The sequence below is a fragment of the Georgenia wutianyii genome (assembly GCF_006349365.1).
GTDB classification, from domain to species: Bacteria; Actinomycetota; Actinomycetes; order Actinomycetales; family Actinomycetaceae; genus Oceanitalea; species Oceanitalea wutianyii.
The window spans coordinates 2,288,487-2,345,307 of sequence record NZ_CP040899.1 but is presented as its reverse complement, the minus strand read 5'-3'; the positions used below and the strand labels follow the sequence as shown (position 1 = coordinate 2,345,307).

Below are 56,821 nucleotides of genomic sequence, written 5' to 3'. Positions count from 1 at the left end.
GGCACCGACACTGTGGCGAAGCGCACACGGCAAAGTCAAGGGTTGACCATGGGAGGGCCTTTTCGGCAAACGAGTTTCGCGGGTAGGGTGCGACCCACGACGGCGAGAGCGGGGGGCGCCGTCGACCTGGCGCGACGGGGGCGGCGCAGCGGCCTGCGGGGTGGCGAGGGCGGCGACGTGCGGGCGTCGCCGTCGCCGCTCAGGGCCGCGGGATGTTGCGGAGGTTGGACCGGGCCATCGCCATGACCTCCCCGGAGCCCCCGCCGAAGATCTCCTTGGTCATCGAGGTCGCGAAGCCGCGCACCTGGCCGGCCGTGATGCTCGGCGGGAGGGACAGCGCCCGCGGGTCGGTGACGACGTCGACGAGAACCGGGCCGCTGCGACCGAGAGCGTCGGAGAGGGCCTCCCGCAGCTCGCGCGGGTCCTCGACCCGCAGCGCGGGGATGCCGATCGCCTCGGCCACCCGGCGGTAGTCCACCGGCGGGGTGTCGGTCGCGTGGTCGGGCAGGCCCTCGACGAACATCTCGAGCTTGACCATCCCGAGCGTGGAGTTGTTGAAGACGACGACGGCGACCGGCAGGTCGAGGTCGCGCAGGGTGATGAGCTCGCCGAGGAGCATCGACAGCCCGCCGTCCCCGGCGAGGGCAACGACCTGGCGCCCGGCGGACGCGGCGCCGATCGCGTGGGGCAGCGCGTTGGCCATCGAGCCGTGGAGGAAGGAGCCGATGACGCGGCGCCGGCCGTTCGGGGTGAGGTAGCGCGCCGCCCACACCGTGTTCATCCCGGTGTCGACGGTGAACACGGTGTCCGGCCCGGCGACCTCGTCGAGCTGGACGGCCGCGTACTCCGGGTGGATGGGGCGCAGCCGGTCGACCTTGCGGGTGTAGGCGCCGACGACGGAGGACATGAGCTTGTCGTGGCGCTTGCGCATCGACTTGAGGAACGTGCGCGACTTCTTGCGCTTGACCAGCGGCATCAGGAGCCGGAGCGTCGCGCCCACGTCGCCGTGGACAGGGACGTCGAGCCGGGTGCGCCGGCCCAGGTGCGTGGCGTCGACGTCGACCTGCGCCGTCCGCACGTCCGAGGGCAGGAAGGCGGGGTAGGGGAAGTCCGTGCCGAGGAGGACGAGGAGGTCGGCCTGCTCCATGGCGTCCTGGCAGGCGCCGTAGCCGAGGAGGCCCGACATGCCGACGTCGAAGGGGTTGTCGTACTGGATGACCTCCTTGCCGCGCAGCGAGTGGCCGACGGGGGCGCCGAGCTGCTCGGCGAGGGCGAGGACCTCGGTGCGCGCGCTGCGGGCGCCGACGCCGACGAAGAGGGTGACCTTCCTGGCCTCGTTGATCGCCGCTGCGAGGGCGGCGACGTCCTCCTCGGCGGGCACGAGGGTGGCTGTGCCGGTGGCGGGGACGAGCGTCTGGCCGGCGTCGGCCACCGTGAGGTCCGCGACGTCCCCGGGCAGGGTGAGGACGGCGACCCCGGGCGCGGTGAGGGCGTGCTGGATCGCGCTGCGGGTGACCCTGGGGAGCTGGGCGGGGGAGGAGATCAGCTCGGAGAACACGGAGGCCTCGGTGAAGAGGCGGTCGGGGTGGGTCTCCTGGAAGAACTGGGTGCCGATCTGGGCGCTGGGGATGTGGGAGGCGATGGCGAGGACGGGCAGCCGTGAGCGGTTGGCGTCGTACAGGCCGTTGATGAGGTGGAGGTTGCCCGGTCCGCAGGAGCCCGCGCACACGGCCAGCCGGCCGGTGACCTCCGCCTCGCCTGCGGCCGCGAAGGCGGCAGCCTCCTCGTGGCGGACGTTCACCCACTCGATCCCCTCGGTGCGCCGCACGGCGTCGACGACGGGGTTGAGCGAGTCTCCGACGATCCCGTAGATCCGCTCCACCCCCGCCGCGACGAGCTGGTGGACGAGGTGGTCGGCGACGCTGGTGGCCATGGGTGCTCCTCGGTTCGGGGCGGCCATCGTCGCGCGAGCGCCCGTCCGGCGCAGGCGGAATGGGCGATTTCGCAGGTGGAAGCGGCATCTCGACACGTGCCGCCCAGTTCGGGAGAAACCTTGACCAAATTGGCCATACCGACTGGTGGACTTTTGGTTGACACCCGACAGAACCGTCTCTAGTTTCGGCGTCAGTGGTCGCCGTTGACCACGAGCCCACCTTGATGAGGAGGTGACGCACTACGCGCGCGGCCGGCGTCGACCGGCCGGAGACAGCAGAGACCGAGCCCCACCCCTTGCCACGGACGAGGGGCCCGGTCCCAGTGATGAACCCTGAGAAGGAGTTGCACCACGCTATGGATGCTAACAATTCCCGGACACGACTGCGCCGCGGGCTCGCGGCGACGGTCGCCGGGGCCCTGACGGCGGCCGGCCTCGCGGTCGCCGGTGTGCCCGCGATGGCGCACGACGGCGTCGACCACGATGCCGAGCCGGGCGCCGCGGCGGCGCTCGACTGGTCCAACTACGAGAAGGTCACCCTGACCAAGGACGTCGGCGAGCCGATCGACATGGCCGTCCTGCCCGACGGGCGGGTCCTGCACACCGCCCGCAACGGCGACGTCCGCCTCACCGACCCGAACACGGGCGTCACCCGTGTCATCAACACGATCCCCGTCTACGCGAACTCCGAGGACGGGCTCCAGGGCATCGCGATCGACCCGGACTTCGCGGAGAACAACTGGGTCTACCTCGTCTACGCCCCGGTCGAGCTCTCCGGGACCTCCCCCTCCACGGGCCGCCCCTACCCGGCCTCCACGCCGGTGGGCAACGCGCCCAACACCCTGCCCGCGGGCCAGGACGAGACGTACTGGGACCAGTGGCTGGGCTACAACGTGCTGTCCCGCTTCCAGTGGGACGCGGAGAGCAACTCCATCGACCTCGCGTCCGAGCAGGAGCTCCTCAAGGTCGAGGCCCAGCGCGGGCAGTGCTGCCACGTCGGCGCCGACATCGACTTCGACGGCGAGGGCAACCTCTACCTCAGCACGGGTGACAACACCCCGGCGAGCACCCCCGGCGCCAACGGCTTCGCGCCGAACAACGACGCCCCGGGCCTGAACCCGGGCTTCGACGCGCGTCGCGGCGCGGGCAGCACGAACGACCTGCGCGGCAAGATCCTGCGGATCGACGTCCTCGAGGAGATCGAGGCCGGCGTCGAGCCCGGACCCGGCGCCACGTACACGATCCCCGAGGGGAACCTCTTCACGGGCGAGGAGTACGACGACGTCCGCGACAAGGTCCGCGAGGAGATCTTCGTCATGGGTGCCCGCAACCCCTTCCGGATCGAGGTCGACCCGGGGACGAACTCCCTGTCGTGGGGCGACTACGGCCCGGACGCGAGCAGCGCGGTCGCCGCGGCCAACCCGAACCGCGGCCCGATGGGCTACGTCGAGTGGAATGTCGTGTCCCTGGACAACCCGGTCAACGCCGGGTGGCCCTACGTCCACGGCCCCAACGCCCCCTACAACGAGTGGGACTACGCGACGGCGAGCCCGCGCGAGTTCTTCGACCCGGAGGACCTGCGCAACAACTCGCGGTGGAACACCGGCCTCGTCGAGCTGCCCCCGGCCTTCCCGGCCACGCTGTACTACGGCGACAACCCCGGCGACCAGCCGTGGGACGAGCTGGTGAACTTCGGCACCAGCAACGGCCAGGGCCCGATGGGTGGTCCGGTCTACCACTACGACCCGGAGAACCCCTCGACCGCCAAGTTCCCCGAGTACTGGGACGAGAAGAACTTCTTCTCCGAGTTCTCCCAGGACTACATCGCGGCGTTCACGCTGGACTGGGAGTCCTTCGAGGTCACGCACATCGAGGACTTCATGCCCAACCGGGCGCTGACGTTCGACAACGTCCCGCCCATCGACAACCCGATGGACCTCGAGTTCGGTCCGGACGGCTCGCTGTACGTCCTGGACTACGGTGACGGCTTCTTCCGGGCCAACCCGGACGCCGGGCTCTACCGGATCTCCTACGCCGAGGGGAACAAGGCGCCGCGCGCCACGTTCACCGCCACCCCGATCTCCTCCTCCGCGGCCCCGCTCCAGGTGGCCTTCGACGCGTCGGCCTCCGTCGACCCCGAGGGCTCGGCGATGACCTACGAGTGGGACTTCGACGGTGACGGCACCTTCGACGCCACGGGGGCCACGGCTACCCACACCTACACCGAGCTCGGCCTGTACAACGCCCGTCTGCGGGTCAGCGACCCCCAGGGCAAGTTCGGCCTCACCTCCCGGCAGATCTCCGTCGGCAACCAGGCGCCGGAGGTCTCCCTCCGCTACCCGGCCAACGGCGGGTTCTTCGACTGGGGTCAGGTCATCCCGTTCCAGGTGACCACCCAGGACGCCGAGGACGGCACCGAGACCGTCTGCTCCCGCGTGAGCTGGACCTACGGCCTGGGCCACGACGAGCACGCCCACCCGGAGTCCACCGGCACCGGGTGCCAGGGCGTCTTCCGGACCGACCCGAACTCCCCGGAGCACGGGCCGGGCGCCAACCTCTACGGCGCCGTCGTCGTCACGTACACCGACGGGGGCCACAACGGCGTCCCGGCGGCCCGTGGTGAGGCCACCGCGCGTCTCAACCCGAAGACGCAGCAGGCCGAGCACGCCATCGAGCGGCGCGGCGTCGTCTCCTACGCCGACGAGTCCGCCGGCGGCGGCAACGCCGTGCGCGGCCTCGGCAGCGGGGACTTCCTGCGCTACGACCCGGTCAACCTCGTGGGCATCGACGGCGTGACCGTCCGGGCCTCCGGCGGCGGCCAGGTCCAGCTGCGCTGGGGTGCCGCCGACGCGGCACCGTTCGCCACCGCGCAGATCCCCGCCGGCGCGGGCTGGAAGGACGTCGAGGTGACCTTCGCGGACGCCCCTACCGGCACCGGACAGCTCTTCGTCACCTCCGCGGACGAGCTCGCCGTGGACTCCCTGGTCTTCCGCGGCCCGGGCATCTCCGACGTCCAGGTCCCGACCGTCGCGCACACGCTGAACCCGGCCGCGCCGACGGGCGTCGGTGGCGTCTACAACGTCCCGGTCCGGCTCTCGGTCCAGGCCCAGGACAACGGCGCGGTCCAGACCGTGCAGTACTCGGTCAACGGCGGGACGTCCTGGTCCAACCTCGCGGCGAACCAGCAGTTCGGTGTGACGTTCTCCGACGACGGCGCGTACACGGTCCTCTACCGGGCCACGGACGCGGCCGGGCTGGTCTCCGAGGTCGGCACTGTCTCCTTCACCATCGACCGCGCGGCCCCGAACGAGCCGACGGTCGAGTCGACGACGCGTGCGTCGGTCACCTCCCTGCGGACCGTCTACGGGACGCCCGGCGAGGTCGTCGTCACCGTCTCGGGTGAGGGTGGTACGCCGTCCGGTGAGGTCGTCGTCACGAGCGGTGGCCGTGAGGTCGGGCGCGGGACGCTCAGCGAGGGCTCGGCGACCGTGGCGCTCGACGAGCGCCTCGCCGTCGGGACGCACACGCTGGGTGTCGCCTACCTGGCCGACGGGACCTTCAAGGCCTCGCAGACCACGGCACGGCTCATCGTCACCAAGGCGTCGACCGTCCTCACCGCCGAGGTCGCGTCGGTCAAGCCGGCCGTCGCGGCGAAGGTCGACATCCACGCCGAGACCGTGACGGGCCTGCCCGGGTCCGGCGAGGTCACCGTCCAGGTGAAGCGCGGTGTCTCGACCGTGGCCATGCTCAAGGCCACGCTCGACGAGAACGGTGACGCCGTCGTCACCCTGCCGAGGCTGGCCGCCGGGACCTACCAGGTCACGGTGGTCCACACGGCGACCGCGAACACCACGGCGAGCTCGGTCATCACGAGCCTCGTCGTCAAGTAGTCAACCCCCTCCGTGCGGGGCCGGCCGTCCGCCGGCCGGCCCCGCACCCCCACTCGAAGGAGAGTCATGAGTCACGAGCACGCCCACCCCACGATCCCCAACCGGCCGATGAGCCGCCGCAGCATGCTCAAGGCGCTGGCGGCCTCCTCCGTGGCCGTCGGTCTCGGCGCCGCGGTCGGCACCACCGCCGGTGCGGCTGTCGGCTCCATCCCCGGGGCCGCACCCTCCGGCGGCCGCAACCGCCTCGTCCCGCTGAACAAGCTCGGCATCATCCTGTACAGCGTCCGCGACAAGCTGAGCGGCGCCAACAGCATCGGCTTCCGTACGCTCTTCGAGGAGCTCGCCGCGATCGGCTACTCGGAGATCGAGTTCGCCGGCTACACGCAGGGCGGCGCCGGCGAGATCACCCCCGCGGAGATCCGTCAGCTCCTCGACGACAACGGCCTGCGGGCCGTGGGTGCCCACGTCAACCTCAACCCCTCGAACATCGACGAGCAGCTCGACATCGCCGAGACCCTCGGCATGCCGCACCTCGGCCAGGGTGGCGCCGTCACGAACAACAACACCGTCGCCGGGTGGGGACAGGCCGCCGACAACTGGAACCTCATGGGCGAGAAGGCCAAGGCCCGCGGCATCAAGCTGTACGCGCACAACCACGCGGGCGAGTTCGGCTTCCTCAGCGACGCGCCGAACACCCGCCGCTACGACTTCTTCATGGAGAACACCAACCCCGACTGGGTCTACCTCCAGATGGACGTCTACTGGGCCCACGTCGGTGCGCACCAGTTCCCCGGGTTCCGCCCCATCGACTACATCAACGCCAACCCGCGCCGATTCCCGCTCCTCCACCTCAAGGACGGAAAGGTCAACCCGGACGTCGGCAACGGGTACAACTACGTCGAGTTCGGGGTCGGCGACATCAACTTCCAGGAGTTCCTGTCCGCCACCCGCGACCGCGGCCAGCGCTTCGGCCTCTGGGAGCAGGACGACGCCTCCACCAACCCGGCGCCCGGGTACGAGCGCGACTCGCTGGGCAACGCCGCCCGCAGCTACGAAGCCATCGCCGCCCTCCGCGGCTGAGAAGGAGAGACCTGACATGATCCTCAAGCACTGGAAGACGCCGACCGCCGCGATCGCGGCTGCGGCTCTCGTCGCGATCGCCGCCCCGTCGGCGAGCGCGGCCACGACCGACTGCACCGACGACCTCGGCGACGCCACCATCTCCGGGGACCTCGTCGTCCCCGACGGCGCCACCTGCGTCCTCGGTGGGGCCACCGTCAACGGCAGCATCACCGTCGGCGCCGACGGCTGGCTCGACGCCACCTCGGTCACCGTCGACGGCGACGTCATCGGTATCGACACCTACGGCATCTCCCTCGACGGCACGTCCGTCAGCGGCGACGTCGTGTCCTACTCCGAGGGGCTGCGCGGCGGCTTCCTCTACCTCAACGACCTCGCGGTCGGCGGGAACGTCGAGGTCGGTGGCATCGACGTCGAGATCAACGACAGCTCGGTCGAGGGCTCCGTGTCGACGCTCGCCGCCAACTACGTCGACGTCCTGCGCACGAGCATCGAGGGCGACCTGTCCATCGACGGCAGCGGCTGGGGAGTGTCCCTCGCCGGCACGGTCGTCACCGGCAGCGTCGTCGTCAGCGGCAGCTCCCGCGACGTCCTCATCGGCGCCACCGCCGACGGCGGCGCGGACCAGTGGGGCAACACGGTGGGCGGCGACCTCACGCTCTCCGGCAACACCGCCAACCTCCAGGTCGCGGGCACGACCGTGCTCGGCACCGTCGTCCTCGACGGCAACGAGCCGGCCGCGAACTTCGGTCCCGGCAACACCGCGGGCACCGTCGACGGCGAGTACTCCGGTTCCGCTCCGGCGGCCGGTCCCGCCGACGGCGACCAGTCCGTCGTCGTCGTCGTGCCCGAGCCCGACGCCGGTGAGTTCGTCTGGACGATCGACTCGACGAGCAACCTCGTCGACCTCGGTGTCGCGGTGGAGAACGGTGACCACTTCGTGGCCGACGGCACGCTCAACCCGGTCCGCGTGACCGACACCCGCATCGACGCCCCGCAGTGGTCGATCTCGGGTCAGGTCTCCGACTTCCGCGCCGGTGACGAGACCGTGTCGGGCAAGTACCTCGGCTGGACGCCGCAGGTGCTGGAGAACGACGGCGGCGCCGTCGCCGGCGCCCCGGTGGCCTCGGGCTTCGACGAGGGAGAGGGCCTGTCCGTCTCCCGCACGCTCGGCAGCGCGGACGCCGGTCACGAGCGCGGGTCGGCCCTCCTGGGCGCCGACCTCGAGCTCAAGCTCCCGGTGTCCGTCGAGTCGGGCACGTACAACGCGACGCTGACGCTCACCGCGCTCAGCTGACCCAGACCGGTGCCGCCCCGCCCGGGACCCACCCTCGGGCGGGGCGGCACCATCCACCTCGCACCACCCGTTGCACCCCGGAAGGACAGTCCCCATGGTCGCCACCGAGAGCCGCCGCCTCCTCGCCACGCTGCTCGCGGCGCTCGCCGTCGTCGCCGTCGTCCTGCTCGGGTGGCCCGGACCCGCCTCCGCCACCACCGAGCCGGAGGAGGTGACGTGGGGGGTGAAGACCGCCGACAACGCGCACGGCGAGGCGCGGGCGAACTACCAGTACGAGCTCACCCCCGGCCAGACCCTGGACGACGCCATCGTCGTCACCAACTACTCCGAGCGGGAGCTCACCGTCGCGGTGTACGCCGCCGACGGGTTCCTCAACGAGAGCGCCCAGCTCGACCTGCTGCCCGCCGGCACCCCCTCCGAGCACGTCGGCGCGTGGGTCACCCTCGCCGCCGACGAGGTGACCATCGGCGCCGGGGAGGCCGTGGAGATCGACTTCCGCCTCACCGTGCCGCCCAACGTCACCCCCGGGGACTACGCCGGCGGCATCGTCACCTCCCTCGGCCCGGCCGACGCCGGTGACGGGCTCAAGGTGGACCGGCGCCTGGGCGCGCGCCTCCACCTGCGCGTCGAGGGCGAGCTCGAACCGTCCCTGGGGATCAGCGACGTCGAGGTCGAGCACTCCGGCTCCTGGCTGCCGTGGGAGGCCGGGGTCGCCACCGTGACCTTCACACTGGAGAACACCGGCAACGTGCGGCTCAGCGGCCGGCACACGGTGAGCTTCTCCGGGCTGCTCGGCCTGGGGGGACGCAGCTCCGTCGTCGTCGACCTCGAGGAGATGCTGCCGGGGACCAGCTTCCAGCGCACCGTCGAGCTCGAGGGAGTGTGGCCGCTCGTGCGCACGACCGGCGCGGTCATGGCCGAGGGGGCACCGGTCGGCGTCGAACGCCTCATGCCGCTCGCCCGCGCCGAGTTCGCCGTGTGGACCCCGCCGTGGTCCGTGACGCTCGGCCTCGCCGCGCTCGCCGGGCTCGTCGTCCTCTCCCGCCTGCGGGCCCGCGCGCGCCGCCGGGCCGAGGACCGCCGCGTGGCCGCCGCCGTCGCCGAGGCGGTCGCCGGCGCAGGCCTCCCCGAGCCCACAGCCACCGCCCCCCGCTGACCCGGTCCCTCTCCTCCGTTCCCGCCGAGCGCTGGATCGTGCCCGCCCGGTGGGCGGGCTAGGGTCGGCGGCGTGCCCGTCCCGCCGTTCATCACCGCCCTGCGCGAGCATGTGGGCCACGACCTGCTGTGGCTGCCCGGCGTCACCGGCGTCGTCCTCGACGCGCGTGACCGGGTCCTGCTCGTGCGCCGCTCCGACACCGGGCGGTGGGCCCTCGTCTCGGGGATCCTCGAGCCGGGGGAGCAGCCCGCGCTCGGCCTGCTCCGCGAGGTCACCGAGGAGACCGGCGTGCGCGCCGAGGTGCTCGCCCTCACGGCGGTCCGGGCGGGCGAGCCGGTGACCTACCCCAACGGCGACGTCGCCCAGTACCTCGACCTCACGTTCTGGTGCCGTCACCTCGACGGCGAGGCGCACGTCGCCGACGACGAGGCCACGGCCGTCGGCTGGTTCGAGCTCGACGCGCTGCCCGCCGACCTCACGCCGTCGTCCCGGCAGCGGCTCGCCGACACGCTGGCCTACCGCGCGGACCCGGCAGCGGGCCCGCGCCTCGAGCGGTGAGGTCGCCGGCCGGGCACCTCACGTGCCCGGCCGGCGTCACGCTCAGTCGGACAGGGCCGCGGCGACGGCGAGGGACAGCGCGCCCTGGAACGTCGTCTCGCGCTCCTCGGCGCTCATGTCCTGGGAGCTGTCGAGGAGGTGGTCGGAGACGGTGAGCACGGTCAGCGCCTGGCGCCCGAGCTCGGCCGCCACCCCGTACAGCGCGGCGGCCTCCATCTCCACGCCGAGCACGCCGTAGGCGCCCAGCGCCTCGGTCTGCCCGGGGACCTTGAGGTAGAAGTGGTCGCGGGAGACGATCGTGCCGACGTGGTAGTTCTCGATGCCCTTCTCGCGGGCGGCGCGCACGGCCGCCTCGGCGAGCTCGAAGGAGGCGACGGCGGAGTAGTTGATCCCCGGGATGCGGTGCTGGTTCATCGCCGAGTCGGTGTGGGCGCCGAGGCCGACGAGGACGTCGCCGACCCGGACCTTGGGGGAGATGCCGCCCGCGGTGCCGACGCGGATGATGCGCTGGACGTCGTACTCGCGGAAGAGCTCGGTGGCGTAGATCGTCGCCGAGGGCTGGCCCATCCCCGAGCCCATGACGCTCAGCGGGCGCCCGTCCACCGTGCCGGTGAAGCCGAGCATGCCGCGCACGTCGTTGACGAGGCGGGCGTCGGGCATGAGCATCTCGGCGATGCGCTGGGCCCGCCGGGGGTCGCCCGGCATGAGGACCGCGGGGGCGAAGTCGCCGGGGGCTGCGGCGATGTGGGGGGTAGGCATGGGATCTCCTGGGACGGGGGACGGGGTGGGTTCATGCTGCCACGCGGGCACACCGGCGAGCCGGGACCCGATGTGTGGCCGGGCGCACACACGCCCGTCCGTGTGCGGCCTGTCCTGGACCGCCGTTAAAGTCGTCTGGTGACTCCCGCTGGTAACGCGACTTTCCGCTACTCCAACGCGGCCCTTCTCGCCGTCACGCACATCGAGGCGCCCGTGCGGGTGTCCTCGGCGCGATTCGAGGACGAGCTGGCGCCGACGCGCCGGCGGCTGCGCCTGCCCGACAACCTGCTCGAGCGGGTGTCCGGGGTGGTGGAACGGCGCTGGTGGGAGCCGGGGACACGGTTCGACGACCCGGCGATCGAGGCCGGCGCCAAGGCGCTCGCCGAGGCCGGGGTGGACCCCGCCCGGGTCGGGCTGCTCGTCAACACCTCCGTCACCCGCACCCACCTCGAGCCGTCCGTCGCGGTGCGCGTGCACCACGGGCTGTCGCTGCCGCCGTCGGCGGTGAACTTCGACATCACCAACGCGTGCCTCGGCTTCGTCAACGGCATCATGCTCGCCGCGACGATGGTCGACGCGGGCCAGATCGACTACGCCGTCATCGTCAACAGCGAGGACTCCCGCGGCACCCAGGAGACGACGCTGCGACGCCTGTCGCGCCCGGAGGTCACGCGCGAGGACTACCGCCGCGAGTTCGCCTCCCTCACCCTCGGCAGCGGCGCCGCGGCCGCCGTCATCGGTCGGGCCGACCTCCACCCCGGGGGCCACCGCGTCGTCGGCGGCGTCTCGCGGGCGGGCACCGAGCACCACGAGCTGTGCGTGGGCAGCCTGGACGGCATGTTCACCGACACCAAGGGCCTGCTCGAGGGCGGTCTGCCGCTCGTCACCGCCGCGTTCACCGAGGCGAACAACGGCGCGGGCTTCCGGTGGTCGGACATGGACCGCTACGTCACCCACCAGATCTCCACGCCCTACACGAACGCGATCATCGAGGCGATCGACCTGCCCGCCGACCGGGTGCCGATCACCTTCGCCTACTGGGGCAACGTCGGACCGGCCTCGCTGCCGATGACGCTCGCGGCGCAGGCCGACTCGCTCGCACCGGGGGACCGGGTGCTGTGCATGGGGGTGGGGTCGGGCCTCAACACGGCGATGCTCGAGCTCGAGTGGTGAGCCTGCCGGGCCTGGAGGCGCGCTGGCGGCGTCACGTCACAGTGCCGGGCACGGGGGAGGACCCGCCGGTCACCTGGCACCTGCTCGACAACGAGCCGGACCTCACCGGCCCGCCGCGGGGCACGCTGCTCGCCGTCCACGGCAACCCGACGTGGTCCTACCTGTGGCGCGCGCTGCTGCCCGCCGCCGCCGCGCAGGGGTGGCGCGTCGTCGCCGTCGACCAGCTCGGGATGGGCTACTCCGAGCGTGACGGGCGGCTGCGGCGCCTGGGCGACCGGATCGCCGACCTCGGCGCGCTCACCGACACCCTCGGTCTCACCGGGCCGGTCGTCACCGTGGGCCACGACTGGGGCGGGGTCGTCTCGCTCGGCTGGGCCGTGGAGCACCCCGAGCTGCTCGCCGGCGTCGTCGTGACGAACACGGCCGTCCACCACGACGACTCCTCCCACATCCCTGTGCTCCTGCGCCTCGCCGGCCACCCGACCGTCCACGGCTGGGCGACGAGCGGGACCAGGACGTTCCTGCGCGCCACGCTCGCGCTGGCCTCCCCGCCGCTGGAGCCGGAGGTCCGCGCCGCCTACCTCGCGCCGTACGACGAGGACAGGCAGGCCGTCGCGGACTTCGTCGCCGACATCCCGGCCGGCCCGGACCATCCGAGCCGTCCGGCGCTCGACGCGGTGGCCGACGGCGTCGCCCGGCTCACCGTGCCCGCGCTCGTCCTCTGGGGCCCGCGCGACCCGGTCTTCCAGGGGCGTTACCTCGAGGACCTCCTGCGGCGCCTGCCGCACGCCGACGTCCACCGCTTCGAGGGCGCAGGCCACCTGCTCACCGAGGACGCCGACGTCGCCGGAACCGTCGTCGCCTGGCTCGACTCCCGGTTCCCCCGCGAAACCCCGCTCTCGAGCGAAACCCCGCTGTCGGCGCAAGGGGTGGCGACCACATCCCGCGGCGACAGCCGAGTTGTGCGCGACAGCGGACTTTCGCCCGACAGCCGAGTTGTGCGCGACAGCGGACTTTCGCGCGACAGGCGAGGTGTGCGCGCCAGCGGGGTTCTGGAGGACGACCGACCGCGGTCGCTCACGGCCGTGCTCGAGGACCGGCGGGAGGACGACAGCCCGGCCGTCGTCGCCCTGCACCCGGGCAGCACCGAGACCGTCACCTGGCGCGAGCTCGCCACCCGCGTGCGCCACCTCGCACTCGCCCTGCACGACTCCGGCGTGCGGCCCGGGCAGCGCGTCAGCCTGCTCATCACCCCGGGCGTCGACCTCACCACGGCGCTGTTCGCGTGCCTTCGGCTCGGCGCGGTCGCGGTCGTCGCCGACCAGGGCCTGGGCCTGCGCGGCATGAGCCGCGCGATCCGCGGCGCCGGACCGGACGTCGTCATCGGCATCGAGCGTGGCCTCGTCGGCGCGCGAATCATGGCCTGGCCCGGACGGCGCATCGCCGCCACCGAGCTGCCCGCTCCCGCCGCCCGCGCCCTGGGGGTGAGCGACACCCTGCCCCGCCTCCTCGCCCGCGGCGCCGGCCTCGAGCGGGCGGGCATCGCCCTGCCGCCCGAGCCGGACCTCGACGACGACGCCGCCATCCTCTTCACCTCCGGGTCCACCGGGCCGGCCAAGGGCGTGCGCTACAGCCACCGCGGCCTGTGCGGGATGCGCGACACCCTCGCCGCGACCTACGGGCTGGGCCCCGGGACGCCGTTCGTCGCCGGGTTCGCGCCGTTCGCGCTGCTCGGGACCGCGCTCGGCTCGCTCGCCGTCGTCCCGGACATGGACGTGACGGCGCCCGCGACGCTCACCGCCTCCGCGCTCGCCGACGCCGTCCGCGCCGGGGGAGCAGCGGCCGTCTTCACGTCGCCGAGCGCCCTGCGCAACGTCCTGGCCACGGCCGCGGACCTCACGGCCGAGCAGCGCGAGGCGCTCGCCGGGGTCAGCCTCTTCCTGTCCGCCGGCGCGCCGATCCCACCAGAGCTGCTCGCCCGCGTCGCGGAGGTCATGCCGGACGCGGATGCCCGCACGCCCTACGGGATGACCGAGGTGCTGCCGGTCACCGACATCGGCCTCGCCGAGATCCGCGACGCCCTCGCCGACGTCGGCACCGTCCCGGGCGCGGGCGGTGGCACGTGCGTCGGTCGCCCCGTCCCGGGCACCGAGGTGAGCATCGTCCCGCTCGACGACGGCGCCGCCACCGGCGAGCCGACCACCGCGCCGGGTGTCACCGGCGAGGTGCTCGTCGCCGCGCCACACCTCAAGCGCACCTACGACCGGCTGTGGGCGACCCAGCGGGCCAGTGCCGACCACGCCGGGCGCCACCGCACCGGCGACGTCGGGCACCTCGACGCGCGCGGGCGGCTGTGGGTCGAGGGCCGCCTGGCCCACGTCGTCACCGCGCCCGGCGGCGTCATCACCCCGGTGGCCGTGGAGCACGCGGCCGAGCGCGTGCCTGGCGTGCGCAGGGCCGCGGCCGTCGGTGTGGGACCGGCCGGTACCCAGCAGCTCGTCGTCGTCCTCGAGACCGACCCGTCGGTGGACCGGCGCTCGGGCTCGGCGCCCTCCCTCGCCACGCCCGGTCTCACGCGGGCCGTGCGGCGCGCGGTCGGCGCCGACGTCGGCGTCCCGGTGTCCGCCGTGCTGCGCGTGCCGGAGCTGCCGACCGACGTGCGGCACAACGCGAAGATCGAACGCGGCCGCATCGCGCGCTGGGCCGAGCAGGCCCTCGCCGGCGGCCGGATGGGCCGGCCGTGAGCGGTGCCCGGGGGCACGGTGTGTCCCGCGGCCGACGGCACGCGGCCGCGACGGAGGAGCCGACCGGGCTGCGCGCCGTCGCCGGGGAGGAGCCGGTGCGGCTGCGGGTGCTCGTCACCGGCGCGAGCGGCATGCTCGGCCGGCGCACAGCCGAGCGGCTCGTCGCCGCCGGGCACGACGTGCGCACCTTCCAGCGCCGCCCCGCGGGCGTCCCCGGCGCGCACGACGCGCTGGGGTCGCTCACCGACCCCCGCGCCGTCGCCCGGGCCGTCGAGGGGCGCGACGCCGTCGTCCACCTCGCCGCCAAGGTGTCGGTGAGCGGGCCGCTGCGCGAGTTCGAGCAGGTCAACGTCGAGGGCACGCGCACGCTCCTCACCGCGGCCCGGATGGTCGGGGTGCGACGCTTCGTCCACGTGTCATCGCCGTCGGTCGCGCACACGGGCGGGTCGCTCGTCGGCGACGGCGCAGGTCCGGCCGAGCCGGAGCGGGCCCACGGGAGCTACGCGCGCACCAAGGCCGCCGCCGAGCTGCTCGCGCTCGCCGCCGACGACGCCGACCTCGCGGTCCTCGCCGTGCGCCCGCACCTCGTGTGGGGTCCGGGGGACACCCAGCTCGTCGCCCGCATCGTCGAGCGCGCGCGGGCGGGACGGCTGCCCCTGCTCGACCACGGCGCGGCGATGGTCGACTCCGTCTACGTCGACAACGCCGCGGACGCGCTGGTCGCCGCCCTGGAGCGGGCGCCCGAGGCGCACGGCCAGGCGCTGGTGGTGACGAACGGGGAGCCGCGCCCGGTGGGCGACCTCATCGCCGGGATCTGTCTCGCCGCGGGGGCGCCGCCGCCGGGCTGGCGGGTGCCGGCAGCGCTGGCCCGGGTGGCCGGCGGACTCGTCGAGGCGGTGTGGGCCGTGCGCCCGGGCCACGACGAGCCGCCGATGACGCGCTTCCTCGCCGAGCAGCTGTCCACCGCCCACTGGTTCGACCAGCGCCGCACGCGCGAGGTCCTCGGCTGGGAGCCCGCCGTGAGCCTGGACGAGGGCCTGGCCCGCCTCGCCGAGCACTACCGCGGCTGACCCCCGGCCGACCCGCCGGTGCGCCCGCTGCTGCGGGGCGCACAGCCTGTCTCGTCGGGCGCGACGGCCGGCTGTCGGCAGAATGGGGCGCATGGTTCCCCTTCTCACGCTCAACGACGGCAGCCGCATCCCCGCCATCGGCCTCGGCACGTACCCGATGAAGGAGGACGCACCCACGGCGGTGCGCAGCGCCCTCGAGCTCGGCTACCGGCTCGTCGACACCGCGGCGAGCTACGGGAACGAGGAGGGCGTGGGGCGCGGCATCGCCGAGTCCGGCGTCCCGCGCGAGGAGATCGTCGTGACGACGAAGCTGCGCGGGCAGGACCAGGGCTACGAGTCCACCCTCCGCGCCTTCGAGACCTCCCGCCGCAAGCTCGGCGTCGAGTACGTCGACCTCTACCTCATCCACTGGCCGCTGCCGCGGGTCGACAAGTACGTCGACTCGTGGCGCGCGATGATCACGCTGCGCGAGGAGGGCGTCGTCCGCTCGATCGGCGTCTCGAACTTCTCCGCCGCCCATCTCGACCGGATCATCGCCGAGACCGACGTCGCCCCCGCGGTCAACCAGATCGAGTTGCACCCCTACTTCACCCAGCGCGACCTGCGCGCCGCCGACGCCGAGCGCACCGTGCTCACCCAGTCGTGGCGCCCGCTGGCCCGGGGTGCCGAGCTCCTCACCGAGCCGGTCATCGAGCAGATCGCGGGCCGGCACGACGTCGAGGTCTCCCAGGTGGTGCTCCGCTGGCACGTCCAGCTCGGTGTGCTGCCCATCCCGAAGTCCTCCAGCCCGGTGCGCCAGCGCTCGAACCTCGACGTCTTCGGGTTCGAGCTGAGCGAGTCGGAGATGGCGCAGATCACTGCGCTGCACCGGGGGCGGCAGGGCGGGGACCCGGACGTCCACGAGGAGTTCTGAGCCCGCTTGTATCCTGGGCCGATGCCTGCAGCTCGCCTCGTCGCCTTCGACCTCGACGACACCCTCACCCCCTCGAAGTCCCCGATCTCCCCGGACATGGCGCAGGCACTGGCCGAGCTGCTCGCCGTCGTCCCGGTGTGCATCATCTCCGGCGGGCAGCTCGAGCAGTTCACCACCCAGGTCACCGACCGTCTCGACATCGACGACGACGCCCGCACCCGCCTGCACCTCATGCCCACGTGCGGCACGCGCTACTACCGGTTCACGGGCGGCGCGCTCGAGCAGGTCTACGCCCACGACCTCACGCCCCAGGAGCGCGCCGACGCCACGACCGCCGTCGAGGAGCAGGCCCGGCGCCTGGGCCTGTGGGAGGACGAGACGTGGGGCCCGGTCCTGGAGGACCGCGGCTCGCAGATCACGTTCTCCGCCCTCGGCCAGCGCGCCCCGCTCGAGGCCAAGCGCGCGTGGGACCCGACGGGGGAGAAGAAGGAGCGGCTACGCGCCGCCGTCGCCCCCCTGCTGCCGGGCCTGGAGGTCCGCTCCGGTGGCTCGACGTCGGTCGACATCACCCGTAAGGGCGTGGACAAGGCCTACGGGATGACCCGCCTGGCCGAGCACACCGGCATCGACCTCGCCGACATGCTGTTCGTCGGTGACCGCCTGGACGAGGGCGGCAACGACTACCCGGTCAAGGCCCTCGGCGTCCCGTGCCTCGCGGTCTCCGGCGCGGAGGAGACCCCCGCCGTCGTCCGCCGCATCGTCGCCGACATCACGGCGGCGACCGCCTGAGGTCCGGAGCCGACCACACGCCGGTCCCGGCCCGCGTTGCGGGCGGGCAGGAGCGGGAGCACCGTGGGGCCGGGCGCGAGTCGCCCACCTGCGGGAGCCCGCCGGTGGGCAGCGGTGTCGCCCCGCAGCGGTGACCCCACCCTGCGAACCGGGCAGGAGGCACACCGTGGCCGTCGTCAACAACTCCGTCTACGTGGGCGGTGAGCGGATCGCGAGCCCGGACAGCCTCGCCGCGACGTACGAGCACCTCCGTGAGGGGAACGCGATGGCGTGGATCGCCATCGACGACCCGGACGAACGTGAGGTGCACTCCCTGGGCGAGGCCTTCGACCTCCACGCGCTGCTCCTGGAGGACATGCTCACCGGCCACCAGCGGCCCAAGCTCGAACGCTACGACGGCGTCGTCTTCGTCGTGCTCACGACCACCACTCTCCACGACGCGACGGGCGAGCTCGTCGTCGGGGAGGTGCACGTCGTGCTGGGACCGCGCTTCGCGATCACGATCAGGCGCGCGCAGTCGCCGGACCTCGAGGTGACGCGGGCGCGGCTCGAGGGCGACCGCGAGCTGTTCGCCCTGGGGCCGAGCTCGGTGCTGTACGTCGTGGCCGACCAGGTCGTCGACGACCACGCCGGCGTCGTCGAAGGGCTGGACAACGACATCGACGACGTCGAGGACGACCTGTTCGCGGGCCGCGAGTCGGCCGAGCGCATCTACGCCCTCAGCCGTAGGGTCATGCAGCTCCAGCGGGCGACCCGGCCGCTGCCCGGCATCTTCGAGACGCTCGCGCGACGCCCGGACGACTACGGGGCGCCGCAGGGGCTGCGGGAGTACTTCCGCGACGTCGACGACCACGCCATCCACGTCCTGGACCGCGCCGAGACGCTCCGCTCGCTCCTCGACAACGCGCTCAACGTCAACCTCGCCCACGTGGGCAAGGCGCAGAACGACGCGAGCCTGGCGCAGAACGACCAGATGAAGAAGATCTCCAGCTGGGCGGCGATCTTCTTCGCGCCGTCGCTGGTCGCGAGCATCTACGGCATGAACTTCCGCTACATGCCGGTGATCATCGAGTCGAGGTGGGGGTTCATCATGTCGCTGGTGATCATGGTGGCGGGCGGCGGCGTGCTCTACGTCATCTTCAAGTGGAACAAGTGGCTGTGAGCGGCGCGGGTCAGCCGGCGACCAGCGCCGGGCCGCGCTCGGCGGCGGCGACGAGGGCGGCGTAGTGCCCGCCCTGCGCGAGCAGGGTCTCGTGGTCGCCGACCTCGACGAGCCGGCCGCCGTCGACGACGGCGATGAGGTCGGCGTCGCGGACGGTGGAGAGCCGGTGGGCGATGGTGATCGTCGTGCGGCCGTGGCTGAGGACGTCGAGCGCCTCCTGGACGGCGTGCTCGGTGCGGGTGTCCAGCGCGCTGGTCGCCTCGTCCAGGACGAGGACGCGCGGGTCACGCAGCAGCGTGCGGGCGATGGCCAGGCGCTGCTTCTCCCCGCCGGAGAAGCGGTGCCCACGGGCGCCGACGACGGTGTCGTAGCCGGCGGGCAGCGCGGTGATGACGTCGTGCACCTGGGCGGCGCGGGCGGCGGCCTCGATCTCGGCGTCGCTGGCCTCCGGCCGCGCGTAGCGCAGGTTCTCGCGCACGGTCGTGTGGAGCAGGTAGGTCTCCTGGGAGACGACGCCGACCTGCCGGGCGAGGTCGGTGAGGCTGAGGTCGCGCAGGTCGACGCCGTCAAGCAGGACGCGCCCCTCCGTCGGGTCGTGGAGCCGGGCGACGAGACCGGCGATCGTCGTCTTCCCGGCGCCGGACTCCCCGACGAGCGCGAGCCGCGTCCCGGCGGGCACGTGCAGGTCCAGGCCGCTGACGGCGTCGGCGTCGGCGTCGGGGTAGCGGAAGGTGACGGCCTCGAAGGTGACGGCGCCCGGACCGGCCGCGGCGGGCAGGGTGACCGGCTCGGCCGGGTCGTCGATGTCCACCGGCAGGTCGAGGTACTCGAAGATGCGGCTGAACAGCGCGAGCGACGCGGTGACCTGGACGCCGGTGTTGAGCACGCCCATGATCGGGCGGAACAGCCCGGACTGGAGGGAGACGAAGGCGACGAGCGTCCCGATGCTCACCTCGCCGGAGCCGGGCAGGCCCGCGGCGAGGTAGATGAGGGCGGGGATCGCGGAGAAGATGATGCTCGTCGTCGCCATCCGCCAGCGCCCGGCGAGCTCGGAGCGCATCTCGAGGTCGACGAGCTCGGCGGAGGACTCGGCGAAGCGGCGGCGCAGCTCGGGGCCGGCGCCGAGGGTCTTGGCGAGCAGTGCCCCGCTGACCGACAGCGACTCCTCGACCTGGCCCTGCAGGTCGGCGAGCGCGCGCTGGCGGCGGGCGGTGAACTCGCGCCGCATGCGCGCCACCCGGCGGGTGAGCCAGATCGCCGGCGGCAGCACGACGAGGGAGAACAGCGAGAGCTGCCAGCTCAGGGCGACCATGGCGATGATGGTGCCGATCGCCGTCGTGACGTTCGCGGTGACCGCCGTCGCGGTGCCGGTGACGACCTGCTGCATCGAGCCGATGTCGTGGGTGAGGCGTGACTGGACCTCCCCGCCGCGGGTGCGGGTGAAGAAGGACATCGGCTGACGCTGGAGGTGGGTGAAGACATCGGTGCGCAGGCGGTGCATGACCTCCTGCCCGACGGCGGTGGAGATCCACGTCTGGACGACACCGAGCGCCGAGGACAGCACCGTGACGGCGAGCATCCCGGCGACGAGGGTGACGAGCAGCCGCAGGTCCCGGTCCGGCAGGGCGACGTCGATGACGTGGCGGGTGAGGAACGGGGTGGCCAGGCCGAGCGCCGAGCTCAGCGCGATGAGGCCGACGACGAGCAGCAGCCGGCGCCGGTGGGGCTTGAAGAGCGCGGCGATCCGGCCGAGGCTCACGGGGTGGGTGTCGAGCTGGGCGCGGTCGGCGGGGTCGAGCCGCGCGGGGCCGTGGGAACGGAAGGAGGGGCTGGACATGGGCCGTCCTCGCTTTCTGCCCGGTGATCGTCGCTGCGGTCGCGCCGCCGGCGGTCCAGGCGATAGGGAGGTTACCTCACTATGTGGGTGGCCCGCTACTGTGAGGTCCCGTGGACCGCGACAGTGACCTCAGCGACTCCCTCATGCAGGCGGGCCGTGCCCTGCGGCGACGCTGGTGGACGGCGCTGGAGGAGTGGGACGTCTCCCCGCACCAGGCGCGCGCGCTGCGCACCGTGTGCGTCCAGGGGGAGGCCCGGCTGAGCGAGATCGCCGCGAAGCTGCGCATCGCCCCGCGGTCGGCGACCGAGGTCGTCGACTCCCTCGAGCAGCGCGGCCTCGTCGAGCGGCGTCCCGACCCCGCCGACCGGCGGGCGGTGCTCGTCGTCGCCACCGACGCCGGCCGCGAGACCTACGCCGTCACCGACCACGCCCGGCACGCGGCCGCCGCCGAGTTCTTCGGACGGCTCTCCGACCCCGAGCGCGAGCAGCTCGCCACCCTCCTGCATCGCCTCCTCGACTGACGCCGCCGGGCCTGCGGCGCCCTGGGCGGCACCGGCGCCGCACACCGGGAACACGCCTGGCGCCACCCACCCCTGCCGAGCGCTGGATCGTGCACCGTGCAGATTCCAGCTCTCGGCGGGGGAGGAGGAGGGGCGGCGTCGAGGCCGCGCGCGCCTTCGGTGTGGACTTCTGGACCCAGGAGGTCCGAAAGTCCACACCTAGTGCGGTCGACGTCGACCCTGGAAGGTCTATCCGCGCATCGAGCGGCGGACGAGCGCGAGGGCGGCGTCGACGTCGAGGCCGAGGTCACGCACCGTGCGCGCGTAGGTCGCCGCCGCGGCCTCCGCGGCCGCGCGGGCCTCCTCCCCGCGCCCGGCCGGCGCGGCGACGAACGTGCCGGCCCGGCCGCGCCCGACGAGCACGCCGTCCGCCTCGAGCTCCCGGTAGGCCCGTGCCACCGTGTTCGGGGCGATCCCGAGCTCCTCGGCGAGCCTGCGCACCGGCGGCAGGCGGTCACCGGGCCGCAGGCTGCCGCCGGCGACCTGCGCCGTCACCTGCGCGTGCAGCTGGGCGAAGGGCGGCTCGGGGGAGTCCGGGTCGACGCGCAGGGTCATGCCGTCACCTCGCGGTCGGCGCGGGGCAGGGGGGTGGTCATCGTCGTCTCCTTCGGCGGACGCGGCGGGTCAGGACGGGGTGAGGCGGTCGAGCAGCTCGCGCACCGCCGCCAGCCGCGGCACGCCCTCGACCCGGGCGAGGACGTCACCGTCCGCGGAGAGCAGGAGCACGGTGGGGGTCTCGGTGATCTCCAGGCGCTCAGCCAGCACCGGGTGGTGCGCGACGTCGAGGTCGACGTGCCGCACTCCCGGCGTCGTCCCCGCGACGCGGGCGAGCAGGCCCCGCGCGGCGCGGCAGGGTGCGCAGAAGCCCGAGGAGAGCTGGAGGAGCGTGGCGCGCTCGCCGAGCGGGCCGTCGAGCGCGTCCGCCGGGATCGAGGTGGCGGCCATCGCCCCGATCCTCCCACGCCGCGCGGCGGCGACGTAGTGTGGTGGTGGCTCTCACCCCTACCCTCCGGAGGCCTCTTCGTGACCCGCCGACGTCCGCGCGCCCTCGTCCTCACCGGGGCGCTGTGCCTCGCGCTCACCGCGTGCGCCGCGGACGTCCCCGCCGAGCAGGCCTCGCCCGCCGCCTCTCCCTCCCCGACCCCCGAGCCGGGTCCCGAGCAGGGCACCGTCCGCACCTCCGAGGCGGCGGCGACGGTCCTGCCCACCGGCGGGCTGGCCCTGGCCGCGAGCCAGACGTTCTTCGACCGCGCCCCGGTCGTCGTCCTCGCCGACGACGCCGATCCGGCCTCCCAGCTGCGCGCGAGCAGCGTGGCGCTCGCGGTCGGCGCGCCCGTCCTCCTCGACGACGACGGCGCCGCCCTCGCCACCGAGCTCGACCGGCTCGACGCCGACTGGGTGCTCACCGTCGGCGACGCGACGCTCGAGGCGAGGCCCGGCGACGAGACCACGCCCGAGGCCACGCCCGACGCCGAGGACGCGACCGGCGACGTCGTCGTCGTGCCCGCGCCCGCGGACGACGCGGCCCTCGCCGACCTCCTCGGGACGACGGCCACCGAGCCGCTGCCCGCCGAGGCCGGCCGGGAGGTCGCCGCTCTCGCCGGGGTCGAGCGGGGGTCCTTCACCCCCCTGCAGGCGCCCGTCGCCGAAACGGCGCCGTCCGACCCCGCGACCGCCCCCGCCACTGCCGCGCCCACGACCGAGCCCGAGACGCAGACCGCCGAGCTGCCCCGCCTCGAGCTGCCCGAGGCGCTGCCCTCGACCCTCGCCCTCACGACCGGGGACGCGACCGAGCTGCTCGCCGCCGCGACGGCACGCGCCGCGGGCGCGCACCTCGCCGTCGTCCCGGGCGGCGACCCCCGCGCGACGAGCGAGACGGTGGCGGCCGTGAGCGGAGCGGGTGCCGAGCACGTCGTCGGGCTCGGTGACGCCTTCGGCGACGCCGAGACGCTCGGCTGGCGCGCCGCGACCGCGGCGACCGGCGTCGAGCTGCCCGGCGGTGGCCAGCTCGTGTTCCCGGGCAAGCGCTACGTCGCCCTCTACGGCAGTCCGGTGACCCCGGCGCTCGGGGTGCTGGGTGAGCAGGGGACCCCCGAGACTGTGGCCCGCGCCGCGGAGCACGCGGCTGCTTACGACGGCCTCACCGAGGACACGGTCGTGCCGGCCATGGAGATCATCGCGACCGTCGCCTCCGCCGGGCCGGGCACCGACGGCAACTACTCCACCGAGTGGCCGGCGGAGGACCTGCGCCCGCTCGTCGAGGCGGCGGGGGAGGCGGGCCAGTACGTCGTCCTCGACCTCCAGCCCGGCCGTGCGTCCTTCCTCGAGCAGGCCCAGCAGTACGCCGACCTGCTCGCCCTGCCGCACGTCGGGCTGGCGCTGGACCCGGAGTGGAACCTCGGCCCCGACGAGGTGCACATGGTGCGCATCGGCTCGGTGAGCGCGGCCGAGGTCAACGAGGTCGTCGACTGGCTCGCCGACTTCACGCGCGAGCGGAACCTGCCGCAGAAGCTCCTCGTGCTCCACCAGTTCCAGGTACGGATGATACAGACCGTCCCGGAGGTCGACCGTTCACGCTCCGAGCTCGCCGTGCTCGTCCACGCCGACGGCCAGGGCGGGCAGGGCGCCAAGCAGAGCACCTGGCGCACCCTGCACGAGCACGCCCCGGACATCGAGTGGTGGGGCTGGAAGAACTTCTACGACGAGGACTCCCCGATGCTCACGCCCGAGCAGACGATGAGCCAGGTGGACCCGGTCCCGCACTTCATCAGCTACCAGTAGGCCCGCTCTGGCAGCACCCGAAATCCGTTGAGGTCGAGCACACGCGTGTGGCACGTTCTGCGTGCGCGAGGCTCGCGCGTCATCCGACGAAGGACCGACATGCCGCTGATCCCCGGAGAGCTGGACACGCACGTCTGGACCGAGGCCGTCGCACGTGAGTACGACCGGTCCTCGGCTTGGATGTTCGACCCGGCAGTGCTCGATCCCACGGTCGACTTCCTCGCCGAGCAGGCACGGGGTGGGCGCGTGCTGGAGCTCGCGATCGGCACCGGTCGCGTCGCCCTGCCCCTCGCCGCCCGCGGGCTCGACGTCGCCGGCATCGAGCTGTCCCGGCCGATGCTCGACGAGCTGCGCCGCAAGCCCGGCGGGAGCGACCTCGCGGTCGTGCTCGGGGACATGGCGACGACCAGGGTCGAGGGCGAGTTCGACCTCGTCTACCTCGTCTACAACGCGATCACGAACCTCCTCACGCAGCAGGCCCAGCTCCGGTGCGTCGAGAACGCGGCGGCGCACCTCGCGCCCGGGGGTGCGTTCGTCGTGGAGGTGCTGGTGCCTCCGGTTCGGGGACTTCCGCCCGGCGAGACCTTCAAGCCGTTCCACGTCTCCGACGAGCACGTCGGGATCGACGAGCTCGACACCGTGAACCAGCTGCTCGTGTCGCACCACTACACGTTCCGCGACGGTTCGGGGAGCCGGTTCGACTCACCGCACCGCTACGTCTGGCCGAGCGAGCTCGATCTCATGGCCCATCACGCGGGCCTTTCGCTCGAGGGGCGCTGGGGCGACTGGGACCGCTCGCCGTTCACCGAGGACAGTGCCTCGCACGTCTCACTCTGGCGCAGGCCCTCGCGTCCCGGCACCCCTCAGCGCAGCACCCAGGACAGCGCCGACAGGACGACGTAGGCGACGGGCACGGGCAGCACCGTCCCCCACGCACGGCGGGGGCGGGCGGGCGCGGCCGCGGCCGGCGCGAGCGGCGTCGTCACCGGGTCCTCGTCGAGCGCGCGCAGCAGCGCGACGGCGAGGGCGACGACGACGAGGAACAGCCCGAGGGTGACGACGGGGGCGGGCAGCGTGAGCACCGTGCCCAGCCCCAGCCGCCCGCCGGCGGCCGAGCCCGCCCCGGCGAGGGTGCCGAGGGCGAGCAGTGGTACGCCCACGCTCCACGGCCGCTGGACGATCGGGCGCAGGAGGAGGGGGAGGGTGAGCAGGAGGGCGAGGAACGCCGCGATCGACCCGAGCTGGACGGCGTTGTAGGTGAGGGCCTCGCCCCCGCCCCACGACGACGCCGCGGAGGTTCCGACGAGCAGCGCGAGCATCTGGGCGACCGAGAGGAGCGTGACCTGCCAGACCCCGGACGGGTCCGGCGCGTCCGCCTCGAGGAGCCGGCGGGCGTAGTCGGAAGGCTCGCCGAAGGCGTCCTGGGGCGTGTCGCCGGTCTCCGCGCAGTGCGCCTCGACCTCGGCGAGCCGTTCGCCGATGACCGGCCCGGGGACGTCCTCGAGGCGCAGCTCGACGACGAGGTCGTCGCACCACTCCTGGTGCTCCTTGACGAACGGGCGGTCCCACGCCTCCTGGGGGCGGGCGTCGCTGCTGGGGTTCACGGGGTGCTCCTCGATGTGTGGGCCGGGCGGGCCGGCGGGGCGGGCGGCACGTCACCGGAGAGGTGCGCGCCGACGAGGGAGGTGAAGGCGTGCCACTGCGCCGTGCCCTGCTCGAGCTCGGCGCGCCCGGCTTCGGTGAGCGTGAAGTACTTGCGGCCGGGGCCGCCCTCGCCGGCCCGCCACTCCGTGGTGACCAGGCCGCTCTTCTCCAGCCGGGTGAGCAGCGGGTAGAGCGTGCCGCCCTTGATGTCGCCGAGCCCTGCCGCGGCGAGGTCGGCGCCGATCGCGTAGCCGTAGGTCGGCCCGGCGGAGACGGTGCGCAGCACGCACAGCTCGAGGACGCCACGCAGCCACTCGCTGCGGTGGACGGGCTCGCTCATGACTAGATAGTCGCACTAACTAGTCAGGCTGTCTACTGAGGGTCAGCGCAGCGGCGTGTGCTCCGGGTCGACGCGCTCGTCCTCCCGCACCGGCCCGGGCGTGGTGCCGTCCCCGAAGGGGCGCCCGCCCAGTGCCTCGCGCCCGTGCGGGGTGGTCCAGCCCGACAGGTCCGGCCCGACCGGGACGATCTGGGTGGGGTTGAGGTCGGTGTGGACGATGTAGTAGTGCTGCTTGATCTGCTCGAAGTCGACGGTGTCACCGAAGCCCGGCGTCTGGAACAGGTCGCGGGCGTAGCCCCACAGCGCCGGCATCGCGCTGAGCGTGTTCCGGTTGCACTTGAAGTGCCCGTGGTAGACGGGGTCGAAGCGCACGAGCGTGGTGAACAGGCGGACGTCGGCCTCGGTGATCGTGTCGCCGACGAGGTAGCGCTGGTCCGTCAGCCGCTCCTCCAGCCAGTCCAGCGCCGTCCACAGGCGGTCGTAGGCGCGCTCGTAGGCCCGCTGCGACCCGGCGAACCCGCAGCGGTAGACCCCGTTGTTCACCTCGGTGAACACGCGCCGGTTGACCGCGTCGATCTCCTCGCGCAGGTGCTCGGGGTAGAGGTCGGGAGCACCCTCGCGGTGGTGCTCGACCCACTCACCGGACAGGTCGAGGGTGATCTGGGCGTAGTCGTTGGTCACGACCTCGCCGGTGGGGACGTCGACGATCGCCGGCACGGTGATCCCGCGCGGGTAGTCGGGGAAGCGGGCGAAGTAGGCGTCCTGCAGGCGCTCGATGCCGAGCACCGGGTCACGCCCGTCGGGGTCGAGGTCGAAGGTCCACGAGCGGGCGTCGTGCGTGGGGCCCGGCGTCCCGAGGGAGATGGCGTCCTCGAGGCCGAGCAGGCGGCGCACGATGATCGTCCGGTTGGCCCACGGGCACGCCCGCGCCGCGACGAGCCGGTAGCGGCCCGGCTCCACCGGGTAGCCGTCCGCGCCGTCGCGGGTGATGCGGGTGGTGATGTAGTTCGTGTCCCGGGTGAACTCCTGACCCGTGGTCACGTAGCTGCCGGCCGTCGAGTGCTCCATACCCCCGACCGTATCCCGCCGGCCGTTCGGAGCACCGCGCGACCGTGCGCCCCTGACAACGGGCGCACGGTCGCACGAGCGGGCGCAGAGTCGGAGCCACGCCCGCACGGCCGTAGCGCGAGGGCTCGCCAGCCTCAGAAGCGCTCGGAGCGCTCGTGGACGCCGTGCTCGGCGGAGTACACCTCGGTGCCGGTGATGAGCACGCGCTGCACGCGGGAGAACACGTCGAGCGGGTCGCCGTCCCACACGACGACGTCGCCGTCGAGGCCGGGGCGCAGCGCACCGACCCGGTCGTCCAGGCCGAGGATCTGCGCGGGGTTGACGGTGAGCGCGCGCAGCGCGACGTCCCGGTCCAGGCCCTCCTTGACCGCGAGGGAGGCCTGGTGGACGAGGAAGTTGATCGGCACGACGGGAGCGTCGGTGGTGATCGCGACGAGCACCCCGGCCTCGGCGAGCCGGGCGAGGTTGGCGATGTCGCGGTCGCGCAGCTCGACCTTGGAGCGGCTGGTGAACATCGGACCGAAGATCACCGGGACGTTCTTCTCGGCGAGGACGTCGGCGATGCGCGCGCCGTCGGTGCCGTGGTTGACGACGAGCCGGTAGCCGAACTCCTCCGCGAGCCGGATCGCCGTGGCGATGTCGTCGTGGCGGTGTGTGTGCTGGTCCCAGATGAGCTCGCCGTCCAGGACGGCGACGAGCGTCTCCAGCGTGAGGTCGCGGTCGAACGGCTTGCCCTCCGCCAGCGCGTGCTCCCGCCTGGCGCGGTAGTTCTCCGCGTCGACGAACGCGTCGCGGATGACCTTCGCGACCCCGAGCCGGGTCGAGGGGAGCGCCTTCTTGTCGCCGTAGACCCGCTTGGGGTTCTCCCCGAGCGCGGCCTTGACCGAGACACGCTCCCGGAAGACCTGCTCGTCCACGGTGCGCCCGCCCCACGTCTTCATCGCGACGGTCTGCCCGCCGATGGGGTTGCCCGACCCGGGCTTGACGACGGCGGCGGTGACCCCGCCGAGGAGTGCGTCGCGGAAGCCCTCCTCCTCGATGTTGATCCCGTCGACGGCGCGCAGGCCGGCACCGACCGGGTCGGTCATCTCGTTGACGTCCTGGCCCGCCCAGCCCTCGCCCTCCTCGTGCACGCCGAGGTGCGCGTGCGACTCGACGAATCCCGGCAGCACCCACGAGCCGCGCGCGTCGATGACCGGCACGCCGTCCGGGACGGCGACGTCGGCGCCGACCTCCCGGATGACGCCGTCGACGACGAGGACGGTCCCGCCCTCGATCGGCTCGCCGTCCACCGGGACGACGCGGCCGCCGACGACGGCGACGGAGCTGGTGCGGGTGCGGATGGGCTGGAATGAGGATGTCATGGTCCAGTCGTACCACCTGTCGTAGTGGCAGGCTGGGCGCAGGGGCGCAGCGGCGCCCCGGTGAGGAGGACACCATGTCTGCACCGGAGCAGGGCAGGGCGGACCGCGGGACGCCCACGGGACAGGGCGACGCCAAGAGCGCGCGGCCCGGGGGAGCGGCACCAGCGGCACGCCGGCCGGAGTCGGCGCGCAACCGCAACCGCCTGGGCTGGATCGCCGTGACCGTCGCGGGCCTGCTCACCGCGTGGCGCATCATCTACGCGATCACCGCGCCGAGCGTGGCGAACGTCGACGTCTACGAGTCCGTCGACCTGCTCCTCACCCTCGTGCTGGCCGTCGGGGCGATCGTGCTCGGGATCGTCGCGCTCGGCCAGCGGGTGTCGCCCCGCTGGCCGGCGGTCGCGGCGCTCGCCGTGGGGACCTACGCGTTCGTCCTCGGGGTGGCGAGCTGGATCGGGCGGCTCATGTACTGAGCCGCCGTCACCCGCGCCCGGCCTCCTGCAGCCGGTAGCGGGCGCGGATGCGTAGGGCGATCCCGCCGAGGATCGCGGCGAGGAAGGAGCCGAGCAGGACTCCGACGCGGGCGTGGCTGCCCTCGACGGAGCCCGGGTCGAAGGCGAGCTGGGCGATGAGCAGCGAGACGGTGAAGCCGACGCCCGCGAGCAGGCTCATGCCGACCATGTCCTTGAGGTTGATGCCCTTGCCGAGGACGAGCGGGGTGAGCGTGACGAGCAGCGCCGTCCCGCCCCAGATGCCGATGAGCTTGCCGATCGGCAGCGCGACGGCGATACCCACGGAGACCGGGTCGGTGAGGACGCCGAGGAGGCCACCGGCGTCGACGACGTTCACCCCGGCTGCGAAGAACGCGAAGACCGGCAGCACGATGCCGGTGGAGATCCACCCGACCGAGCTGCTGAAGCGGTGGGTGAGCGGCTCGCTCTGACCGGCGCGCGCGGTGGCCGGGACGACCATGCCGAGGAGGACACCCGCGATGGTCGCGTGGACGCCGGCGGCGTGCATGAGCGCCCAGGCGACGATGCCGAGGGGCAGGAGGATCCACCAGGCGGTGACGCCGCGGCGCACGAGGACGGCGAAGACGGCGACGGCGAGGAAGGTCCCGGCGAGCATGAGGTAGTTCAGCCCGCCGGCGAAGACGACGGCGATGATGACGATGCCGATGAGGTCGTCGACGACGGCGAGGGTGAGCAGGAAGGTGCGCAGCGCCGGTGGGAAGCCGCGCCCGAAGATGCCGAGCAGCGCGACGGCGAAGGCGATGTCGGTCGCGACCGGCACCGGCCAGCCCTGCCAGACGCCAGAGCCGGTGACGGCCTGGATGGCGAGGTAGACGACGACCGGTCCGGCGACGCCGAAGAAGGCCGCGATGACCGGCACGGCGGCGGTTCGGATGTTGCGCAGCGAGCCGGAGACGAACTCCTCCTTGAGCTCGAGGCCGACGACGAAGAAGAAGATCGCGAGCAGGCCGTCCGACGCCCACGAGGCGAGCGAGAGGTCCAGGTGCAGGGAGGCGGGGCCGATGGTGATGTCGGAGAGCGAGGCGTACGCGTCGCGCCACGGGGAGTTGGCCCAGACGAGGGCGATGAGCGCCCCGGCGAGCAGGATCATGCCCGCGAACGTCTCGTTGCCCAGCCTCACGCGGTAGGAGGCGATGGGGCCGCGACCTGCGGCGCTGGTGCTGGGCATCGGCGAGGCCTTTCTCACGTGCGTCGGCGGCTGCCGCGCTTCACTCTACGGGGAGGGGGAGGGACCGGCCGGGCGAGGACCTTCCGGTCAGGGTGGGGCAGCGGCGGCGGCGGGCCACCGTGGCCGCCGGACGTCACTGGTGCCGATTCACCCACAGCGCCTCGGTGCGCGGCAAAAAGTTGCCGCGACTTGTCGCGCTCAGGTCGCGGCGATCTGGGCGGCGAGGTGGCCCCCGCCGTAGCCGTTGTCGATGTTGACCACGGCCACCCCGGGGGAGCACGCGTTGAGCATCGACAGGAGAGGGGCCACGCCCCCGAAGGCGGCCCCGTACCCGACCGAGGTAGGGACGGCGACGACCGGGCAGCTCACCAGGCCCGCGACGACGCTCGGGAGGGCGCCGTCCATCCCCGCGGCGACGACGACGACGCGTGCGGAGCGCAGCAGGTCGAGCTGGCCCAGGACGCGGTGCAGCCCGGCGACGCCGACGTCGACGACGAGCTCGGTGCGCCGTCCGAGGTAACGCGCGGTGAGCTCGGCCTCCCGGGCGACGGGCAGGTCGGAGGTGCCCGCGCTGAGGACGACGACGAGCCCGCCGGTCGGCTCGGGCGGCTGCGCCGGCCAGGCGAGGAGCCGGGCGACGGGGTCGTGGTGGGCGTCGGGCAGTGCGGCGAGGACGGCCTGCGCCTGCTCGGGGGAGACCCGGGTGAACAGGGTGGGGCTGCCCGCCTGCGCGACCTCGGCGGCGATGAGCGACACCTGCTCCACCGTCTTCGGCTCGCACAGCACGGCCTCGGGGTAGCCGCGGCGGGCGGCGCGGTCGTGGTCGAGGCGGACCACCCGGGTGAGCTCGGGCCCCGGCTGCCAGTCCTCAGTCATGGCTGCGGGTGACGAGCGGGAGGGTGAAGGCGCCGGACTGGATGCCGCGCAGGTCGAGCGCCACGAACCGGAAGCCGGCCGCACGCACGGCGGCGTCGACGTCCTCGCGCCGGTGGACCGCGACGAGGAGCTCCTCAGCGCGCAGCTCGACGCGGGCGACGTCGCCGTGGTGGCGGACGCGCGAGTCGGTGAACCCGAGCCGGCGCAGGGCGGCCTCCGCCTGGTCGACCTGGCGCAGCTTCTCCGGGGTGACCTCCTCGAAGTGCGGGATGCGCGAGGCGAGGCAGGGAGCGGCGGGCTTGTCCGCGACGGGCAGGGCCAGTGCCCGGGCCGTCTCCCGGACCATCGCCTTGGTCATCCCGGCCTCGGCGAGCGGGCGCAGCACGCGGTGGTTGGTCGCGGCCTGCGAGCCGGGCCGGTCCGGCCGCTTCGCGTCGTCGGCGTTCTCGCCGTAGGCGACGGCCGACAGCCCGAGCTCGGCGACGAGCTCGTCGGAGATCCGGGTGAACAGCTCGTCCTTGCAGTGGAAGCAGCGGTCCGGGCCGTTGGCGCGGTAGGCCGCGGACTGTCCCTCGTGGGTCTCGATCTCCACGACGCGCGCGCCGATGAAGGCGGCGGTCTCGTGCGCCCTGGCCCGCTCGTCCGTCGCGAGGCTGGGGGAGACCCCGAGCACGGCGACGACGTTCGCGGGGCCGAGGGTGCGCACCGCCATGGCGAGGAGGGTGGCGGAGTCGACCCCGCCTGAGTAGGCCACGCCCAGTGGAGCGTGACCGGCGAGCATCTGCTCGACCCGTTCCGCGGCCTGTGCCACCGGTCCGGTGAGGCCGGGTACCGCGGTCGTCGTCGTCATGGAGCTGCTCCTTCGGGCACGTGAGCTGCCAGTGTGCGCGGGCCGGGAGGCGACGTGGCAACTTGTTGCCACCGGTTGCCCCGTGACCATACCGTGGCGCGCATGGACAACGAGGGAGCGAATGACCCCGGCCGGGCGCCGACGATCTACGACGTCGCCAAGGCCGCCGGGGTCGCGCCGTCGACGGTGTCGCGTGCCCTGGCCCGGCCCGGGCGGGTGAGCGCGGTGACGGCGGAGAAGGTCCGCGACGCGGCCGCCCTGCTCGGGTACCGGCGCTCGTCGGTGGCGCCCGTCCTCAGCTCCGTCAACACGCGGATGCTCGCCATGGTCGTCGCCGACATCGGCAACCCGCTCTTCGTCGACGTCATCCGGGGGGCCGAGGCCGCCGCGGAGGCGGCCGGGTACACGATGCTCCTCTTCGACGCCCAGGAGTCCTACGTGCGTGAGCGGGACGCCGCGGAGAAGTTCCTCAGCGCCGTCGACGGGCTCGTCCTCACCAGCCCGCGGCTCTCGGACCTGGGCATCCGGGCGATCGCCAAGCAGCGGCCGGTCATCGTCCTCAACCGGGTCGTCAGCGGGCTGCCGAGCGTGCTCACCGACGGCGCCCGCGGGGTGCGGCGGGCCGCTGAACACCTCGGGCAGCTCGGGCACCGCGAGATCACCTACGTCGCGGGCCCCGAGGCGTCGTGGGCCGACGGCGTGCGCTGGCGCGGTCTGGAGGAGGCGGGCCTGGAGCTGGAGCTGCGCGTGCGCCGGATCGGCCCCAACGCCCCGACCGTCGAGGGCGGGGCCAAGGCCGCCCGGCGGTGGGCGCAGAACCCGAGCACCGCCGTCGTCGCCTTCAACGACATCATGGCCGTCGGCTTCGTCCGTGGCCTGCGCGCCCTGGGGGTGTCGGTGCCCGGCGACGTGAGCGTGGTCGGCTTCGACAACAGCCGCACGGGGGCGCTCACCGTCCCCGCGCTCACCTCCGTCGCCTCGCCGCTGTCGCTGCAGGGCGCCACGGCGGTGCGCAACCTCCTCGCGATCATCGGTGGCGCGCGCTCCAGCGAGCAGCCCGTCGTGCTGCCGGTCAAGCTCATCGCGCGGGACTCCACCGCCCGCGTGCGCCGGGGCCGGCTCATGCGGTCCTGAGGCCGTGGCAACTGATGGACACCACTGCGGCCGGGCGGGGGCCCGCCGCCATACTGAGGGCCGTAGCGACACCAAGCCGCCGACCAAAGGACCAGCACGTGACTGACAACAAAGCGACTGCCTCCGCGCAGATCGGAGTCATCGGACTCGCTGTCATGGGCAGCAACCTCGCCCGCAACCTGGCGCGTCACGGGTACTCCGTGGCGCTCTACAACCGGACCGCCGCGAAGACCGAGGAGCTGGTCGCGGCGCACGGCGACGAGGGCACCTTCGTCCCGTCGGCCGAGCTCGCCGACTTCGTCGCGAGCCTCGAGCGGCCGCGCAAGATGATCATCATGGTCAAGGCCGGCGGCCCCACCGACGCGGTCATCGAGTCCCTCATCCCGCTCCTCGAGGAGGGGGACATCGTCGTCGACGGCGGCAACGCCCACTACGAGGACACCCGCCGCCGCGAGGCCTACCTGCGCGACAAGGGCCTGCACTTCGTCGGCGCCGGCATCTCCGGCGGCGAGGAGGGCGCGCTCAACGGCCCGAGCATCATGCCCGGCGGCCCCGCGGAGTCCTACGTGACCCTCGGCCCGATCCTCGAGGACATCTCGGCCAAGGTCGACGGCGAGCCCTGCTGCACCCACATCGGCCCCGACGGCGCGGGTCACTTCGTCAAGATGGTGCACAACGGCATCGAGTACGCCGACATGCAGTTCATCGCCGAGGCCTACGACATCCTGCGCTCGGCCGGGTTCTCCGCCCCCGAGCTCGCCGACGTGTTCAGCGAGTGGAACACCGGGGACCTGGACTCCTACCTCATCGAGATCACCGCCGACGTGCTGCGCCACGTCGACGCCGAGACGGGCAAGCCGTTCGTCGACGTCGTGGCGGACGCGGCAGCCCAGAAGGGCACCGGGCAGTGGACGGTGCAGATCGCCCTCGAGCTCGGCGTGCCGGTCAACACCATCGCCGAGTCCGTCTTCGCCCGCTCCAGCTCGGGTCACACCGCGCTGCGCGAGGCCGCCCGCGCCGCCCTCCACGGCCCCCACCGCGAGGCTTCCGACGCCGCCCAGCGCGCCGAGCTCGTCGAGAACGTCCGCCAGGCGCTGTGGGCCTCGAAGGTCGTCGCCTACGCCCAGGGCCTGGACCAGATCCGCACCGCCTCCGAGCAGTTCGGCTGGGACATCGACATCGCGGGCGTCGCCAAGATCTGGCGCGCGGGCTGCATCATCCGTGCCCGCCTGCTCGAGCGGATCCGCTCGGAGTACGCGGCGCACAACCTCACCACGCTCCTCGAGGCGCCGTCCGTCGCGGCGGGCCTGGAGTCCAGCCAGGCCGGCTGGCGCGCGGCCATCACCCACGCGGTCGCCAACGGCGTGCCGGTGCCGGGCTTCTCCGCCGCCCTCGCCTACTACGACACCGTCCGCGCCGAGCGGCTGCCGGCCTCCCTCATCCAGGGGCTGCGCGACTTCTTCGGGGCGCACACCTACCACCGGGTCGACAAGCCCGGGGTGTTCCACACCGAGTGGTCGGGCGACCGTAGCGAGTCCCAGGACTGACCGTTCTCGGAGCAGGCCCGTCCCCGGCCGGGGGCGGGCCTGCTCCGCACCGTGGGCCGTGGTCCACGGGCACAGCAGCACTCGAGGAGGACGCATGGGCAGCACGCAGCGGGTCGGAGTCGGCATCGTCGGGCTGGGCGCCATCGGGGTGACCCATGCCCAGGCGCTGCACGAGCTGCGCGACCGGGCCGAGCTCGTCGCCTTCAGCGGCGGGAGCCTGGCGGCCGCCGCCGCGGTCGGGTGGCCCGAGGCGGACCAGCGCAGCGCGGCCGATGTGGTGCGCAGCCCCGACGTCGACGTCGTCGTCTCCTGCTCACCCAGCGAGTTCCACGCGCGCGACGTCCTGGAGGTGCTGGACGCCGGCAAGGACGTCGTCGTGGAGAAGCCGATGGCGCTGAGCGTCGCGGATGTGGACGCGATCGTCACGTCGGCGGAGCAGAGGGGCCGGACGGTCTCGATGATCTCCCAGCACCGCTTCGACCCGGCGCACGCGCAGCTCAAGGCCATGGTGGACAGCGGCCGGCTCGGGGACCTGCGCCTCGCCCGCACCCACGTGCACGGGTACCGCACCACCGCCTACTACGCGTCCGCCGACTGGCGGCGCTCGCAGGAGCTCGGCGGCGGCGTGGTGATGAATCAGGGGGTGCACAACATCGACGTGCTCCTGTGGCTCGCGGGCGAGGTCGTCGAAGTCACGGCTCAGGTCGCCACGCTGGGGCAGACGATGGACGCGGAGGACACCGCGGTCGCCACCCTGAGGTTCGCCAGCGGCGCGCTCGGCGCTCTCACCCTCTCGACCGCCACGCCGCCGGGACGGGCCGGGACGATCGATCTCGACTTCACCGGCGGCTCGGTGAGCGTGGGCCAGAGCAGGTTCCTCACCTGGGACGTCCCCGAGGTCCCCGCCCCCGAGCTCCCGGTCCGGCCGGTGAGCCTGGCGGGTGTGTCCGCGCCGACCGTCGACCTCGACGGGCACGTCGCCCAGTGGCGCGACGTCCTCGACGCGCTGGACTCCGGTACGGCGCCCCTCGTCGACGTCCACGAGGCCGCACGGACCGTGCGGCTGCTCTGCGCCATCTACGAGGCCGCCGCCACCGGCCGCGCTGTCACCCCGGCCCACCTCACCTGACCACCCCACCCCGCCCCGCCCCCACCCACCCGCGAGAGCCGACTTGTGCGCGAGAGCGGACTTCCGCGCGACAGCGGAGTTGTGCGCGAGAGCGGACTTTCGCGCGAGAGCGGACTTTCGCGCGAGAGCCGACTTCTGCAGGACGACGGGCGAGACCCGCTCAGGTCGCCTCGGTGTCGAAGACGACGGCGCCCTGGGTCGGCCGCGCAGCCGCGCGCGGGCTCGGCGTCGGCGGGTCGGCCAGCGCCTCCCTCACGATGCGCCGGGGGTCGTACTGGCGCGGGTCGAGCGCCTGGAGGTCGGCGATCTCGTCGCCGAGCTCCGCGCGGACGCGCTCGGAACCCTCGGCCGCCAGACGCTTGAGGGCGACGACGAGCCCGGCCAGCTTGCGCGCGTACTCGGGCAGCCGCTCCGGGCCGACGAGGACGACGGCGAGGACGACGAGGACGAGCAGCTCGGCACCGTTGACAGGCATGAAGGACCTCAGGCGGGACGACGTCGGGCGCGACGCCGGTCGGACCACAGGGCGATGCCGATCGCCCCGAAGAACAGGGCGCAGATCGGCAGGGCCATCGCGATCATGGACCAGGCGTCGGGCAGCGGGTTGGCGACGGCGGCGAAGAGGAAGGCGAGCAGCACGAGCCAGCGCCACGCCCCCAGGAACGTGCGGCCGGAGACGAGTCCCGCGGCGTTGAGCGCGACCATGACCACCGGCAGGAGGAACGCCACCCCGAAGACGAGCATGACCCGGGTGAAGAAGCTCAGGTAGGTGCGCGCGTCGATGAGGTTGACGGCGTCGTCGGGGGTGAAGGCGGTGAGGACGGTGACCGCGTTGGGCAGCACGAGCCAGCCCAGCGCACCGCCGGCGAGGAAGAGCACCGCGCCCGCCACCCCGAAGCCGATCGCCGTGCGGCGCTCCTTGCGAGTGAGGCCGGGGGAGACGAAGGCAAAGATCTGCCCCACCCACCACGGGCTGGAGACGAACAGCCCGATGAACAGCGAGAGCCGGATCCGCATGTCGAAAGCGCCGCCCACGGTCCCGAAGTTGATCGCCGCGCCCTGCCCGCGATCGGCGATCGCCTCCATCGGGGCGTTGATCGCGGCGAAGAACCAGGGGTAGAGGAACCAGCCCGCGACCGCGCCGACGACGATGCCGAGCGCCGCGAGGAGGAACCGTCGGCGCAGCTCGCGCAGGTGGTCGGCCAGGGGCATCCGGCCGTCGGCGGATCGCCGACGTCTCCGTGCGCCCTGTGCCGTGCTCAGCGGTGTCGCCACCATGGCAGGGTCAGGGGGTGCGGTGCTCGCCGCGCGCCGCGGTCGCGTGGCTGCCCGGCGTCTGCGACGCGGTGGGGGCGGCCGCGGGCGCGTCGTCGTCCGCGGTGAGGTCCTTGATCTCGCTCTTGAAGATCTTCAGCGACTTCCCGACGCTCGCGGCGACGTCGGGGAGTCGACGCGCACCGAAGAGCACGAGGACGACGATGACGAGGACGATGATCGCCCACAGGCTGGGTGTTCTCACGGCACGCCTCCACAGCGTCATTGCACGGGTTCGTGGCACGGGCGGTGCTTCGACTTCTGAAGGCGACATCGCCTAACCCGCCAAAGCGCCTTACGTGATTCGTGAGCCTATCGTCCGCTTCGCCCGTGTCAAGAGCGGGTTCAGTACCCGGCAAGGCATGGCAACCGCTGGTCGCGGCAGGCGCCCGTCTGGTGCCCTGGGCCTCCACCACGACAACGACGACGGGGGACACCTTGGACGCGACGACAGACATCTCCAGAAGAACGGTTCTCGGGCTCGCCGCAGGCGCGGCCGCGACCGCTGCGATCGGCTCGGTCGTGGGAGGTGCTCCCGCCGCCGCGGGACCACTACCGCGAGGGCCGAGAACAGGCACCGACCTGTCGACGACGCTGCTCACCGAGTGGTTGCGCTCTCCCGCGAGCCACGAGCTACTCGCCGACTTCACCGGGGCGGGCTACCACCAGGGCGCTCGCACACCCACGCCGCGTGTTGTCGCGAACGTGCGGAACTTCGGGGCGAAGGGCGACGGCACCACCGACGACGTCGTTGCCTTCAACGCCGCAGTCAGGGCCGCCGGGGAGCAGGGGGGCGGCGTCGTCCTCGTGCCGGCCGGGACGTACCACCTCAGCGGACCGGTGTGGATGCACTGGTCCAACGTCGTGCTGCGCGGCGCCAACCGGCGCAACACGGTGCTCTACTTCTCCCGTCCCCTCAAGGAGGGCTACCGCAGCAACTGGCAGGTCCAGCAGAAGCAGGAGCGCTGGTCCTGGGCCGGCGGCCAGATCTGGGTGATCCCCGAGCCGGTGCTGCGCAAGCTCGAGGAGGAGGAGTGGCTCGGTACCGAGGGCTTCGTCCCCGGCCCGCAGCTCGCGTCCGTCGCCCCGGCACCGCGGGGCACGCGCGATCTCACCGTCTCGACGACGGCGCGGCTGCGCGCGGGTGACATGGTCCTCCTCGAGACGGACAACCCCGGAGCGCCGCTGCTCACCCACCTCGCGGGCGACACCGAGGGAGCCCGGGCCTACGACTGGACGGCCGGCGCGCCGCAGCTCGTCCGGGGGACCGAGGGCTTCTACCCGCAGTACGGCACGCTCCAGTGGCCCGTTCGCGTCGAGCGAGTGCTCGACGCCACCACCGTCCGGCTCGCGCAGCCGGTGAAGCACGACCTGCGCGCGGAGTGGCCGACCACGGTGCGGGCCCTGGGACCGACCGTCACCGAGGTCGGCGTCGAGCGTCTGACGATCCGCAACCGCGTGCTCCCGCAGACGGCGCACAACCAGAACCCCGGCTCCAACGGCGTGCACTTCCAGGCCGCGCACGACTGCTGGGCGAGCGACGTACAGGTCGAGAACTGCGACGTCGGCTTCGGGTTCACTGGCGCCAAGTCGGTGACTGTCTCGGGCACGGTGATCACCGGGCGTGCCACCCACCACCCGTTCGTCATGCGGATGCAGTCCCACGACAACCTGGTCCAGGGGTTCACGGTGGGCCCGTTCGACACCGAGCTTCGTGAGGACGCCCGCCTGCACGGGCTCAACGTCGAGGGCCTCTCCTCCGGCAACGTCTACCGGGACGGATTCCTCTACGAGGGTACCTTCGACTCCCACCGGGCGCTGCCCTTCGAGAACGCCCGGACGAACATCCGCCTCATCAACACCGGGACCATGGGGGGCAGCGCCCGCTCCGGTCCCTACTTCGGCGCCAGGTTCGCCCACTGGGGCATCGACGTCCTGAACGACCGCCCGTACGCGGTCACCGTCGGCGACGTCGCCCCGCGCAGTGTGACCGTCGGCGTCACGGGGGTGGCAGCGGACGCGGCCAGCGGTCTCAAGCCCGACTACCCGGGCGGTGCCGAGGCACTGGCGAACGTCACCGACGTCACCGCCACGGCGGTGCGTGACCTCTACGAGGCCCAGCGCCGCCTCGCCCGCTGAGCACCCCTTTCCATGCTCCCTCTCACGCCAGAGGTGGATCGTGAAGACCGCGCACGATCCACCTCTCGGCGTGAGGAGGAGGCCTGCGGGGAGGGCGGTGACAGGGACCGGCCCGCCCACACTGGCTCGACCCACCACCCTCGTCCCACCACCCTCGCCCCACACTCACGCGAGAGCTGGATCCTGCACGGTGCTGGATCCAGCTCTCGGCGCGAAGGGGGAGGGTCCCGAGGTTGATCGCCGCGACCGTCTGTCAAGGCTCCCGGAACGCGGAAACGGGGGCGGTGGCCTCGGCCACCGCCCCCGTCACTGCGTCCGCCCGACTACGGGGTGACGGCGGTGAGGCCCATGACCTCCGGCAGCCACAGCGAGAGCTGAGGCACGAAGGCGACGACGAACAGCGCGAGCGTGAGCGCCCAGAAGAAGGGCATGACGCGGCCGATCATCGGCTCGATGCGGACCTTGCCGACTCGGGCAGCGACGAACAAGTTGTTGCCCACGGGCGGGGAGATGTTCCCCAGGGACATGTTGAAGACCATCATCGTGCCGAAGTGGATCGGGCTGACGCCCAGCTCGACGACCACCGGGAGGAAGATCGGCGTGAAGATGAGGATGGCGGGCGTCGGGTCCATGACCGTACCGGCGAGCAGCAGGACGATCATGATGATGATGAGGATGAGCGTCTTGTTGTCGGTGAGCCCCAGGAGGGAGTCGGCGACGAGCTCGGGGATCCGTGCGGCGGACAGGACCCACGCGAGGATGTTCGAGACGCCGATGAGCAGCATGACGATCGCCGTCGTCTTGCCCGCCTCGAGGATGATGCCCGGCAACGCGCGCAGCGGCAGGGTGCGCTGGGCGAGGCCGAGGACGAGGGAGTAGAGCACGGCGATGACGGCCGACTCCGTCGCGGTGAAGTAGCCCTGGAGGATGCCCCCGATGACGATGACGATCATGAGGAGGGCGGGCAGGGCCCGCACGAGGACGACGAGCGCCTGCTTGACGGTGGGGCGCTCCGCGGCCTTGAGCTCGGGCCGCTTCCGGGCGTAGACGGCGACCATGATGATGCAGACGAGTGCCCACAGGAGGCCTGGCCCGATGCCGGCCATGAAGAGCGCGGCGATGGAGCTGCTCGAGACGAGCGCGTAGATGATGAAGGTGTTGCTCGGGGGATGAGCATCCCGGCGGGGGAGGCGGCGGCGTTCACGGCAGCCGAGAAGTTCGGGTCGTACCCGGCCTTCCTCATCGGGGGCGACATGACCGACCCGACGGCGGCGGCCGAGGCCACCGAGGCGCCGGAGACGGCACCGAACATCGCGTTGGCGACGACGGTCGTCTGCGCCAGCGAGGCAGGCAGGCGGCCGGCGATGACCTGGGCGAGGTCGATGAGCCGGGTGGCGATGCCACCGGTGTTCATCAACCCGCCGGCGAGGATGAAGAACGGGATCGCCAGGAGCGCGAAGGAGTTGCTCCCGGTGAAGAGCCGCTGGGCGGAGGTGAGGGCGGCGCCGTCCCAGCCGAGCAGGACGACGATGGCGAGGGCCGAGGGGAGGCCCATCGAGATGGCCACCGGCAGACCGATGGCGATCCCGACGACGATGCCGCCGAGAAGGATGATCGTGGCGAGCGTCACGGGGTCCATGTGAGCCTCAGATTCCCTGGTTGTTCTCGTCGACGTCCGGGAGGGTGTCCTCGGTACCCACGAACATGCCCACGACGTGGCAGATCGAGAAGAAGGTGATGAGGGCGCCGCTCACGGGCAGGACGAGATAGATCTGGCCGATGGTCAACGGCAGGGTCGAGATGTTCTGGCCCCACGCGTTCTGCGAGACCGCGATGCCGCCGTAGATCATCACGTACACCGCGAACGCGACGACGAGTGCCTCGACGACGAGCGCGACCACCAGCTGGAAGCGCTTGGGCAGCCGCTCGACGAAGATCTCCACAGCGATGTGGCCCCGCTCGGAGAAGACGAGCGCCGCGACGAGGAGCGCGAGGACGACGAAGATGTACCGCGCGGTCTCCTCCGTCCACGTCGCCGGGGTGCCCACGACCTGACGCGAGATGACCTGCCACGACACGACGACGACGAGGACGACGAAGGTGACGATGCAGATGAGGACGAGGATGCGGTCGATGACGCTCCGCACCGCCTCGAGGGCACGGACGATGGGGCCGCCCTGGGGGCGGGGTGTGGTGCCCCGGTCGGCCGCCGACGCCGGTTGCGGCGTCGGGTCAGGGCCGGTGGCGGCGTTGTTGTCAGTCATGGGTCCTCCGCGAGTGCGAGCGGTGGCGGCGGGGAGGCCCCGCCGCCACCACTGTCGGGTCAGCGAGCTGCGTTGCGGGCCGCGTCGAAGAGCGCCTGCTGGGTCTCGGTCGTGATGAACTCGGCGGCCAGCGGCGCGAGGACGGCGTCGAAGGCTGCGGAGTCGACCTCGGTGAAGGTGGCGCCCCCGGCCTGGGCCTGGGCGATGGCCTCCTCGGTGGCCGTCGTCCAGAGCTCGGTGTGCTCCTGGTACGCGGCGGTCCACACCTCGTCGAAGGCGGCGCGGTCCTCGTCGGACATCTCGGCGAGGACGTCGGTGTTGATGATGAGGTAGTCCAGGCCGACGAGGTGGTTGGTCTGGGACCAGTACGGGGCGACCTCGTAGTGACGCTGGGTGGCGAAGGAGACCTCGTTGTTCTCGGCGGCGTCGACGACCCCGGACTGCAGGCCGGTGTAGAGCTCGCCGTAGGCCATCGGCGTGGCGGAGGCGCCCAGCGCCTCGGCCATCGCGATGTGGAGGTCGGACTCCTGGACGCGCAGCTTCATGCCGGCGAGGTCGGCCGGCGTCTCGACGGGACCGAAGGTCGTGTAGACGCTGCGGGCGCCCTGGGTGAAGCCACCGAGCACGGTGATGTTGTTGGACTCCTCGAGGGAGGAGTACAGGTCGCCGGTGATCTCCTCGTCGTGGATGACCGACATCTGGTGCTCGACGTCGTCGAAGACCTTGGGCAGGTTGAAGACGACGAAGTCGGGGTTGAGGTTCTCCAGCTGGGGGCCGGAGACGATGGCCATCTCGACGGAGCCGTCGGCCACGAGCTGCATGGCCTCGGCCTGCGCCCCGAGGGTCTCGTTCGGGTAGACGTCGATGCTCCAGCGGCCGTCGGTGGCCTCCTCGAGCGCCGTGCCCATGTTGTCCAGGGCGATGTACGACGGGTGCTCCTCGGTCTGGTTGAGGGCCAGACGCATGGACTTGCCCCCTGCCTCACCGCCGCCGCCGTCGCCGTCCGTGTCGTCCCCGCCGCACGCTGCGAGCAGCAGGCTGGCGGCTGCGACGGTGGAGATGAGCGTGAAGGTCTTGGTCCGCCTCATTGTGGTGTCCGTTCTCTTGCGTGCCCGCCGGGTGGCGGTGCGCGGGTTTATGGGGCCAGCTGCATGTCCCACCGTCCTCGGTGGCTGGACGGTGTGGAGTCCCGTCCCGCGGCCGAGCCGTGCGGCTGACGCGCCGGCTTGTGACTTGATTCAGCCACCGGCCGCGCGAAAAGCCGCACGGGTTGCCATGTGTTGCCAGGTCACGATCGAGACACGGGCCACCGGCCGGCGGACGGCGGCGCGCGGCAGGGGCCGGCGTCGTCGAGCCCGGCCCTGGTGGGGGCGGGCTGACCCGACGACGACGGAGTGCAGTCATGACCGAGGCCGAGCTGTGACTCGTCAGGCGGGGTGGAGCTCGGTGTCGCGGTTCTCGAGCTTCTCGCGGGTGGACCACAGGCCGGCGGAGGGCGTGGAGATGTAGAAGACCTCCTCGCCGTCGGGCATGGTGTTCCACCCGTCCTTCATGATGGCGGGGTCGTAGCGCCGCAGCGCCTCCTCGACGTCCATGTACCGGTAGCCCACCGACTCGATCTCCTCCCTGCCCAGGTGGCCGGGCGCGTAGGTGATCGTGAACCGGCCCTCTGCGGAGCCGTGGACGAGGTGGGCGGTGCCGTGCGGGATGTCCTGCATGTCAGCCTGGGTCTTGTACAGGTCGATGACCTCGGCCTGCGAGATGTACCCGTACTTGCGGATGAGCTCGTCGACCTCCGGCTGCTCGCCGAACCGCTCGACACCAGGCGCGATGACGAGCAGCTCACCGCCGTCGGCGATCGCCATGCGGGTGCGGTAGACGGCCTTGTTCGCCACCCACGTCGCGCGGAACTCGTCGGCCTGCATGACGGCGACGACCTTGCGCACCGGCTCGTCGAACAGGGTGAAGTTCTGCGCGCGGGAGGCGCGGGCGGCGTCGTAGTAGGTCTCGACGTCGTCACCGACGAACACGCCGGTGTGGGCGAGCCTGCCGTCGTCGTCGTAGTCCATGACGACCTGGAGGTAGACGTCGGGCAGGTCGCCGAGGAAGTGCTCCTCGGCGTAGTTGAAGCACGCCCGGACCGGGGTGAGGAGGTTGCCGAGGTTGTTCTCGATGCCGTAGACGGCCGAGGCCATGTGCGCGGCGCCGAGCAGCCGCTTGCCGCCGAGCCCGATGAAGTAGTTCTTGTTGTGGTTGGCGAACCCGAGCACCTCGTGGGGCACGACGTGCCCGACGTTGATGATGAGGTCCCACTGCTCGGTGACGAGCATCGTGTTGAGGTCGACCGGCATCTCCCAGTCGACGACGCCGCCGGTGCGCTCGCGCACGTACTCCGCGGGCACGGTGCCGACGTTCGTCACCCCGTTCTTCCAGTCGTGGGCGTGGATGCGCTCCTCGGGGATCGATCCGAACATCCACTCGTTGTCCTCGCGGGTGTGCGGGACGTGCTGGCCGAGGGTGGGGATGACGTGGACCTCGGCGCCCATGCCGTCGAGCCGGTTGTACAGGTACTCGGTCATCCAGCCGGTGCCCGAGTGGGCACGGGTGAGGTCCGGTGGCAGGAGCAGGACGCGCCGGTACTCGGCGATGCCGAGCCGCTCCTTCGCCTCGTCGAGCATCCGGTCGCACATCGTCTCGATCTGGGGCCGCGAGATGAAGCGGGCCTCCTCCTTGAACCACGTCATGGCGACGACGTTAGCGCCGCGACAGCCTGCGAGTCAGAAGGCGTGGCAAGGTCCGGCAACTGGTGGCAAGGCTTGGCAACCTCGCTGCTGCGGGCCGGGGGCGCCGTCACGATGGCGCCCATGACCGTTGACACGCGGGACCTGCTCACCGTGCACCCCGACCGGCTCCTGCCCGCGCAGCCCGACGTGCGGGACGTCGCCCGCCGGATCTACGAGGCGACCAAGGACCTGCCGATCATCTCCCCGCACAGCCACGTGCCCCCGCAGTGGCTCGTCGACGACCAGCCGTTCAGCGACCCGGTGTCGCTGCTCCTGTCGCCGGACCACTACGTGCTGCGCATGCTCCACGCGAACGGCGCCGAGCTCAGCGACCTCGGCCGCGGCCCCGACGGCCCGGTCCAGCTCGACGAGGCGGCGGCCCGCAAGGCGTGGCGCATCCTGTGCGAGAACTACCACCTCTTCCGCGGCACCCCGGTGAAGTACTGGTTCGACACGACCTTCGCCGAGGTCTTCGGGATCACCCAGGTGCCGAGCGCGCGCACCGCCGACGCGATCTACGACCAGATCGCCGCCGCCATCGCGACCCCGCAGTTCCGCCCGCGGGCCCTGTTCGAGCGCTTCAACATCTCGGTCCTCGCCACCACCGACGACCCGCTGGACGACCTCGCCGGGCACAAGGCGCTGGCCCAGGACCCGACCTTCACCGGCCGGGTCATCCCCACCTTCCGTCCCGACCGCTTCCTCGAGCTCGCCCGCCCGGGCTGGGCCGACCTCGCCCGCCGGCTCGGTGAGGTCTCCGGCGTCGACACCGGCGACTACGCCGGCTACATCGCCGCGATCGAGAACCGCCGCCGGTACTTCAAGGAGCACGGCGCCGTCTCCTCCGACCACTCCCACCTCGACGCCGGCACCGAGCCGCTGAGCGAGGACGAGGCACGGCGGATCTACGCCGCAGCCCTGCGCGGGGAGGCCACCGTCGAGGAGGGGCGCGCCTTCCACCGCCACATGATGAGCGAGACTGCGCGCATGGCGACCGAGGACGGCCTCGTCATGACGCTGCACCCGGCCGTGTACCGCAACCACGACACCGACAACTTCACCCGGTTCGGTCCCGACGCCGGGTCGGACATCCCGGTCAAGGTCGAGTTCACCAAGGCGCTGCAGCCGCTGCTCACGCGCTACGGCAACCACCCGAACCTCAACCTCGTCGTCTTCACGATCGACGAGGACGTCTACTCCCGCGAGCTCGCGCCGATGGCCGGTTTCTACCGGTCGATGCACGTCGGGGTGCCGTGGTGGTTCATCGACGCGCCCGAGGCGATCCGTCGCTTCCGCGGGGCCGTCACCGAGACCGCAGGCTTCTACCGGACCTCCGGCTTCATCGACGACACCCGCGCGTTCCTGTCCATCCCGACGCGTCACGACATGTCCCGCCGGCTCGACGCCGCCTACCTCGCCGAGCTCGTCTCCGAGCACCGGCTCACCGAGGACGAGGCGCTGGCCACCGCACACGACCTCGTGACGACGATCCCCCAGAAGGTGTTCAAGCTGTGAGACTCAGCCGCCGCCCCGACCAGCCCACCGCGCCCGTGCGCATCGCCCACCTGGGCCTGGGGAACTTCTTCCGCGCGCACCAGGCGTGGTACACGATGCACGCCGAGGACGGCGCGGAGTGGGGGATCGCGGCGTTCACCGGCCGCCGGCCCGACGCCGCCCGGGCGCTCGCGCCGCAGGACGGGCTGTACACGCTCGTCGTGCGCCGTCCCGAGGGGGACGACCTCGAGGTCGTCACCTCGGTGAGCGCGGTCCACGCGGCCGCCGACCACGTGGCCTGGCTGGAGTACCTGCGTGACCCGGCCGTCGTCGTCGTCACGAGCACGGTGACCGAGGCGGGCTACCGCCGCGGCCCGGGCGGTGGCCTCGACCTCGAGGCGCCGGACGTCGCCGCGGACGTCGAGACGCTGCGCCAGGACCCCGTCGCCCCGGTGAGCACCGTGCCCGCAAAGCTCGTCGCCGGGCTCATGGCGCGCCAGGCCGCCGACGCCGGCCCGATCACGATCCTGCCGTGCGACAACCTGCCCGGCAACGGGGAGGTCGTCGCCCGGGTCGTGCGCGACCTCGGCGCGGCCGTCGACGAGGCGCTCGTCCCGTGGATCGAGGAGAACGTCGACTTCGCGAGCTCGATGGTCGACCGGATCACCCCGGCCGCGGGGCCGGAGGTCGCCGCCGACGTCGAGCGTGCGCTCGGCGTCGAGGACGTGTCCCCGGTGCCCACCGAGCCGTTCGCCGAGTGGGTCATCGCCGGGGCGTTCCCCGGCGGGCGGCCCCGGTGGGAGACGGCCGGCGTCACCCTCGTGGACGACGTCGAGCCCTACGAGCGGCGCAAGCTCCTCCTGCTCAACGGCGCCCACTCGCTCATGGCCTACGCCGGCCCGATCCTCGGTCACGAGACCGTCGACGAGGCCTTCGCCGACCCGCAGCTGCGCGCCTGGGTCGAGCGGCTGTGGGACGACGCGACGCCCACGCTCACCGTGCCGCAGGAGGACGTCACGGCCTACCGTGCCGCCCTCACCGAGCGGTTCGCCAACCCGCGGATGCGCGACATCCTGGGTCGGATCGCGGCCGACGGCTCGCAGAAGCTGCCCGTGCGGCACGTGCCGGTGCTGCGCACCGAGCGTGGCGCGGGCCGGATGCCCGAGGGCGCCGTCGTCGCCGTCGCGGCGTGGGTCGCGCACCTGCGCGGCGCGGGCGTGCCGGTCAACGACGTCGAGGCGGAGCGCTGGACCGGGCTCGCCGCGGGCGAGGACGAGCAGGCAGTGACGCGCGTGCTCGGCGAGCTCGCCCCCGAGCTCGCCGGTGACACCGAGCTGCGCGACGCCGTCCTCGCGCGACTGCGCGCCTTCGAGTCCGGCAGCTGACGTGGGGATCGTCATCGGGGTGGACGTCGGGACGACGACGACGAAGGTCATCGCCGTCGACCCGGCGACGGGCCGGCGCACCGCGGCGTTCCGCGAGTACCGCCTGTCCGAGCCGCAGCCGCGCCACCAGGTGCAGAGCCCGCGGATGGTGCTCGACGCCGTCGACGGCGCGCTGGCCGAGGTCGTCGCCGCGTGCGCGGGCCGGCAGGTCGACGTCATCGGGGTGGGGTCGGCCATGCACGGCCTGCTCGGCCTCGACGAGGACCTGGTGCCGGTCACCGACATCGTCACGTGGGCCGACACCCGCGCCCACGCCGAGGCGGCGGCGCTGCGCGCCGAGGGCAGGGCCACCGAGCTGCTCCACCGCTCGGGCACGCCCGTCCACCCGATGAGCCCCCTCGTCAAGCTCCGGTGGTTCACCCGCCACGACCCTGCGACCGCCGCCCGGGCGCGGCACTGGGTGGGGCTCAAGGACCTCGTCCTGCTCCACCTCACCGGCCGGCTGGTCACCGAGCTGTCGACAGCGTCGGCATCCGGGCTGCTCGACCTCGCCACCCGCACGTGGGCACCCTCCTCCCTCGAGCTCGCGGGCGTGCGCCGCGAGCAGCTTCCCGACGTGCTGCCGACGACGGCGCTGCTCGAGCTGTCCGCGGCGGCCGGCGCGCGCGTCGGACTGCCCGCCGGGGTGCCGGTGAACGTCGGCGCGACCGACGGGCCGCTCGGCAACCTCGGCACCGGGGCGATCGCCCCGGGCGTCGCCGGGCTGTCGATGGGCACGAGCGGCGCGGTGCGCACGATCGTGCCCGAGCCGCGGCTCGACCCCGGCGGGCGGCTGTTCTGCTACGCCCTCACCGAGGACGCCTGGGTGGTCGGCGCGGCGATCAGCAACGGGGGAGTGGTGGCCCGCTGGGCGGGCGACGTCTACGCCCCGGACATCCCGGCCGACCCGGAGCGCGACAGTCAGGTGCTCGCGCTGGCCGAGGCCGTCGCGTGCGGCAGCGACGGGCTCGTCATGCTGCCCTACCTCCTCGGCGAGCGGGCACCGCTGTGGGACCCGGACCTCACCGGCGCCTTCCTCGGCGTGCGCCACGCGCACGGCCGCGGGCACTTCATCCGCGCCGCGATCGAGGGGGTGGCCCTCCAGATGGCGAGCATCGTCGACGTCCTCGACGACGTCACGCCGGTGACCGAGGTCCGCTGCACGGGCGGGGTGTTCCGTGCCCCGCTGTGGCGCCAGATCATGGCCGCGACCATCGGGCGCCCGCTCGTGCCGACCGACGACGCCGAGGGCTCGGCGCTCGGCTCGGCGATCCTCGCCCTCCACGCGACCGGCCAGGTCGAGTCCCTCGCGGCCGGCCTGGAGCTGCTCAGCCCGGCCGGGGACGTCGCCGACCCGATCGAGGTCCCGGCGGACGCCCGCGAGGTCTACGCGGGTCTGCGCGGACGGGCCACGCGCCTGCTCGGCGCCTACGACGAGCTGCACGCCTTCCTCGAGTCGCTCGAGGGCTGAGCCGCGGCGGCGCCCGGGCGGGGGTGCCGCCGCTCTGTCCTCCCTCGCTAGGGGACGGGCCAGGTGTGCACGGGCTCGTTGCCGTGCATCACCTGCACGTAGTCCCGCAGCATGAGGTGCAGGGACTCCTTGCGGTCGTGCCCGCGCGCCTCGTGGGCCTGGACCGCGGCCACCTGCCAGGTCGCGCCGTTGCGACGCAACCTGGCCCGCGCCTCGATGATGTCCAGCGCCCGCCCGGCGAGCTCGCCGCCCACGCCGAGACGCTCGAGGCCGGCGGCGGCGATCGGCAGCAGCGTCCCGAGGACGACCTCGTCGGCCCCGACCTCCCCGAGCTCGGGCCAGTAGAGCCGGGCGTGGATGCCGTCGCGGGCCGCGGCGCGGAAGTTCTCCCGGGCGGCGTCGAAGGACATGCGCGACCACAGCGGACGCTCGTCGGCCACGAGCTCGACGACGACCCCGTAGAAGAACGCCGCGTTGGCGAGGGTGTCGACGACGCTCGGCCCGGCGGGCAGCACCCGGTTCTCCACGCGCAGGTGGGGACGCCCGTCCTGCACGTCGTAGACCGGCCGGTTCCACCGGTAGATGGTCCCGTTGTGCAGCCGCAGCTCGGCCAGCGAGGGCGTGCCGCCCGCGGCGAGCACCTCGGCCGGGTCCTCGTCGCTGCTCACCGGGAGCAGCGCGGGGAAGTAGCGCACGTTCTCCTCGAAGAGGTCGAAGATGGACGTGATCCAGCGGTCGCCGAAGAAGACGCGGGGGCGCACGCCCTGGTTGCGCAGCTCGACCGAGCGGGTGTCGGTCGACTGGAGGAAGGTCTCCACGCGGGTCTCGGCCTGGAGGTGGTGGCCGAAGAGGAACGGGGAGTTCGCGCCGAGCGCGAGCTGCGGGCCGGCGATGAGCTGGGCGGCGTTCCAGTAGGCGGCGTACCGGTCGGGGGAGACCTGGAGGTGGAACTGGGTGGAGGTGCACGCGGCCTCCGCGACGATGGAGTCGAGGGTGAGCGACAGCGGCTCCTTGCCGCTGATGCGCAGCGTGATGTCCTCGCGGCGCGCGCTCATGATCGACTCGTCCAGCGCGCGGTACCGGTCGCTGTCGGTGAACCAGGCGCGGCCCGCGGGCGGGGCGGGCAGAGTGGGCAGGATCCCGACCATGACGAGGTCGGCGCCCGCGTCCCCGGCCCGGTCCCGGGCGCGGTTGAGGTTGCGGCGCAGCGCGCTCTCCAGCTGGGCGAGGGACTGCCCGCCGATCTGCCGCGGCTCGACGTTGAGCTCGATGGTGAACTTGCCGAGCTCGGTCTGGTAGAGCGGGTCGGAGATGCGGTCGAGGACCTCGGTGTTGCCGTAGAACGGGCGCATCTCGGAGTCGATGAGGTTGAGCTCGATCTCCAGCCCGGTGCGCCACTCGTCCTCGAGGAAGACCTTCGCGTCGAGCATCGCCTCGAGCGTGTCGAGGCAGCGGCGGATCTTCGCCCGGTACAGGGCGTGGTCCGACCGGGTGAAGGTCGTCCCGGAGATCTCGTCACCCATGCTCGCTCCCTGCGCTCGCGTGTCCGGCAGCAAAACAACCACATCCTGAGGCCGCCGTCACGCGAACTGCCGGCTGGGGAGACAATGGCGGCGATGGAGCACGACGACGAGACGCGGGCCGACGGCCGCCGGTGGCCCTGGTGGCACCGCCAGACCACGACGACGCGACGCGTCATCCGCACGAGCCTCGCGCTCGTCGTGACGTTCGTCGCCGCCGCGGCGTTCGGCGTCCTCACCGCCTCCGCCGACTCCTCCCTGGGCCCGCACGCGGCGCACTGGGAGATCACGACGCAGGACGAGGTCGCCGTCGACCTCGGGCCGCTCGGGTCGGTCCACCTGGACTCCCCGCTGCCCTGGCCCCTCGGGGTGGAGGTGGTCGTCCAGGAGATCCCCGCCGAGCTCGCCGCCGTCCCCGCCAACCCGGTGACCGGCCTGGCCGGCGACCTGTCCGCCTACGCCCAGGTGGTCTCCCACCCGAACGCCGTCGTCGCCGACGCCGCCCACGCACTCGTGCGCGACGCCGTGGGCCGCACCGTGCTCGCGTGGACAGTCCTCCTCGTCGTCATCGCCGGCGGGCGGCTCGCCTCCGGCGGCTTGCTGCGCAAGGACCTCGCCATCGCGGCGCGGCGCCCGGGCGTCGTGCCGCTGGCCGGCGTCCTCGTCCTCACGCTCGCGGCGGTGCCGACCGTCCGCGCGATCACCGACCGCCCGGCCGAGGGCACGACGATCCGCGCGCTGGCCGGGACACCGATGGAGGACCTGCGGATGACCGGGCGCATCGCCCAGCTCCTCGACACCTACGGCGGCTACCTCGTCGACGCCTACGAGGAGAACGAGGCGTTCTACGACACGGTCACCGCCAACCTCGAGGCGGCCTACGCCGCAGACCGGGCGCCGGTGCGCCCGCCCGGCATCCCGATCCTCGACCCGACCCCCGCCGGCGCGGCGGACGGCGAGCCTGCGACCGACGGCGAGGAGCCCGCGGACGGGCCCTCGGTCACCGAGCCGCAGGACGGCGCAACCGCCGCGCCCACCGCCACTCCCGCGGACGAGGCCACCGCGACCCCCGCGGACGGGGCCACCGCGCCCCCCGCGGACGGGGCCACCGTCGTCCCCATGGACGAGTCCGACGCGACGCCCTCGCCGACCCCGGATCCGACCGCCACCCCCGTCCGGGTGGAGCCGGTGACCTTCCTCCAGGTGAGCGACCTCCACTGCAACGTCGGGATGGCGTCCGTCATCGCGGCCGCGGTCCGGCTCAGCGGCGCCCAGGCCGTGCTCGACACCGGGGACACCGTGATGAGCGGGACGCCGGTGGAGTCCTACTGCGTCAACGCCTTCGCCGACGCCGTCCTGGAGGAGGCGCCGATCGTCGTGTCCACCGGCAACCACGACTCGGTGACGACGGCCGAGCAGATGCGCTCCGCCGGGTACACCGTGCTCGGCGGGGACGTCGTCGACGTCGCGGGGGTGAGCCTGCTCGGCGACACCGACCCGACCCTCACCTCGATCGGCGAGGGCACCCAGCCCGAGCGCGAGGAGAGCGTCACCGAGATGGCCGACCGGCTCGCCCGGACCGCGTGCGACACGGGCGGCGTCGACCTCCTGCTCGTCCACAACCCGCGCGCCGCGCTGCCCTCGCTGGACGACGGCTGCGCGCAGCTCGCGCTGTCCGGGCACTGGCACCGGCGGCAGGGCCCGGAGGTCCACGGCGCCGGCACGCGGTACGTGAGCGCGAGCTCCGCGGGCGCCTCCGGGGGCACGACCATCGGCCCGCTCAACGGCACCGCCGAGATGACGGTGCTGCGGGTGGACGCCGCGAGCGGACGACCGCTGGACTACCGCGTCATCAGCATCGACACCGAGGGCGGCGTCGAGCTCGGCCGCTGGTACCGCTTCCCGGTGGCTGCTGACGCGGCGGCGACGGGCGGGGATACTGGGGCCCGGGTGTCCACCGAGGACCCGACGGGAACGGAGCGCAGATGAGCACGCAGCCGGTGACGAGCGGCGGGGACGACCTCGACGACGACGAGCTCCTCGCCGAGGAGGAGGCGCTCGCGCGGCTCGACCGCACCCGGCCGACCGAGCACCAGCTCGCCGGGGGCGCACCCCGTGGCCTCGGCTGGCTGCTCACCGTCGGCGGCGCGCTCGGCGCGTGGGCCTCGGTCATGCTCATCCTGTCCCAGCAGACCCTCCTGCGGGACCCCGGCGCCGCGCTCGCCTGCGACATCAACCCGATCATCGGCTGCGGCAAGTTCGTCCTGTCCTGGCAGGCCTCGGTGCTCGGCCCGCCGAACGCGATCCTCGGGACGATGGCCTTCACCGTCCTCACCGCCACCGGGCTCATCCTCCTCGGTGGCGGACGGCTGCCCCGGTTCTACTGGGCGGCGCTCATGGTGGGCTCGGTGCTCGCCGGCGTGTGGATCACCTGGTTCCAGTACCAGGCGTTCACCGAGCTGCACGCCCTGTGCCCCTACTGCCTCGTCGTCTGGACGGTGACGATCCCGATCGTCGTCAACGTCCTGGCGCGCGGCTTCCAGGCGGGCCACCTGCCCGCCCCGGAGGGCCTGCGCCGCTTCCTCGTGCAGGACCGCGGCCTGGTCATCGGCGTCTGGTACGCCGTCGTCCTCCTCCTCATCGGGATCGTCTTCTGGGACCAGTGGATGCTGATCCTGTGACCGGCGACGCGGGCACCCGGCTGCCCACCTCGAACGTCTCCCAGGACTACCTCAAGGCCATCTACGCCGCCGTCGAGTGGGGCGGTCCGGCGACGAGCGTGAGCGCGCTCGCCGCCCGGATGGGTGTCTCGCCGTCGACCGCCTCAGAGACCGTCCGGCGCCTGGCCGACGAGGGCCTGGTCCACCACGAGCGCTACGGCGGCATCTCGCTCACCGGCCGCGGGCGAGAGGCGGCGCTGGCGATGGTCCGCCGGCACCGCCTCATCGAGACGCTCCTCGTCGAGCACCTGGGGTATGAGTGGGACGAGGTGCACGACGAGGCCGAGGTCCTCGAGCACGCCGTGTCGGACCTGCTCATCGAGCGGGTCGACGCGCTGCTCGGGCACCCCGTCCGCGACCCGCACGGCGACCCGATCCCCAGCGCGTCCGGCGAGGTCTCCCTGCCGCCCACCCGGCCGCTGGGCGAGGCACCCGCCGGCGAGGGCGGTCGCATCGTGCGGATCTCCGACGCGGAGCCGCAGGTGCTGCGCCACCTCGCCGACGTCGGGATGAACCTCGACGCCCACGTCGAGGTCGTCGAGACCCGGCCGTACGTCGGCACCACGCTCTTCGCCGTCACCCAGCCCGGGGAGTCGCAGCCCGCCCGGGTCGAGCTCGGCGACCCCGCCGTCGCCGCCGTCTGGATCACCCGCTAACCCCCTAGATCTCTGGGACACCCCTCAGCGCCCGCGGACACCCCGTGCACGAGGCCCGGAGCCCGCAAAAGGGCGTCCCCGAGGACGACGTCGACGGGCAGGACCGAGAGCGCCGGCGGGTCGCGGGCCGACCGGCGGACCCTGGAGCCGCGCCCGCTCCTGCCTCTGGGACACCCCTTTGCGTCCGTCCGCGGCGTCGCACCGGGCGTCCCCGGGACGCAAGGGGCGTCCCAGAGGGGGGGTTGGGAGGGGGGAGTGCGGCGCGCCCGGTTACAGGGTGCGCTGGGCGGTGCGGAGCTTGTGGGCGAGGTGCTGCAGGGTGCGCAGCTCGTCCTCGTCGAGCGCCCCGCCGACATACCGGCGGATCGAGCGGACGTGGGCGCGCCCGATCTCCCGCTGCAGCCGCGCACCCTCCTCGGTGAGGGCGACGACGACGCCGCGGCCGTCGTCGGGCGCCGCGCGGCGCTCGACGAGTCCCCGCGCGCTCAAGCGGTCGACCATCCGCGACAGGCTCGGCTGCGACAGGAGGATGAGCTCGGTGAGCTCACGCATCCGCATGGCGCTGCCCTCACCGCGGCTGAGCTGGAACAGCACGTCGTACTCGCGGGAGGTGAGCGGGGCGAAGTCGTCGCCGGCCTCGAAGCGGCGCATGAGCGTCACCTGCGCCCGGAACAGCTCCTCCCAGGCCTCCGCCGCGGTCCGCGTCGAGACCTGCTGGTCCTGTGGTGGCATGCCGTCCCTCCGTGTCGCCCAGCATCGTACGTGGCTACCCTGGGCGTCATGAGCACCGTCTTCACCAAGATCATCGCCGGGGAGATCCCGGGCCGGTTCGTCTGGGCGGACGACGAGTGCGTCGCCTTCTCGACCATCGCGCCCATCACCGACGGGCACATGCTCGTCGTCCCGCGGGCGGAGGTGGAGCAGCTCACCGAGGCCTCGGACGAGCTGCTCGCCCACCTCACCGCCGTCGCCAAGGCGATCGGCCGGGCGCAGCAGGCGGCGTGGGGCGCGCCGCGGGCCGCGCTGCTCGTCGCCGGTTTCGAGGTGCCCCACCTGCACCTGCACGTCCTGCCCGCGTGGGACGAGTCCTCGCTGCGCTTCGACCCCGCGCGCACCGACGTGCCGGCCGAGGAGCTCGACGCCGCCGCCGAGAAGGTCCGCGAGCAGCTGCACGCCGCCGGTCACGGCGCCCACATCCCGCCGCGGCTCCACTCCGCCGACCTCGCCTGACCACGCCGGTCATCAGGCCGGCCGGTCAGTCGGTGAGCAGCTCGCGGATGTCCTCCGCGCTCAGCGGCGCGGACGTCGCGGCGCCGCCCCCGGCGAGCACCCGGTCGAACAGCTCGCGCTTGCGGTCGGCGAGGGCCATGACCTTCTCCTCGATCGTCCCCTCGGCCACCATCCGGTAGACCATGACGGCGCGGTCCTGGCCGATGCGGTGCGTGCGGTCGATCGCCTGCGCCTCGACCGCCGGGTTCCACCACGGGTCGAGCATGAAGCAGTAGTCGGCCTCGGTGAGGTTGAGCCCGAACCCGCCCGCCTTGAGGCTGATGAGGAAGACGGGCGCCTGCCCCTCCTTGAACTCCCGCACCCGGGCGGCGCGGTGCTGCGTGCTGCCGTCGAGGTAGCAGTAGTCCACGCCCTGCTGCTCGAGCCGCTCGCGCACGAGCGCGAGGTAGCCGGTGAACTGGCTGAACACGAGCGCGCGGTGCCCCTCGGCGACCACCTCGTCGAGCAGCTCGAGGAACGCCTCGGCCTTGCTCGAGCCCACCGCCTCGTACTCCGGGTCGACGAGTCCGGGGGCGAGCGCGAGCCGGCGCAGCAGCGTGAGGGACCGGAAGATGGTGAACCGGTTCTTGTCGAGGTCCTCGACCAGCCCGAGGATCTTGCGGCGCTCGCGGGCGAGGTGTGTGTCGTAGATCTTGCGGTGCCGCGGGGTGAGCGGGACGGTGAGCACCTGCTCCTGCTTGGGCGGCAGCTCGGTGGCGACCTCCTCCTTCGTGCGCCGCCGGACGAAGGGACGGGTGCGGCGGCGCAGCCGGTCGAGCGCGGCGTCGTCCTTGTCCCGCTCGATCGGCACCCGGTACTGCTCGGCGAAGACCCGCGGGTCGGGGAACAGGCCCGGCGCCGTGACGGAGAGCAGCGCCCACAGGTCCATGAGGCTGTTCTCCAGCGGTGTGCCGGAGATCGCGAGCTTGACCGGGGCGTCGAGCCGCCGTGCGGCCACGTGCGTCTTGGCCTGGTGGTTCTTGACGAACTGGGCCTCGTCGAGGACGAGCGCGGACCAGTCGAGCGCGTCGTAGGAGGCGAAGTCGATCCGCAGCAGCGCGTAGGACGTGACGACGACGTCGGCCCCGGCCACGTGGTCCGCGAGCGGCACCCCGGCCTTCTTCGCCGTCTGCTCGACGGTGCGCATGACCAGGTCGGGGGTGAACCGGGCCGCCTCGCCCGCCCAGCCGCCGACGACGGACGTGGGCGCGACGACGAGGACCGGGGCGGTGAGCCGGCCGGTCTCCTTGGCCCGCTGGACGACGGCGAGGGTCTGCAGGGTCTTGCCCAGGCCCATGTCGTCGGCGAGGATCCCGCCGAGCCCGGCGTCCCACAGGGTGGCGAGCCACTCGAACCCCTCGCGCTGGTAGGACCGCAGCTCCGCGCGCAGGCCGGCGGGCACGGGGACCTCCCCGGGCGGCGGGCCGGAGACGAGCGCCTCGACCGTGCGGCGCCAGCGCTCGCTCTGCGCGTCGACCACACCGAGGGTGCGCAGCTCCTCCCACAGGTCGGCCTGGTAGGCGGTGACCCGCAGCGTGCCGGACTCCTCGTCGTGCAGACCGCCGGCCTCGGTGATGAGCGCGCGGAGCTGGTCGAGCTCGGGCCGGTCGAGGCTGACGTAGACGCCGGAGGGCAGGAAGAGGAAGGCCTCACCGGTGGCGAGCGCGCGGAACAGGTGGCCGAAGGGTACGGGCTCGCCGTCGACCTCGACGGCCACCTCGAGGTCGAACCAGTCACCGCCGGGGGCGTCGGTGGCGGCCAGGCGGATCGTGGGGGCGACGTCGGCCTGCCGGTAGTCCGGCACGTCGCCGTGGACCTCGACGACGAGGGCGGGGTTCTCGGCCCGCAGCAGCGCCAGGCCTTCGGTGGTGAAGCGCGCCGCGGCGACGCCGGCGAGCTCGGCGGAGGGGACCGGGCCGCGGGCGGGCGGGGTGGCGCCCAGCTGCGGGTACCCAGCCGGCAGGACGAGCTCCTCGAGCAGGCGCGTCTCGCGCGGCACGTCGCGCACCCAGCCGGCGGGCACGGCGTCGACCTCGACCGGGGTGCCGACGGGGACGTCGGTGCTGCCCTCGGCGGTGCGGTAGCGGAAGGACCAGGCGAGCCGGACGACGAACCCCGGCTCGTGGGTGAGGTCCAGGGCGAGCACCGGGGCGAGGACGTCGGGCAGGTCGACGGCGCCGTCGGAGGAACGCACCGGCAGCAGTCGCCGCAGCCGCGGGTAGTAGTCGCGGCGGAAGCGCTCGACGCCGTCGTGCGGGATGTGGAGCGGCGCGCCGGTGACGAGCTCGGAGGCCCCGGCGGGCAGCGGGCGCGCGAGCGGGGCGAGGAGCAGGCCGTCGTCGTGCACCGCGACGCCGTGGACCGGGTGGCCGACGAACGCGACGGCGTGCGCGCCGACCGTGCGCCCGCCGA

General features: G+C 73.0%; 47 protein-coding genes and 1 pseudogene (1 of these 48 running past the window's edge). 26 read left to right on the top strand and 22 right to left on the bottom strand.

The window, feature by feature from the left end:
• Positions 1-199: 199 nt before the first annotated feature.
• Positions 200-1,933 carry a pyruvate dehydrogenase gene (locus FE251_RS10325; protein ID WP_139073772.1) on the bottom strand — a complete coding sequence of 578 codons (1,734 nt, stop codon included), beginning with the start codon at positions 1,931-1,933 and terminating at the stop codon, positions 200-202.
• Between the two features lie 356 nt (positions 1,934-2,289).
• On the opposite strand from FE251_RS10325, the gene FE251_RS10320 reads away from it, so the two are divergent.
• The 5 genes from FE251_RS10320 (at position 2,290) to FE251_RS10300 (ending at position 9,914) form a co-directional block, all read left to right on the top strand.
• On the top strand, positions 2,290-5,823 hold the full coding sequence (locus tag FE251_RS10320) for a PQQ-dependent sugar dehydrogenase (protein WP_139948716.1): 3,534 nt from the start codon (positions 2,290-2,292) through the stop codon (positions 5,821-5,823).
• 66 nt (positions 5,824-5,889) lie between these two features.
• Positions 5,890-6,903 (top strand): sugar phosphate isomerase/epimerase family protein, encoded by a 1,014-nt coding sequence (locus FE251_RS10315; RefSeq protein WP_223147531.1) that lies wholly within the window; start codon positions 5,890-5,892, stop codon positions 6,901-6,903.
• 16 nt (positions 6,904-6,919) lie between these two features.
• The gene (locus FE251_RS10310; protein WP_139948715.1) at positions 6,920-8,200 is read left to right on the top strand and encodes a hypothetical protein; all 1,281 of its coding nucleotides are present in this window, start codon (positions 6,920-6,922) and stop codon (positions 8,198-8,200) included.
• Positions 8,201-8,294: 94 nt separating this feature from the next.
• Positions 8,295-9,356 carry a WxL protein peptidoglycan domain-containing protein gene (locus FE251_RS10305; RefSeq protein ID WP_139948714.1) on the top strand — a complete coding sequence of 354 codons (1,062 nt, stop codon included), beginning with the start codon at positions 8,295-8,297 and terminating at the stop codon, positions 9,354-9,356.
• A gap of 72 nt (positions 9,357-9,428) precedes the next feature.
• Complete coding sequence (locus FE251_RS10300; RefSeq protein WP_139073776.1) at positions 9,429-9,914, top strand: NUDIX hydrolase; 486 nt, start codon at positions 9,429-9,431, stop codon at positions 9,912-9,914.
• A 42-nt stretch (positions 9,915-9,956) separates the two neighbouring features.
• Here FE251_RS10300 and deoD read toward each other — a convergent pair whose 3' ends face one another.
• Entirely contained in the window at positions 9,957-10,673 is a 717-nt protein-coding gene (deoD, locus tag FE251_RS10295; RefSeq protein ID WP_139073777.1) for a purine-nucleoside phosphorylase, read from the bottom strand.
• Positions 10,674-10,811: 138 nt separating this feature from the next.
• Here deoD and FE251_RS10290 point away from each other — a divergent pair, with 138 nt between their 5' ends.
• The 6 genes from FE251_RS10290 to FE251_RS10265 all read left to right on the top strand — a co-directional run bounded on the left by FE251_RS10290 (position 10,812) and on the right by FE251_RS10265 (position 18,524).
• Positions 10,812-11,846, top strand: a complete 1,035-nt coding sequence (locus FE251_RS10290; RefSeq protein WP_139948713.1) for a 3-oxoacyl-ACP synthase III — start codon at positions 10,812-10,814, stop codon at positions 11,844-11,846.
• Positions 11,843-14,590 carry an alpha/beta fold hydrolase gene (locus FE251_RS10285; RefSeq protein WP_230976395.1) on the top strand — a complete coding sequence of 916 codons (2,748 nt, stop codon included), beginning with the start codon at positions 11,843-11,845 and terminating at the stop codon, positions 14,588-14,590. Before FE251_RS10290 ends, FE251_RS10285 begins: the two co-directional genes overlap by 4 nt.
• Positions 14,591-14,691: 101 nt before the next feature.
• The gene (locus FE251_RS10280) at positions 14,692-15,660 is read left to right on the top strand and encodes an NAD-dependent epimerase/dehydratase family protein (protein ID WP_139073804.1); all 969 of its coding nucleotides are present in this window, start codon (positions 14,692-14,694) and stop codon (positions 15,658-15,660) included.
• Positions 15,661-15,742: 82 nt separating this feature from the next.
• Positions 15,743-16,573, top strand: a complete 831-nt coding sequence (locus tag FE251_RS10275) for an aldo/keto reductase (protein ID WP_456237468.1) — start codon at positions 15,743-15,745, stop codon at positions 16,571-16,573.
• Between the two features lie 21 nt (positions 16,574-16,594).
• The gene (locus FE251_RS10270) at positions 16,595-17,362 is read left to right on the top strand and encodes an HAD-IIB family hydrolase (RefSeq protein WP_139948710.1); all 768 of its coding nucleotides are present in this window, start codon (positions 16,595-16,597) and stop codon (positions 17,360-17,362) included.
• A gap of 166 nt (positions 17,363-17,528) precedes the next feature.
• Positions 17,529-18,524 carry a magnesium and cobalt transport protein CorA gene (locus FE251_RS10265; RefSeq protein WP_139948709.1) on the top strand — a complete coding sequence of 332 codons (996 nt, stop codon included), beginning with the start codon at positions 17,529-17,531 and terminating at the stop codon, positions 18,522-18,524.
• 10 nt (positions 18,525-18,534) lie between these two features.
• Here the strand turns inward: FE251_RS10265 and FE251_RS10260 are convergent, their stop codons facing one another.
• Positions 18,535-20,361, bottom strand: coding sequence for an ABC transporter ATP-binding protein (locus tag FE251_RS10260; protein WP_139948708.1), 1,827 nt, complete (start codon positions 20,359-20,361; stop codon positions 18,535-18,537).
• A 143-nt stretch (positions 20,362-20,504) separates the two neighbouring features.
• On the opposite strand from FE251_RS10260, the gene FE251_RS10255 reads away from it, so the two are divergent.
• Entirely contained in the window at positions 20,505-20,882 is a 378-nt protein-coding gene (locus FE251_RS10255; RefSeq protein WP_139949316.1) for a MarR family winged helix-turn-helix transcriptional regulator, read from the top strand.
• A 228-nt stretch (positions 20,883-21,110) separates the two neighbouring features.
• On the opposite strand, the gene FE251_RS10250 is transcribed toward FE251_RS10255, so the two are convergent.
• Positions 21,111-21,476 carry a GntR family transcriptional regulator gene (locus tag FE251_RS10250; RefSeq protein ID WP_139948707.1) on the bottom strand — a complete coding sequence of 122 codons (366 nt, stop codon included), beginning with the start codon at positions 21,474-21,476 and terminating at the stop codon, positions 21,111-21,113.
• A gap of 69 nt (positions 21,477-21,545) precedes the next feature.
• On the bottom strand, positions 21,546-21,866 hold the full coding sequence (locus FE251_RS10245; protein WP_139948706.1) for a thioredoxin family protein: 321 nt from the start codon (positions 21,864-21,866) through the stop codon (positions 21,546-21,548).
• A 78-nt stretch (positions 21,867-21,944) separates the two neighbouring features.
• Between FE251_RS10245 and FE251_RS10240 the strand changes: the two genes are divergently transcribed.
• Both FE251_RS10240 and FE251_RS10235 read left to right on the top strand, forming a co-directional pair.
• Positions 21,945-23,702, top strand: coding sequence for a hypothetical protein (locus tag FE251_RS10240; RefSeq protein ID WP_139948705.1), 1,758 nt, complete (start codon positions 21,945-21,947; stop codon positions 23,700-23,702).
• Between the two features lie 99 nt (positions 23,703-23,801).
• A complete protein-coding gene (locus FE251_RS10235; RefSeq protein WP_139948704.1) occupies positions 23,802-24,605 on the top strand; it encodes a class I SAM-dependent methyltransferase in 804 nt (267 codons plus the stop codon).
• Here the strand turns inward: FE251_RS10235 and FE251_RS10230 are convergent.
• From FE251_RS10230 to FE251_RS10215, 4 genes are all read right to left on the bottom strand, one after another.
• A complete protein-coding gene (locus FE251_RS10230) occupies positions 24,566-25,306 on the bottom strand; it encodes a hypothetical protein (RefSeq protein WP_139948703.1) in 741 nt (246 codons plus the stop codon). The genes FE251_RS10235 and FE251_RS10230 overlap by 40 nt on opposite strands.
• The gene (locus tag FE251_RS10225) at positions 25,303-25,686 is read right to left on the bottom strand and encodes a PadR family transcriptional regulator (RefSeq protein ID WP_139948702.1); all 384 of its coding nucleotides are present in this window, start codon (positions 25,684-25,686) and stop codon (positions 25,303-25,305) included. The genes FE251_RS10230 and FE251_RS10225 overlap by 4 nt, the downstream gene beginning before the upstream one ends.
• A 42-nt stretch (positions 25,687-25,728) precedes the next feature.
• Entirely contained in the window at positions 25,729-26,754 is a 1,026-nt protein-coding gene (locus FE251_RS10220; protein WP_139073790.1) for a glutathione S-transferase family protein, read from the bottom strand.
• A 134-nt stretch (positions 26,755-26,888) separates the two neighbouring features.
• On the bottom strand, positions 26,889-28,118 hold the full coding sequence (locus tag FE251_RS10215; RefSeq protein ID WP_139948701.1) for an amidohydrolase: 1,230 nt from the start codon (positions 28,116-28,118) through the stop codon (positions 26,889-26,891).
• Positions 28,119-28,192: 74 nt separating this feature from the next.
• Between FE251_RS10215 and FE251_RS10210 the strand changes: the two genes are divergently transcribed.
• On the top strand, positions 28,193-28,591 hold the full coding sequence (locus tag FE251_RS10210) for a hypothetical protein (protein ID WP_139948700.1): 399 nt from the start codon (positions 28,193-28,195) through the stop codon (positions 28,589-28,591).
• A gap of 7 nt (positions 28,592-28,598) precedes the next feature.
• Here FE251_RS10210 and nhaA read toward each other — a convergent pair whose 3' ends face one another.
• The 3 genes from nhaA to larE all read right to left on the bottom strand — a co-directional run bounded on the left by nhaA (position 28,599) and on the right by larE (position 31,545).
• Entirely contained in the window at positions 28,599-29,819 is a 1,221-nt protein-coding gene (nhaA, locus tag FE251_RS10205; RefSeq protein WP_139948699.1) for a Na+/H+ antiporter NhaA, read from the bottom strand.
• A 198-nt stretch (positions 29,820-30,017) separates the two neighbouring features.
• Positions 30,018-30,695 (bottom strand): nickel pincer cofactor biosynthesis protein LarB, encoded by a 678-nt coding sequence (gene larB / locus FE251_RS10200; protein ID WP_139948698.1) that lies wholly within the window; start codon positions 30,693-30,695, stop codon positions 30,018-30,020.
• Positions 30,688-31,545 (bottom strand): ATP-dependent sacrificial sulfur transferase LarE, encoded by an 858-nt coding sequence (gene larE, locus FE251_RS10195; protein ID WP_139948697.1) that lies wholly within the window; start codon positions 31,543-31,545, stop codon positions 30,688-30,690. Before larE ends, larB begins: the two co-directional genes overlap by 8 nt.
• A gap of 102 nt (positions 31,546-31,647) precedes the next feature.
• Between larE and FE251_RS10190 the strand changes: the two genes are divergently transcribed.
• The 3 genes from FE251_RS10190 (at position 31,648) to FE251_RS10180 (ending at position 35,355) form a co-directional block, all read left to right on the top strand.
• Positions 31,648-32,679, top strand: a complete 1,032-nt coding sequence (locus tag FE251_RS10190) for a LacI family DNA-binding transcriptional regulator (RefSeq protein ID WP_139948696.1) — start codon at positions 31,648-31,650, stop codon at positions 32,677-32,679.
• A 14-nt stretch (positions 32,680-32,693) separates the two neighbouring features.
• Positions 32,694-34,226: an NADP-dependent phosphogluconate dehydrogenase gene (gene gndA, locus FE251_RS10185; RefSeq protein WP_139948695.1), complete on the top strand. Its 1,533-nt coding sequence runs from the start codon at positions 32,694-32,696 to the stop codon at positions 34,224-34,226.
• Positions 34,227-34,320: 94 nt separating this feature from the next.
• Positions 34,321-35,355 carry a Gfo/Idh/MocA family protein gene (locus FE251_RS10180; protein ID WP_139948694.1) on the top strand — a complete coding sequence of 345 codons (1,035 nt, stop codon included), beginning with the start codon at positions 34,321-34,323 and terminating at the stop codon, positions 35,353-35,355.
• A 160-nt stretch (positions 35,356-35,515) separates the two neighbouring features.
• Here the strand turns inward: FE251_RS10180 and FE251_RS10175 are convergent, their stop codons facing one another.
• From FE251_RS10175 to tatA, 3 genes are all read right to left on the bottom strand, one after another.
• Positions 35,516-35,830, bottom strand: coding sequence for a Sec-independent protein translocase family protein (locus FE251_RS10175; protein WP_139948693.1), 315 nt, complete (start codon positions 35,828-35,830; stop codon positions 35,516-35,518).
• An 8-nt stretch (positions 35,831-35,838) separates the two neighbouring features.
• On the bottom strand, positions 35,839-36,567 hold the full coding sequence (gene tatC, locus FE251_RS10170; RefSeq protein WP_139073799.1) for a twin-arginine translocase subunit TatC: 729 nt from the start codon (positions 36,565-36,567) through the stop codon (positions 35,839-35,841).
• Positions 36,568-36,640: 73 nt separating this feature from the next.
• On the bottom strand, positions 36,641-36,874 hold the full coding sequence (tatA, locus tag FE251_RS10165) for a Sec-independent protein translocase subunit TatA (RefSeq protein ID WP_230976393.1): 234 nt from the start codon (positions 36,872-36,874) through the stop codon (positions 36,641-36,643).
• 500 nt (positions 36,875-37,374) lie between these two features.
• Between tatA and FE251_RS15650 the strand changes: the two genes are divergently transcribed.
• On the top strand, positions 37,375-38,808 hold the full coding sequence (locus FE251_RS15650) for a glycosyl hydrolase family 28-related protein (RefSeq protein WP_179954752.1): 1,434 nt from the start codon (positions 37,375-37,377) through the stop codon (positions 38,806-38,808).
• Between the two features lie 323 nt (positions 38,809-39,131).
• Here FE251_RS15650 and FE251_RS10155 read toward each other — a convergent pair.
• From FE251_RS10155 to FE251_RS10140, 4 genes and pseudogenes are all read right to left on the bottom strand, one after another.
• A pseudogene (locus FE251_RS10155) lies at positions 39,132-40,447 on the bottom strand (TRAP transporter large permease).
• Positions 40,448-40,454: 7 nt separating this feature from the next.
• Positions 40,455-41,072 (bottom strand): TRAP transporter small permease, encoded by a 618-nt coding sequence (locus tag FE251_RS10150; protein WP_139073802.1) that lies wholly within the window; start codon positions 41,070-41,072, stop codon positions 40,455-40,457.
• Positions 41,073-41,131: 59 nt separating this feature from the next.
• Positions 41,132-42,160, bottom strand: a complete 1,029-nt coding sequence (locus FE251_RS10145; protein ID WP_139073327.1) for a TRAP transporter substrate-binding protein — start codon at positions 42,158-42,160, stop codon at positions 41,132-41,134.
• A 339-nt stretch (positions 42,161-42,499) separates the two neighbouring features.
• Positions 42,500-43,816: a lactate racemase domain-containing protein gene (locus tag FE251_RS10140; RefSeq protein WP_139948690.1), complete on the bottom strand. Its 1,317-nt coding sequence runs from the start codon at positions 43,814-43,816 to the stop codon at positions 42,500-42,502.
• A gap of 120 nt (positions 43,817-43,936) precedes the next feature.
• Here FE251_RS10140 and uxaC point away from each other — a divergent pair, with 120 nt between their 5' ends.
• From uxaC to FE251_RS10125, 3 genes are read left to right on the top strand one after another with little or no spacing between them, the layout of a single operon-like run.
• Positions 43,937-45,370, top strand: coding sequence for a glucuronate isomerase (uxaC, locus tag FE251_RS10135; protein ID WP_139073324.1), 1,434 nt, complete (start codon positions 43,937-43,939; stop codon positions 45,368-45,370).
• Positions 45,367-46,734, top strand: coding sequence for a mannitol dehydrogenase family protein (locus FE251_RS10130; RefSeq protein WP_139073322.1), 1,368 nt, complete (start codon positions 45,367-45,369; stop codon positions 46,732-46,734). The genes uxaC and FE251_RS10130 overlap by 4 nt, the downstream gene beginning before the upstream one ends.
• Position 46,735: 1 nt before the next feature.
• Entirely contained in the window at positions 46,736-48,244 is a 1,509-nt protein-coding gene (locus FE251_RS10125; RefSeq protein WP_223147530.1) for a gluconokinase, read from the top strand.
• A gap of 47 nt (positions 48,245-48,291) precedes the next feature.
• Here the strand turns inward: FE251_RS10125 and FE251_RS10120 are convergent, their stop codons facing one another.
• Positions 48,292-49,767 carry a glutamate--cysteine ligase gene (locus FE251_RS10120; protein ID WP_139948689.1) on the bottom strand — a complete coding sequence of 492 codons (1,476 nt, stop codon included), beginning with the start codon at positions 49,765-49,767 and terminating at the stop codon, positions 48,292-48,294.
• 93 nt (positions 49,768-49,860) lie between these two features.
• Here FE251_RS10120 and FE251_RS10115 point away from each other — a divergent pair, with 93 nt between their 5' ends.
• Genes FE251_RS10115 through FE251_RS10105 form a run of 3 tightly spaced genes read left to right on the top strand, consistent with a single transcriptional unit; the run spans position 49,861 to position 53,140 of the window.
• The gene (locus FE251_RS10115; RefSeq protein WP_139948688.1) at positions 49,861-51,753 is read left to right on the top strand and encodes a metallophosphoesterase; all 1,893 of its coding nucleotides are present in this window, start codon (positions 49,861-49,863) and stop codon (positions 51,751-51,753) included.
• Complete coding sequence (locus tag FE251_RS10110; protein ID WP_139073319.1) at positions 51,750-52,445, top strand: vitamin K epoxide reductase family protein; 696 nt, start codon at positions 51,750-51,752, stop codon at positions 52,443-52,445. The genes FE251_RS10115 and FE251_RS10110 overlap by 4 nt, the downstream gene beginning before the upstream one ends.
• Entirely contained in the window at positions 52,418-53,140 is a 723-nt protein-coding gene (locus tag FE251_RS10105) for a metal-dependent transcriptional regulator (RefSeq protein ID WP_456237489.1), read from the top strand. Before FE251_RS10110 ends, FE251_RS10105 begins: the two co-directional genes overlap by 28 nt.
• Positions 53,141-53,410: 270 nt before the next feature.
• On the opposite strand, the gene FE251_RS10100 is transcribed toward FE251_RS10105, so the two are convergent.
• Positions 53,411-53,872 (bottom strand): MarR family winged helix-turn-helix transcriptional regulator, encoded by a 462-nt coding sequence (locus FE251_RS10100; RefSeq protein ID WP_139073318.1) that lies wholly within the window; start codon positions 53,870-53,872, stop codon positions 53,411-53,413.
• 48 nt (positions 53,873-53,920) lie between these two features.
• On the opposite strand from FE251_RS10100, the gene FE251_RS10095 reads away from it, so the two are divergent.
• Positions 53,921-54,370 (top strand): HIT family protein, encoded by a 450-nt coding sequence (locus FE251_RS10095; RefSeq protein ID WP_139073317.1) that lies wholly within the window; start codon positions 53,921-53,923, stop codon positions 54,368-54,370.
• Positions 54,371-54,395: 25 nt separating this feature from the next.
• Here FE251_RS10095 and FE251_RS15945 read toward each other — a convergent pair whose 3' ends face one another.
• Positions 54,396-56,821, bottom strand: the 3' portion of a protein-coding gene (locus FE251_RS15945; protein WP_223147529.1) for a DEAD/DEAH box helicase. It continues 808 nt past the right edge of the window; the window shows 2,426 of its 3,234 coding nt (coding positions 809-3,234); the start codon falls outside the window, past its right edge; its stop codon occupies positions 54,396-54,398.

What these genes read in the sequence shown, in the direction of transcription:
- FE251_RS10315 (WP_223147531.1), top strand. Translation starts at nt 5,890, where the DNA reads ATGAGTCACGAGCACGCCCACCCCACGATCCCCAACCGGCCGATGAGC.
- FE251_RS10260 (WP_139948708.1), bottom strand. Translation starts at nt 20,361, where the DNA reads ATGTCCAGCCCCTCCTTCCGTTCCCACGGCCCCGCGCGGCTCGACCCC.
- FE251_RS10095 (WP_139073317.1), top strand. Translation starts at nt 53,921, where the DNA reads ATGAGCACCGTCTTCACCAAGATCATCGCCGGGGAGATCCCGGGCCGG.
- uxaC (WP_139073324.1), top strand. Translation starts at nt 43,937, where the DNA reads ATGACCGTTGACACGCGGGACCTGCTCACCGTGCACCCCGACCGGCTC.
- nhaA (WP_139948699.1), bottom strand. Translation starts at nt 29,819, where the DNA reads ATGCCCAGCACCAGCGCCGCAGGTCGCGGCCCCATCGCCTCCTACCGC.
- gndA (WP_139948695.1), top strand. Translation starts at nt 32,694, where the DNA reads ATGGACACCACTGCGGCCGGGCGGGGGCCCGCCGCCATACTGAGGGCC.
- FE251_RS10175 (WP_139948693.1), bottom strand. Translation starts at nt 35,830, where the DNA reads ATGCCTGTCAACGGTGCCGAGCTGCTCGTCCTCGTCGTCCTCGCCGTC.
- FE251_RS10120 (WP_139948689.1), bottom strand. Translation starts at nt 49,767, where the DNA reads ATGGGTGACGAGATCTCCGGGACGACCTTCACCCGGTCGGACCACGCC.
- deoD (WP_139073777.1), bottom strand. Translation starts at nt 10,673, where the DNA reads ATGCCTACCCCCCACATCGCCGCAGCCCCCGGCGACTTCGCCCCCGCG.
- FE251_RS10210 (WP_139948700.1), top strand. Translation starts at nt 28,193, where the DNA reads ATGTCTGCACCGGAGCAGGGCAGGGCGGACCGCGGGACGCCCACGGGA.
- FE251_RS10115 (WP_139948688.1), top strand. Translation starts at nt 49,861, where the DNA reads ATGGAGCACGACGACGAGACGCGGGCCGACGGCCGCCGGTGGCCCTGG.
- FE251_RS10180 (WP_139948694.1), top strand. Translation starts at nt 34,321, where the DNA reads ATGGGCAGCACGCAGCGGGTCGGAGTCGGCATCGTCGGGCTGGGCGCC.
- FE251_RS10150 (WP_139073802.1), bottom strand. Translation starts at nt 41,072, where the DNA reads ATGACTGACAACAACGCCGCCACCGGCCCTGACCCGACGCCGCAACCG.
- tatC (WP_139073799.1), bottom strand. Translation starts at nt 36,567, where the DNA reads ATGCCCCTGGCCGACCACCTGCGCGAGCTGCGCCGACGGTTCCTCCTC.
- FE251_RS10110 (WP_139073319.1), top strand. Translation starts at nt 51,750, where the DNA reads ATGAGCACGCAGCCGGTGACGAGCGGCGGGGACGACCTCGACGACGAC.
- FE251_RS10215 (WP_139948701.1), bottom strand. Translation starts at nt 28,118, where the DNA reads ATGACATCCTCATTCCAGCCCATCCGCACCCGCACCAGCTCCGTCGCC.
- FE251_RS10145 (WP_139073327.1), bottom strand. Translation starts at nt 42,160, where the DNA reads ATGAGGCGGACCAAGACCTTCACGCTCATCTCCACCGTCGCAGCCGCC.
- larE (WP_139948697.1), bottom strand. Translation starts at nt 31,545, where the DNA reads ATGACGACGACGACCGCGGTACCCGGCCTCACCGGACCGGTGGCACAG.
- FE251_RS10305 (WP_139948714.1), top strand. Translation starts at nt 8,295, where the DNA reads ATGGTCGCCACCGAGAGCCGCCGCCTCCTCGCCACGCTGCTCGCGGCG.
- FE251_RS10255 (WP_139949316.1), top strand. Translation starts at nt 20,505, where the DNA reads ATGCAGGCGGGCCGTGCCCTGCGGCGACGCTGGTGGACGGCGCTGGAG.
- FE251_RS10250 (WP_139948707.1), bottom strand. Translation starts at nt 21,476, where the DNA reads ATGACCCTGCGCGTCGACCCGGACTCCCCCGAGCCGCCCTTCGCCCAG.
- FE251_RS10245 (WP_139948706.1), bottom strand. Translation starts at nt 21,866, where the DNA reads ATGGCCGCCACCTCGATCCCGGCGGACGCGCTCGACGGCCCGCTCGGC.
- FE251_RS10270 (WP_139948710.1), top strand. Translation starts at nt 16,595, where the DNA reads ATGCCTGCAGCTCGCCTCGTCGCCTTCGACCTCGACGACACCCTCACC.
- FE251_RS10310 (WP_139948715.1), top strand. Translation starts at nt 6,920, where the DNA reads ATGATCCTCAAGCACTGGAAGACGCCGACCGCCGCGATCGCGGCTGCG.
- larB (WP_139948698.1), bottom strand. Translation starts at nt 30,695, where the DNA reads ATGACTGAGGACTGGCAGCCGGGGCCCGAGCTCACCCGGGTGGTCCGC.
- FE251_RS10190 (WP_139948696.1), top strand. Translation starts at nt 31,648, where the DNA reads ATGGACAACGAGGGAGCGAATGACCCCGGCCGGGCGCCGACGATCTAC.
- FE251_RS10275 (WP_456237468.1), top strand. Translation starts at nt 15,743, where the DNA reads ATGGGGCGCATGGTTCCCCTTCTCACGCTCAACGACGGCAGCCGCATC.
- FE251_RS10320 (WP_139948716.1), top strand. Translation starts at nt 2,290, where the DNA reads ATGGATGCTAACAATTCCCGGACACGACTGCGCCGCGGGCTCGCGGCG.
- FE251_RS10140 (WP_139948690.1), bottom strand. Translation starts at nt 43,816, where the DNA reads ATGACGTGGTTCAAGGAGGAGGCCCGCTTCATCTCGCGGCCCCAGATC.
- FE251_RS10220 (WP_139073790.1), bottom strand. Translation starts at nt 26,754, where the DNA reads ATGGAGCACTCGACGGCCGGCAGCTACGTGACCACGGGTCAGGAGTTC.
- FE251_RS10100 (WP_139073318.1), bottom strand. Translation starts at nt 53,872, where the DNA reads ATGCCACCACAGGACCAGCAGGTCTCGACGCGGACCGCGGCGGAGGCC.
- FE251_RS10235 (WP_139948704.1), top strand. Translation starts at nt 23,802, where the DNA reads ATGCCGCTGATCCCCGGAGAGCTGGACACGCACGTCTGGACCGAGGCC.
- FE251_RS10325 (WP_139073772.1), bottom strand. Translation starts at nt 1,933, where the DNA reads ATGGCCACCAGCGTCGCCGACCACCTCGTCCACCAGCTCGTCGCGGCG.
- FE251_RS10225 (WP_139948702.1), bottom strand. Translation starts at nt 25,686, where the DNA reads ATGAGCGAGCCCGTCCACCGCAGCGAGTGGCTGCGTGGCGTCCTCGAG.